The following is a 52,165-nucleotide window of genomic DNA, read 5'->3' as shown; positions in this document are numbered from 1 at the left end:
CCTAGGGCCAATTGGGCGGTGAGCTCCCCAACTTCCCCGGGTAGCCCCCCGACGGCTTCGACGCCCTCCGCATGGCGGCGGGTCTGTACCCCGCACCCGGCCACACACGCGGCCCGGCACCCGCTGCGGGGTGCCGGACCTCGTCGTTCCACCGTCCTTCCGTCCGGGGCCGCTGTCGGTGGGGTCTGGTAGGAATGCTGGTGTGAGCAGCGAGGACGAGCGGGGCGAGGGCGTGGAGGGTGCGCCGGGGGAGCAGCTCGCGCTCATTCGGGAGAGTGTGCGCCGGTCCAAGGCCCCGCGGGCCAAGCCGCGCACCTGGCGGGGAGCCGCGCTCGCCAAGGAGCTGCCCGTCGCCCGGGTGCTCGTGGACAAGGGCGTGCTGCACCTCGACCGGTACTTCGACTACGCGGTGCCCGAGGAGCTGGACGAGCTGGCCCGGCCCGGGGTGCGGGTGCGGGTGCGGTTCGGGGCCGGGCGGCACCAGGTGCGTGAGGGGCGCCGCGAGGGCGGGGGCCTGGTCGACGGCTTCCTGGTGGAGCGGGTCGCCGAGTCCGACTACTCGGGACCGTTGGCCGCGCTCGCGCAGGTGGTGTCCGCCGAGCCCGTGCTCGACGAGGAGCTGCTGCAGCTGGCCCGCGCCGTCGCCGACCGGTACGCCGGAAGTCTCGCCGATGTGATCCAGCTGGCGGTGCCCCCGCGGAACGCGCGCGCGGAGGGCAAGCCGTCGCCCGAGCCGCTTCCGCCGCCTGCCGCGCCCGAACCCGGGTCATGGGAGAGGTATGCGCACGGGGCGGGGTTCCTCCAGGCCCTGGCCTCGGGCGGTGCGCCGCGCGCCGTGTGGAACGCGCTGCCGGGCCCGCTGTGGGCCGACGAACTGGCGCGGGCCGTCGCCGCGACGCTGGCGTCCGGGCGCGGGGCGCTGGTCGTGCTGCCGGACGGCAGGGCGGTCTCCCGCGTCGATGCCGCCCTGACCGCCCTGCTCGGTACGGGCCGGCATGCCGTGCTCACGGCAGACGCCGGGCCGGAGAAGCGGTACCGGCAGTGGCTCGCCGTGCGACGCGGTTCGGTGCGGGCCGTCGTCGGGACGCGGGCCGCCATGTTCGCGCCGGTGCGCGATCTCGGCCTGGTGGCCCTCTGGGACGACGGGGACTCCAGCCACAGCGAGCAGCACGCGCCGCAGCCGCATGCCCGGGAGGTGCTGCTGCTGCGCGCCGCGCATGACAAGTGCGGTTTCCTGTTGGGGAGTTGGAGCTGCACCGTCGAGGCCGCGCAGCTCGTCGAGAGCGGATGGGCGCGCCCGTTGGCCGCCGAGCGCGATGCGGTGCGCGGGGCCGCGCCGCTCGTCCGCACCGTCGGCGACGCCGACCTCGCGCGGGACGAGGCGGCGCGGGCCGCGCGACTGCCGTCCGTCGCCTGGCAGGTGGCCCGCGAGGGGCTGCGGCAGGGGCCCGTGCTGGTGCAGGTGCCCCGGCGCGGATACGTACCGCGGCTCGCGTGCGAGAACTGCCGGGCTCCGGCGCGGTGTCGGCAGTGCGCCGGGCCGCTGGAGGCACAGGGTGCGGGGGGCGCCCTCGGGTGCGGCTGGTGCGGACGCGAGGAAGCGGCCTGGCACTGCCCCGAGTGCGGCGGGTTCCGGCTGCGGGCGCAGATAGTCGGGGCGCGGCGGACCGCGGAGGAGCTCGGGCGGGCGTTCCCGGCGGTGCCGGTGCGTACGTCGGGCCGGGAGCAGGTGCTGGACACGGTTCCGGACGCGCCGGCGCTGGTGGTGAGCACGCCGGGCGCGGAACCCGTCGCCGAGGGGGGCTACGCGGCGGCACTGTTGCTGGACGGGTGGGCGATGCTCGGGCGGCCCGATCTGCGGGCCGGGGAGGATGCGCTGCGCCGTTGGATCGGCGCGGCCGCACTGGTGCGGGACCAGGGCGCGGGCGGCACCGTCGTGGTGGTCGCCGAGCCGACGCTGCGGCCCGTTCAGGCCCTGGTGCGGTGGGACCCCGTGGGCCATGCGCTGCGGGAGCTCGCCGAGCGGGCCGAGCTGGGATTCCCTCCGGTGTCGCGGATGGCGGAGGTCTCCGGGGCGCCGGACGCGGTGGCCGAGTTCCTGCGGAGCACCGAACTGCCGCGGGACGCCGAGGTGCTGGGGCCCGTGCCGTTGCCGGTGACCCATGCCGGAGGTCCCCGCCGTACCGGAGCGCCGCCGCCCGGCGAGCCGTGGGAGCGGGCGCTCGTCCGGGTACCGCCCGGCAGCGGCGCCGCGCTGGCGGGGGCGCTCAAGTCCGCCCAGGCCGCACGGATGGCGCGGGGCGCCGACCGGCCGGTGCGGGTCCGGGTGGATCCGCCGGACATCGGGTGAACCCCGGGCGGGCGTCCCGCGCCCGCGGTGGACGCGGCACCGCCGGTCACCAGCCGGGTTGCGCCGGCGTCGCCACCTCATGCGTCCCGCGGCGGCCGCTCCGGCGAGCCCCGGGTCCGGGCGCCCTTCCCTGTGCGCCCGAGCCCGGCGCGACGGCGCCCGGCTGTCGCGGTGCGATGCGAACGGCCGCGGACGCACGCTCACCCCGTCCCGCCGCCCGGCTCGACGGGCGGGCGGCGGGACGGGGTGAGCGTCGGACGGATCAGCCGTGGCGGGGGCTCGGAAAGGCCCCGGGGCGGGGGTCGTCGCGCAGGGACGTGGTGGTCGCCGTGGGCTGCGTCGGCATCGTGCGGGCGGCGGGGACCGAGGGTACGGCCGTGCCGACCGCCACCGGTCGCGCGCCCGAGGTGTCCGTCGCGCGCTCCGCCTCGGCCGCCGCCTGCGCCGCGGCGCGCCGCGCGCCGTAGCGGCGGTGCACCGCCTGCTTGGTGACGCCGAGCGCCGAGCCCACCGCGTCCCACGAGAAGCCCAGCGAACGGTCGAAGTCCACGGCGGCGGTGACCAGCGTCTCGACGCTGTCGCGCAGCTCCTGGGCGAGGCGGACGGTCGGGGCGGGCGCCCGGCCGTAGACGACGAAGCCTGTGGAGGGACCGGAGCGGCGCGGGCGGTAGACGTTGCCCAACTGGGCGGTGAGGGTGCGCAGTGCGTCCACCTGCCGGCGGACCCGCTCGATGTCCCGTACCAACAGGTGCAGGCTGGCCCGTGCCTGGGCGTCGTGGGTTGCGTGGTCGGCCATGAACAAGCCTCTCGAACCGGCGTTGAAGGGGGATGGTCCAATTCGTGCTCAGGGGATCGGGCCGCGGTCCCGCACCCCGTGGGGGTCAACTCCTTCTTGACCAACGCGCCACCCCCTGTGGGGTCACGGGTGCGGGGGCGTGAGGGCATGTGCAAGGGGCGCACTTCGGGCCGTACGCCCCTGGGGTGGGCCCATAGACTGGGTCGTTGCACGTCACACACCTGCCACCGTCCCCGCCCGAGAGGCCGACAGCCACCGATGAAGCTCGTCTTCGCAGGCACCCCCGAGGTCGCCGTTCCCGCCCTGGACGCCCTGATCGCCTCCGACCGGCACGAGGTGGCAGCGGTCGTCACCCGTCCCGATGCTCCCGCGGGCCGTGGCCGCCGGCTGGTCGCCAGCCCCGTCGCACAGCGTGCCGAGGAGGCCGGGATCGAGGTGCTGAAGCCGGCGAAGCCGAGGGACGAGGACTTCCTCGCCCGGCTGCGCGAGATCGCGCCCGACTGCTGCCCCGTGGTGGCGTACGGCGCGTTGCTGCCCCGTGTGGCACTCGACGTGCCCCGGCACGGCTGGGTGAACCTGCACTTCTCGCTGCTGCCCGCCTGGCGGGGCGCTGCGCCGGTGCAGCACGCGCTGATGGCGGGCGACGAGATCACCGGGGCGTCGACGTTCCTGATCGAGGAGGGGCTCGACTCCGGGCCCGTGTACGGGACCGTGACCGAGCAGGTGCGGCCCGCCGACACCAGCGGCGATCTGCTCACCCGGCTCGCGTTCGCGGGGGCCGGGCTGCTCGCGGCGACCATGGACGGTGTCGAGGACGGCAGCCTCAAGGCCGTGCCGCAGCCCGAGGACGGCGTCACCCTCGCACCGAAGATCACGGTCGAGGACGCGCGGGTGGACTGGGCGGCGCCGGCGCTGCGGGTCGACAGGGTGGTGCGGGGGTGCACGCCCGCACCCGGCGCGTGGACCACCTTCCACGGCGAGCGGCTGAAGCTGATCCAGGTGGGCCTGGTGCACGAGCGCACGGACCTCGCTCCGGGGGAGCTGGCCGCGGGCAAGCACAACGTGTACGTCGGGACCGGGTCCCATGCCGTCGAGCTTGTCTGGGTGCAGGCCCAGGGCAAGAAGCCGATGCGCGCCGCGGACTGGGCGCGCGGCGTCCGGATCGGGACGGGCGAGGCCCTCGGGCGCTGAGCCGGGCCCGCGGCATTGCTCCCGCCGGAGGGCGGGGGTCCGGGGTGTCCAGTGGCACCGTTCCCGTCGGAGGGCGGGGGTCCGGGGTGTCCAGCGGGGCGGGCGGTCCTGCTTCCCGCCCGGACCGCCCGTGCCGGGCACCGGGCCGGGCCGAGCCGCCACCCGGCGGCGCTCGGGGGCCGGGCGCCGGGCCCGGGCCGTGGCTGCGCACCGGACGCATGCCCGCTCCGGGGCCACGTAGGCTGGTTGCTGCACCTCATCCCAGAAGCGGAGCACCTTTTCGTGAGCGAGCAGTCTCGTCGTCGTCCCAGCAAGCCGGGCAAGCCGTACCGTCGTCCGCAGAAGGACCCGGTCCGGATGCTGGCGTTCGAGGCGTTGCGGGCGGTGGACGAGCGGGACGCGTACGCGAACCTCGTGCTGCCGCCGCTGCTGCGCAGGGCGCGCGAGAAGGACGGGTTCGACGGGCGGGACGCGGCACTTGCGACCGAGCTGGTGTACGGGACGCTGCGCCGCCAGGGCACGTACGACGCCGTGCTCGCGGCCTGTGTGGACCGGCCGCTGCGCGAGGTCGACGCGCCGGTGCTCGACGTGCTCAGCCTCGGCGTGCACCAGCTGCTGGGGACCCGCATCCCCACGCACGCCGCCGTGTCCGCGAGCGTGGAACTCGCCCGCGTCGTCCTCGGCGACGGGCGCGCGAAGTTCGTCAACGCCGTCCTGCGCAAGGTGGCGCAGCACGACCTCGACGCCTGGCTGGAGCAGGTCGCGCCCCCGTACGACGAGGACCCCGAGGACCATCTCGCCGTCGTCCACTCGCATCCGCGCTGGATCGTCTCGGCCCTGTGGGACTCGCTCGGCGGTGGCCGGGCCGGCATCGAGGACCTGCTGGAAGCGGACAACGAGCGGCCCGAGGTCACCCTCGTGGCCCGCCCCGGCCGCGCCACCGCGGCCGAGCTGCTCGACACGCTCGGCGAGGAGGCCTCGCTGCCGGGCCGCTGGTCGCCGTACGCGGTGCGGCTCATCGAGGGCGGGGAGCCCGGGGCGATCGACGCCGTGCGGGAGGGCCGCGCCGGCGTGCAGGACGAGGGCAGCCAGCTCGTCGCGACGGCCCTCGCCAACGCGCCGCTCGACGGGCCCGACCTGCGGTGGCTGGACGGCTGCGCGGGCCCCGGCGGCAAGGCAGCGCTGCTCGCCGGGCTCGCCGCCGAGCGCGGGGCGATGCTGCTCGCAGCGGAGAAGCAGCCGCACCGTGCCGGCCTCGTGGCCAAGGCCCTGGCCGGCAACCCCGGCCCCTACCAGGTCATCACCGCCGACGGCACCCGGCCGCCGTGGCAGCCCGGCACCTTCGACCGCGTCCTGATGGACGTGCCGTGCACCGGGCTCGGCGCCCTGCGGCGCCGCCCCGAGGCCCGCTGGCGCCGCCGCCCGGAGGACCTCGAGGGCTTCGCTCCGCTGCAGCGCGCGCTGCTGCACACGGCACTGGAGTCGGTCCGGCCGGGCGGTGTCGTCGGCTACGCCACCTGCTCCCCGCACCTCGCGGAGACCCGCGCCGTCGTCGACGACGTCCTCAAGCGGTACGCGGGCGCGGAACTCATCGACGCCCGCCCGCTGTTGCCCGGCGTCCCGGCCCTCGGCGACGGTCCCGACGTGCAGCTGTGGCCCCATCTGCACGGCACGGACGCCATGTATCTGGCCCTGCTGCGCCGCACGGACTGACGCCCGGCTGCCCGGGGGTCCGGGTGCCGAGCGCGACCGCAGCGTCACGCTCCGCACTCTTCCGTGCGCACTCCCGGCGCCGGGCCGGTCCGGGGGATGGACCAATGAGAGCAACCCGCCTCCGGCATGGCAGGCTTGGGGCATGGCCGTGCAGATCAACCCCAGCATCCTGTCCGCCGACTTCGCCCGACTTGCCGAGGAGGCACGGGCCGTCGAGGGCGCCGACTGGCTCCACGTCGATGTCATGGACAACCACTTCGTCCCGAACCTCACGCTCGGGGTGCCGGTCGTAGAGTCCCTGGCACGTGCGACGGACACGCCGCTGGACCTGCACCTGATGATCGAGGACGCCGATCGCTGGGCCCCGCAGTACGTCGAAGCGGGTGCCGGATCGGTCACCTTCCACGCCGAGGCCGCCGCCGCGCCGGTCCGGCTGGCCCGCGAGATCCGTGCCAAGGGCGCCCGCGCGTCCATGGCGCTGAAGCCCGCGACGCCCATCGAGCCCTACGAGGACATCCTGCCGGAGCTCGACATGGTGCTGATCATGACCGTGGAGCCGGGCTTCGGCGGGCAGGCGTTCCTCGACATCATGCTGCCGAAGATCCGCCGTACCCGTGAGCTCATCAGCAAGCACGGCCTCGAGATGTGGCTCCAGGTCGACGGCGGAGTCTCGGCCTCCACCATCGAGCGGTGCGCCGAGGCCGGCGCCGATGTCTTCGTGGCGGGTTCCGCCGTGTACGGGGCAGCCGATCCGGCGGCCGCGGTACGTGCACTGCGCACCCAGGCGGAGACCGTGACCCGGTCGGCGGCGTGGGCATGCGACCACTGAGCCACGGGAACGTGAACGCCGCCCATCAGGGCTGATCAAGCACGCCGGATCTGCAAGGATGAACGGCGAATCCAGAATGTGAACAGCAGTGAGGAGATCGCCGTGTCGGGTATGTCGGCAGGTCGGTCAGCCCTGCGGATGGGACCCGCGGAGCTGGTGCAGGCGGCGGCCATGGCCCGCCGCTTCTACCTCGAGGGCAAGTCCAAGATCCAGATCGCCGAGGAGTTCGGCGTGAGCCGCTTCAAGGTGGCCCGGGTCCTGGAGACGGCCCTGGAGCGTGATCTCGTGCGCATCGAGATCCGTGTGCCCGCCGAGCTGGACGCGGAGCGCTCCGACGCGCTGCGCGCCCGCTACGGCCTGCGGCACGCCGTCGTCGTCGAGTCCCCGGCCGAGGCCGAGGAGTCTCCCGACCCCGAGAACCTCGGCGAGGTCGCCGCCGACCTGCTCGGCGAACTCGTCAACGAAGGCGATGTCCTCGGCCTGGCCTGGGGCCGCTCGACCATCCACATGGCGGCCGCCCTCGACCGGCTGCCGCCCTGCACCGTCGTGCAGCTCACGGGTGTGTACGACGCCGGGACCGCCGAACGCGGCTCGGTGGAGGCCGTCCGCCGTGCCGCACAGGTATCCGGCGGCGACGCGCACCCCATCTACGCGCCGATGCTGCTGCCCGACGCGGCCACGGCGGCGGCACTGCGCAACCAGACGGGGATCGCCCGCGCCTTCGAGTACTTCGACAAGGTGACGGTCGCCTGCGTCTCCATCGGATCCTGGGAGCCCGGCATCTCGACGGTGCACGACATGCTCAGCGACGAGGAGCGCGCGCACTACGCGTCCCTCGGTGTCGCCGCCGAGATGTCCGCGCACCTCTTCGACAGCCAGGGCCGTCGGGTCGGGCGGGACCTGGGGGAGCGGTGCATCACGGTCGAGGCCGACCGGCTGCGGCGCATCCCCGAGGTCGTGGCGATCGCGGGCGGGCAGCGCAAGGCGTCCGCCATCGACGCGGTGCTCCGCTCCGGCCTGGTCACGAGCCTCGTCACGGACACGGCCGCGGCGGACTTCCTGATGACGGCCGGTCCCACGCCCCGCCCCGCCCTGGACCGCGGGGACCCGGACGGTTCCTGACCCCGCATCCGTACGGCCGGCGGTGCCAGGGGGAGCGGCACGGCCGGCCGAGCTGGTGCGGCCCCGCACGCCCGGGGCACGGGGCGTGCCGTCCGCGCGCCCGGGCCGGCGGGTTGCGCCCCGGGGACCGCGTCCGTTGCGGACCGCCTCGGCGCACGGCACGGAGCCCGCAGAGCGCGTAGGGACCCGGTCGGCACGGGGCGCCCGGACGGTTCACGACCGGCACGGTGTCGTCGTGCACCGGCCCGGGCTGTGGCAGCATCGGCGCCATGCTGCTCCGGCCCGCCCGGCGTGTGTGCCCCGCGCCGCTCCGGCCCGCCCCGCGCGGGCGCGCCGCACTGGTCCTCTGCCTCGCGGCCCTGCTCACCGGCTTGCTCTCCGGCTTGCTCTCCGGCTGTTCCCCGACGGCGACGACGCATCCGGCGACCGGCGGCAGGTCGGCCTCCGCGGGCTCTGCAGCCTCCGCGGCCGCCGTACCGACCCCGGGGTGGGCCCGCGGCATGCGGACCGTGGCCGTCGGTGCACTGCCTCCCGAGGCCAGGGAGACGCTGCGCCTGATCGACCGGGGCGGCCCCTTCCCGTACGCCAAGGACGGCGTCGTCTTCGGCAACTTCGAGCGGCGCCTGCCGCAGCACCCGCGCGGCTACTACCACGAGTACACGGTCCGCACCCCGGGTTCCCAGGACCGCGGCGCGCGCCGCATCGTCACCGGCACCGGCGGCGAGACCTACTACACCGACGACCACTACGCGTCGTTCAAGGCGGTGCTGCGATGACCGACGGACCCTCACTCGCCCAGGCGCTCGCGATGGGCGGCTGGACCACGACCCGCCTGGACCTCACGGGCGTCGCCGACAAGGACGCCTTCATGGCGCGTGTCTCCGGGACCCTGGAGCTGCCCGGCTGGTTCGGCCGCAACTGGGACGCCCTCGCCGACTGTCTCACCGACCTGTCCTGGGCCGAGCCGGCCCGCGGCCGGCTCCTCCTGGTCACCGGGTGGCGCGGGTTCGCCGAGGCGCGGCCGCACGAGTGGCAGGTGGCCCAGGAGGTGTTCTCGGACGCGGCGGACTACTGGCGCACCACCGGTCCGGCCCTCGAAGTGGTGCTGGCGCTTGGAGGATCCGACGAGGGGCACCCAGCTGCCGCTGGATGATTGTCCCGGGCATCACAGTCCCCCTGACATGGGACAATGAAGTACGTGCTTTTCCCCCGGGCGAACGGTTCGGGGGCCGCCTCGATCGACTGGGATGAGCAGCACGTGCGTTTCCTCAATGACATCAAGCCGCCGTACGACCTGACGTACGACGACGTCTTCATGGTGCCGAGCCGCTCGGCTGTGGGCTCCCGGCAGGGCGTGGACCTCGCCACCCCGGACGGCACCGGGACCACCATCCCGCTCGTCGTCGCGAACATGACCGCGATCGCGGGCCGCCGCATGGCGGAGACCGTCGCCCGGCGCGGCGGCCTCGTCGTCATCCCCCAGGACATCCCGATCGACGTCGTCACGGACGTCATCTCCTGGGTCAAGGGGCGGCACCTCGTGCTGGACACCCCGATCGTGCTGGCCCCGCACCAGACAGTCGCCGACGCGCTGGCCCTGCTGCCCAAGCGCGCGCACAACGCGGGTGTCGTCGTCGACGACGAGCAGCGCCCCGTCGGCGTGGTCACCGACGCGGACCTGAGCGGTGTGGACCGCTTCACGCAGCTCGAAGAGGTCATGTCCAAGGACCTGCTGCTGCTCGACGCCGGCATCGACCCGCGCGAGGCCTTCCACACCCTCGACGCGGCGAACCGCCGCTACGCCCCCGCCGTCGACGAGGACGGCCGCCTCGCGGGCATCCTCACCCGCAAGGGCGCCCTCCGCGCGACCCTCTACACCCCGGCCACCGACGCGCAGGGCAAGCTGCGCGTCGCCGCCGCCGTCGGCATCAACGGCGATGTGGCGGGCAAGGCCAAGCAGCTTCTCGACGCGGGTGTGGACACGCTCGTCGTGGACACCGCGCACGGCCACCAGGAGTCGATGATCTCCGCGATCAAGGCGGTCCGCGGACTGGACCCGCACGTGCCGATCGTCGCGGGCAACATCGTCGCCGCCGAGGGCGTGCGCGACCTGATCGAGGCCGGCGCCGACATCATCAAGGTCGGCGTCGGACCGGGCGCCATGTGCACCACACGCATGATGACCGGCGTGGGCCGCCCGCAGTTCTCGGCCGTGCTGGAGTGCGCCGCCGAGGCGAAGAAGTACGGCAAGCACGTGTGGGCCGACGGCGGTGTCCGTCACCCGCGTGACGTCGCGATGGCGCTGGCCGCCGGTGCGTCCAACGTCATGATCGGTTCCTGGTTCGCAGGCACGTACGAGTCCCCCGGCGATCTCCAGCAGACCGCCGACGGGCGGCTGTACAAGGAGTCGTTCGGCATGGCGTCCGCGCGCGCCGTGCGCAACCGCACGAGCGACGAGTCCGCGTACGACCGTGCCCGCAAGGCCCTATTCGAGGAGGGCATCTCGACCTCCCGCATGTTCCTCGACCCCTCCCGCCCGGGTGTCGAGGACCTGATCGACTCGGTCATCGCGGGTGTCCGCTCCTCCTGCACCTACGCGGGTGCCGGCTCCCTCGAGGAGTTCGCCGAGAAGGCCGTCGTGGGTATCCAGTCCGCGGCCGGCTACGCCGAGGGCAAGCCGCTCCACAACAGCTGGAGCTGATCGCCGCACACTGCCGGAGCCGATCTCCTCGGCCCGCCCCGACGGCCCCGTGGTCCCCGTGACCACGGGGCCGTCGGCGTCTTGCCGGAGCGGGGGAGCGAGGCCGCTCCGGGGCCGCGGGAGGAGGCCGTACACCGGCACCGTAAAAATCCGGACATATGAGACGCGTGCAACGGTTGTTCGGGTTCGCGCAACAAAGATCCGCAACGGTTCGATGTGCGCAACGTTCGATTGGTGATGCACAAGGTTGCTGCATTACGATCGAGAACGCGCGGCTCGTAAGGTCGTGCCCTATACGTAGCGTGGCGGGACCGCCTGCTCGGTGGTCCGTCGTCTCGCCGGTCCTCCGTGGTGCCCGCCCGTCCCCCGACCGGCAGTGATCAAGGAGCCCCGCGCGTGCTCGAACCCGGCGCACCCACGCAACACCGCAGTACCCCCGTCTCCACCACCCCGCGGCCCCTTGGTCCGGTCGCCCGGCTCATGCGCCGCAAGCCGGTGGAACGCCTGGTCGCAGAGGGCGGCAAGGGTGAGGGCGGCTCGCTCCGCCGCTCCCTCGGCATGTGGCAGCTGACCATGATCAGCATCGGTGCCACGCTCGGCACCGGCATCTTCGTCGTGCTCGGCGACGCCGTCCCCCAGGCGGGCCCCGCGGTCACGCTGTCCTTCGTCCTCGCCGGACTCACGGCGCTGTTCTCGGCGCTGTCGTACGCCGAGCTGGCCGGCTCCATCCCCGTCGCCGGTTCCTCCTACTCGTACGCGTACGCAACGATGGGCGAACTCATTGCCTGGGTCTGCGGCTGGTGCCTGATCCTCGAGTACGGCGTGTCCGTCGCCGCGGTCGCCGTCGGCTGGGGCCAGTACCTCAACGAGCTGCTGAACGGGACGATCGGAGTCACCATCCCGGACGCGCTGTCCGCGCCGCCCGGCGACGGCGGCATATTCAACCTGCCCGCGCTGATCGTCGTGCTGCTGGCCATGGTGTTCCTGCTCGGCGGCGCCAAGGAGTCGGCCCGCGCCAACACCATCATGGTCGCCGTGAAGATCGTCGCCCTCGTGCTGTTCTGCGCGATCGGCGTCATGGGCTTCAAGTCCGGCAACTACGCCGACTTCATGCCGCTCGGCATGACCGGCGTCAGTGCGGCCGGCGCCTCGCTCTTCTTCTCGTACATCGGCTTCGACGCCGCCTCCACCGCCGGTGAGGAGGCCAAGAACCCGCAGCGCGACCTGCCGCGCGCGATCATGCTCTCGCTGATCATCGTCACCGCGCTGTACGTCCTGGTCGCCGCCGTCGCCGTGGGCGCCCGCAACTGGAAGACCTTCGAGGGCAGCGAGGCCACCCTCGCCGCCATCATGAACGACGTCAGCGGCCAGGCCTTCTGGGGCACGCTGCTCGCGGCCGGTGCGGTCATCTCCATCGCCAGCGTGGTGCTCACCGTGCTCTACGGCCAGACCCGCATCCTGTTCTCGATGTCCCGCGACGGCCTGGTGCCCAAGATCTTCGGCAAGGTCCACGCCAAGACCGGTGCGCCCCGCGCCAACACGATCATCGTGTCCCTGTTCTGCGGTGTCCTGGCCGCGGCCATTCCGCTCGGCGACCTCGTCGACGCGACCAGCATCGGCACGCTCTTCGCCTTCGCCCTGGTCAACATCGCGGTCATGGTGCTGCGCCGCACCCGCCCGGACATGCCGCGCACCTTCCGCGTGCCGCTGGTGTGGGTCTGCCCGGTGATCGGCTTCCTGCTCTGCCTCTACATGATGAAGAGCCTGGGCACGGACACCTGGGTGGTCTTCGGTGGCTGGATGGCCGTCGGCCTCGTAATCTACTTCGGTTACGGCATTCGCCGCTCCCGCCTGGCCACCGAGGCCGTCGCCGACGAGGCCACAGCAGAAAAGTGATCCATCCCCTGTGCGACTGAACGATCTCGACGAACGCATCGTCCATGCCCTCGCCGAGGACGCCCGGCGTTCCTATGCCGACATCGGCTCCCTGGTGGGGCTCTCGGCCCCCGCGGTGAAGCGGCGGGTGGACCGGCTCCGGGCGGAAGGGGCCATCACCGGCTTCACCGTCCGGGTCGACCCCGCCGCCCTCGGCTGGGAGACCGAGGGGTTCATCGAGATCTACTGCCGCCGCAACACCTCGCCCGAGGCCATCCAGCGTGGCCTCGAGCGGTACCCCGAAGTCGCGGCCGCCTCCACCGTCACCGGTGAGGCGGACGCGCTCGTCCAGATCTTCGCGTCCGACATGCGCCACTTCGAGCGGGTGCTGGAGCGCATCGCGGGGGAGCCCTTCGTGGAGCGCACCAAGTCGGTGCTGGTGCTGTCGCCGCTGCTGCGGCGCTTCTCCTCGGGCTCCCCCGCCTGAATCCCTACAGCTTCGGCCGCCAGGGCAGGACCTTGAAGTCGCCCGTCCCCTTCCTGACCTTCTCGAAGGGGGCGGAGCTCACGCACTTGGGCAGCCCCTTCGTCTCGGCGGGGCTGCCCGTCGAGGCCCAGCTGTAGCCGAGCCGGTCGTGCCGCCCGGTGTCCTGGACCGTGACGCCGACCCGCTTGCCCTTGGCGCCCGGCAGGGCCGAGTCCGTGATGACACCCGACACGACCGCCACCTTGCCGCCCGTGACCAGGCAGTCCACCCGGGCCTTCGCCCAGGCGCCCTCGCCGTTGAGGTAGTGGCTGAAGCGGAACGTGCCCGTGGCCTTCGACGGGTCGGCGTTGTCCTTCGCCGCCAGGTGCGCATCGAAGGTGAAGGTGATGTCGTCCCCGGCCGACCGGTAGAGCTTCGCGGAACCGGTGAGGGCCGCCGCCTCCCGTACCTGGCCCGCGCCCGGGTGCGCGGACGCGGATCCGTCGACGGCCGCGGCCGATCCGGCGGCCGCTGCGGCGATCAGCAGGACGGCGCCCGCGACGGCGCCGCGCGCAGGGGTGAACAGACGACTCATGTGAGCCCCCATCGAGGTGATGAACACCCGGTCCTTCCGGGCCTGTTCAGCCTCCCGTGGACGGGGTCCGGACACGTCGGACCGGGGACTGCACCACCCCTCCGCCGTGCGGCGGAGTCCCGACGCCCTTGCTGCACCCCGGGGTTGAGGGGACGTACGACGCGGGACGGCGACCTGACCTCTACGACTCGGACGCGCCCGGGACTCCCTCATCGGGCGGCGCCTCACAGCCGGCGGCCGGGGTTCAGCCGTCCGCCGCGTCGAGCCCCGGACCCGTCTGCCGGGCCAGCGCGTTGTTGCCGATCGAGTTGTGGACGCTGAAGCTCACCGTGTCGGAGCGGTAGCGGTCGTCCGACCACTCGACGGGGCGGCCCTCGCGTGTCGTGGTGACCCGGCGCACCCGCAGCAGCGGACTGGTCCTGCGCACGCCCAGCAGTTCGGCGTCCTGCGCACCCGCCGCGACCGCGTCGATGAGGTGCTCGCCGTAGGCGAAGACCAGCCCCGTGTCCTGGTAGAGCCGCTGGGTCACGGACGGGCAGTCCGGCTCGATACGCTCCACGGCCGGGGCGATCCAGCCCGCGTACACCGTCCGCTCCAGCAGCACCGGCTCGCCGTCGAGGCCACGCACGCGCAGTACGTGCAGCACGGGCTTCCCGGGGGGGACCTGCAGACGTACCGCGTCCTGGGCGGTCGCCGGACGGTACTCCGACGTGATCACCTGGCCCGTCGCCGTACGGCCCATGGCGCGCGCCCACTGGGCGAAGCTGCGCAGCTCCGCGAAGGTCTGGTTGCGGCGGCTGGCCAGGACCACGCGCCGCGCCCCCTGCCGGGAGCCGATCAGTCCCTCCGACGTCAGCGCGGCGACGGCCTGGCGGACGGTGCCGCGCGAGACACCGAAGCGGGCCGCGAGCTCCGTCTCCGGGGGCAGCCTGCTGCCCACCGTGTACTCCTCGCGGTCGATCGCCTGCCGCAGCTCTTCGGCGATCTCCTCGTGCCGTGCCGCCATGATCCCCCTTTCGCGCCCTGCTCCGTGTGCGCAGATGAATCAGCGTAGACGAGGGCGGAAGCAGATCGTTTCGACTGCTGTTCCACTGTCGATTGTCCGGCGAATCAGGGGACAGAGTTGACCTTCCGTTCACCATCACGACATCGATGACGGGCCTACTATGGCGAACTTGTTCAAACAAGTTCTCTGTCGAGCCCGGGCGCGGAGCGCCACGCGGACAGCACCCCAGGAGAGATCGTGACCGTGTCCCTGCCGAGGACCGCCGTCCTCACCGGCGGCCTAGCCGTCGCCGCCCTCACCCTCAGCGCCTGTGGCGCAGCCACCGACCAGTCCGCCACCGCCGACAGCAAGAAGGCTGCGGCCGCCACCTCCGCGAAGGACTTCGGCGGCATGGACGCCCTCGTCGCAGCGGCGAAGAAGGAGGGCACGCTGCACGCCATGGCGCTGCCCCGCGACTGGGCCAACTACGGCGCCCTGATCGACGGATTCCACAAGAAGTACGGGATCAAGGTCGAGGTCGAGAACCCGGACGGCACCAGCCAGGACGAGGTCAACGCGGTCACCTCGCGCAAGGGCCAGGACCGTGCGCCCGACGTCCTCGACCTCGGCAGCTCCTTCGCCCTGAGCGGCGCCCAGCAGGGGCTGTTCGCCTCGTACGAGGTGGCCTCCTTCGGCGACATCCCCGCCGGGCAGAAGGACCCGAAGGCCCGCTGGTACAACGACTACGGCGGCTACATCTCCATAGGCTGCGACGCCAAGCGGGTCAAGCACTGCCCGACCACCTTCAAGGACCTCCTCAAGCCCGAGTACAAGGGCCAGGTCGCGCTCAACGGCAACCCGACCAAGTCCGGCTCGGCCTTCGGCGGCGTCTACGCGGCGGCCCTCGCGAACGGCGGCTCCTTCGACAACATCCAGCCCGGCCTCGACTTCTTCGCCAAGCTGAAGAAGAACGGCAACTACACGCCCGTCGAGTCCACCCCGGCCACCGTCGAGAAGGGCGAGACGCCCATCAGCATCGACTGGGACTACCTCAACGCCGGTTACGCCGACGAGTTCAAGAGCAAGGGCCTCGACTGGAAGGTCACCGTCCCCTCCGACGGCCAGTACGCCCAGTACTACTCGCAGGCCGTCAACAAGGGCGCCCCGCACCCGGCCGCCGCGCGTCTGTGGCAGGAGTACCTGTACAGCACCGAGGGCCAGAACCTGTGGCTCAAGGGCTACGCCCGCCCCGCCCTGATGCCCGCCATGGACAAGGCCGGCACCCTCGACAAGGCCGCCGCCGCCAAGCTCCCCAAGGTCTCCGGCACCGCCACCTTCCCGACCGAGGCCCAGCAGACCAAGGCCAAGGGCGTCATCGCCCAGGGCTGGGGCAAGGCCGTCTCCGGGTGACCTCGACCGACATGACCGTCGCCCCCGCTCTCCCGCGTGCCGACACGGCGCCCGCCGCCCCCTCGGGGCGGCGGCGCCGCGCCGCCGACTGGCTGGCCGTCGTTCCGCTGCTCGCCTTCGTCGCGATCGCCTTCGGCATCCCCGCCCTGGCCATGCTCAACGGCGCCTTCACCGCCAAGGACCCGGCCACCGGCGCCACGTCCTACACCACCGCCAATGTCACGGCCTCGCTCGACGGGGCCTATCTCACCGCCCTGCTCGGCAGCATCAAGCTCTCCGCGGCCTCCGCCCTCATCGGTACCGTCCTCGGACTGCCGCTCGCCCAGGCCGTGGTGACCTCCCGGTCCCGGGCGCTGCGCGAGGCCGTGCTCACCGCCTCAGGAGTGCTCGCCAACTTCGGCGGCGTCCCGCTCGCCTTCGCGTTCGTCGCGACCCTCGGCAACTCCGGCGTCCTCACCCGCCACTTCGGCCTCGCCGACAAGGGCTGGAGCCTGTACACCTTCTGGGGCCTGACCCTGGTGTACCTGTACTTCCTGGTGCCGCTGATGGTGCTCACCATCACGCCCGCGCTCGAGGGCCTGCGCGCCCAGTGGCGCGAGGCCGCGCAGAACAACGGCGCCACGCACCTGCAGTACTGGCTGCATGTCGCCCTGCCCGTGCTCGCGCCGTCCCTGCTCGGCGGTTTCGTGCTGCTGTTCGGCACCGCGTTCGCCGCGTACGCCACCGCCGCCGCGATCGTCGGCAGTTCGATCCCGCTGGTCACGCTGCAGATCGCCGACGCCATCTCCGGCAACGTCCTCGTCGGCCAGGAGAACGTGGCCCTCGCGCTCAGCCTCGACATGGTCCTGGTCGCAGGCCTGGTGATGGCCGTGTATCTGCCCCTGCAACGACGGAGCGCGCGATGGCTCGCCTGAACACTCCCTTCCGCCCCTGGCGGGGCGCGGTCCTCGCATGCACCGCCGTGTACTTCCTGGTCCCGCTCGTCGCCTCGGTGATCTTCACCGTCGACGTGCCGGGACAGGGGCTGACGTTCGACGCGTACACGCAGATCCTCGGCACCGACGGCTTCACCGCGAGCCTGCTCCTCTCACTGGAACTGGCTGCCGCCACCATCGCCGTGGTGCTGCTGCTGATGGTGCCCGCCATGGTCGCCCTGCGGCTCGGCGCGCCCCGGCTGCGCCCCGTCGTCGAGGTCGTCTGCTCGCTGCCGCTGGTCGTCCCGCCCATCGCCTTCGTCGCCGGGATCGGCACCGTCCTGAAGTGGGGCCCGGACCATCTCGCCGCGACCCCGCTCTTCCAGACGTTCGTGGCGCTGCAGAACCCCGACTTCCCCGTCGTGCTGATCCTCGCGTACGTCGTGATGGCGCTGCCCTTCGTGTACCGGGCGCTGGACGCCGGACTGCGCGCGGTCGACGTCCGCACCCTCGTCGAGGCCGCCCGCAGCTGCGGCGCCGGCTGGCCCCAGGCGCTCGTCCGCGCCGTGCTGCCGAATCTGCGCGGGGCGCTGCTGAACTCCGCGTTCCTCACACTGGCGCTGGTACTCGGCGAGTACACGGTCGCCCAGCTCCTCGGTTTCAGGCCGTTCGCCGTGTGGATCGTGGACGTCAGCGGATCGCAGGCGCAGATGTCCGTCGCCGTGTCCGTGCTCAGCCTCCTCGTGACCTGGGCGCTCCTGCTCGCGCTCACCGCGTTCGGCGGCCGGCGCGCCTCCTCTCGTACCGCCTCACAGGGATGACCTCCACCATGACGCTCACCGCCCCCGAAACCGGCGAGCGGCGGCCCGCCGCGGACGCCGCCACCGTGGAATTCCGCGGCCTGCGCCGGGCCTTCGGCCAGGCAGTCGCCCTCGACGGCCTCGATCTGACCGTGCGGCCGGGTGAACTCCTCGCCCTGCTCGGCCCGTCCGGCTGCGGCAAGACCACCGCGCTGCGGATGCTCGCCGGCTTCGAGCACCCCGACTCCGGCGAGGTCCTCGTCGACGGCGAGGACGTCACCCGGGTACCGGCCCACCGCCGCGACGCCGGCATGGTCTTCCAGTCGTACAGCCTCTTCCCCCATCTGAGCGCGCTCGACAACGTCGCGTTCGGGCTGCGCATGCGCAAGGTGCGCACGGCCGAACGACGTGCCCGCGCCGCCGAACTGCTGGAACTGGTCGGTCTGGCCGACAAGGGCGAGCGCTACCCGCACCAGCTCTCCGGTGGCCAGCAGCAGCGGATCGCGCTGGCCCGCGCGCTCGCCCTGCGCCCGCGCGTGCTGCTGCTCGACGAACCGCTGTCCGCGCTGGACGCCAAGGTACGGCTGACGCTCCGTGAGGAGATCCGCCGGCTCCAGCAGGAACTCGGCATCACCACGCTGTTCGTGACGCACGATCAGGAAGAGGCACTGTCCATGGCCGACCGGGTCGCGGTGATGCGCGCCGGGCGCCTTGAGCAGTGCGCGGAACCCGCCGAGCTCTACGGCCGCCCCGCCACCGCCTTCGTCGCCGAGTTCGTCGGCACGATGAGCCGGATCCCGGGTGTGCTCGGCGAGGACCGCACCACCGTCGAGGTCCTGGGCCGACGGCTGCCCGTGGACGGCGAGCCGATCGACGGCCCCACCGTGGACGTCCTCGTGCGCCCCGAGGCGCTCCGGGTCGCCGCCGACCCCGAGGGCGACGCCCGGGTCGTCGCCACGGCCTTCCTCGGCGCGGCGACCCGCGTCACCGTCCGCCTCGCCGACGGCACCGAGGCCAAGGCGGACCTGCCCACGCACGAGGCCGCGGCCCTCGCCTCCGGCACGGCCGCGACGGTGACCCTGCCGGACCGGCCGGTCCTGGTTGCCGCGCGTGAGCGCTGAGCCCGGGCCCCCGATGCACCGTCCCTCGTTACCCCGCGGGGAGCGTCCGGTCGATCACGCCGGGATCCCCCGGATCCCGGATGACCGACCGGACGGCCCCTGTGCCCCCTGTGGCGCCCGTGCGCCGCAGTACGCCCCGCAGCCGTGTGCGACCCCACGCCCGTATCCGCTGCACGTCGTGAAAGAGAGCCCCGTGACCCACCGCACCGCCCCCGCACCGTCCCTGCAGGCCGTCCTGTTCGACATGGACGGAACCCTCGTGGACACCGAGCAGCTGTGGTGGGAGGCCGTCGACAAGGTGGCGGCGGGGCTGGGGTACGGCCTCACGGACGGCGACCAGCCCGATGTGCTGGGCCGGCCCGTCGAGCACACGGCCGCCGTGCTCGGCCGGGCCGTCGGCGCGGACGTCGAGCAGGTCGCCGGCGCACTGCACCGGGAGTTCGCGGCCCGGGTGCGCGCCGGGGTCGTGCCGCGCCCCGGTGCCGTCGACCTGCTCGTCGCGCTGCGCAGCGAGGGCGTCCCCACCGCCCTCGTCACCGCGTCCCCGCGCCAGGTGGCCGACATCGTCCTGGACGCGCTGGACCGGCTGGGCGCGGGCCGTTTCACGACCACCGTCACCGCCGACGACACCCCCCGCACCAAGCCCGACCCCGACCCCTACCTCGCCGCCTGCGCCGCCCTCGGTGTGCCGCCGGAGGCCTGTGTGGCCGTCGAGGACACCCCGACCGGTGTCGCGTCGGCCGAGGCGGCGGGCTGCCAGGTCCTTGCCGTGCCGTCACTCGCGCCGATCGACCCGGCGCCCGGGCGCACGGTGCTGGCCAGCCTGGCCGACACCTCGCCCGACCGGCTCCGCTCGCTGCTCGGGCCGGCCGCCGGACTCCCCGACGGTCGGGCGGGAATCCCGCGCCAGGCCCTCGGCCCCCGCTTCCCGGTCGAGGCGTTCACCACCCGCCGCGCCCGCGTCGGCGACCCCTTCCACATGACCGTCGCCGGTCTCGTCCGCAGCACGCACCCGGTCACCTTCGCCAAGGCGGAAGGACCGGAGTGGGCCCGGGTGGGCGACGACGGCACGATCACCGGCATCCCCGCCGAGGCGGGGGACACCGAGGTCACCGTCACCGCCACCGACCCCCATGGCGGCACGGCCCTGATCACGGCCCGCGTGCCCGTCGCCGCCGCCGACGAGCCCCTGGTCCGCTCGCTGCGCGTCATGAGCTGGAACCTCTGGCTGGGCGGCACGAGCATCGACGGGCACCGGGACAAGCAGCTGAAGGTGCTCCTCGACGCGGACGTCGACGTCGTCGGGCTCCAGGAGACTCTCGCCACCTCGGCCCAGGAACTGGCCGAAGCGCTCGGCTGGGACCACCACCGGGCGGGCGACAACCTGGGCATCCTCTCCCGCTACCCGATCACCGGCCGCCTCGGCGCTCCCGACCCAGGCTTCTACGGCGCGACCGGAGCCCGTATCCGCCTCGACGACCGGCAGCACGGCGCGGACGCCGCCCCGCAGGAGATCGTCCTGTGGTCCGCCCACCTCGGGTACACCCCGTACGGCCCGTACGACGCCTGCTTCGACGGGCTGGAGGAGGACCGGCTCATCGCCCGTGAGGAGGAGTCGGGACGGCTCGGCCAGATCCGCGACATCCTGCGCGACCTCGCCCCCGACCTCGCTCGCAGCGCCACGACGCCCGTCCTGCTGGTCGGCGACTTCAACGCCCCCTCGCACCTCGACTGGACGGCCGCCGCCGCACCCGCGCACGGCGGTCGCGGCCCCGTCGCGTGGCCCGTGACCCTGGCCGCCGAGGCGGCCGGGCTGCGCGACTCCTACCGGGAGGCCCACCCCGATCCGGTGCTCGACCCGGGCGTCACCTGGTCGCCCATCCATCCGGTGCACGAGGACGGCAGCGGACGTCCCGAGCCGCAGGACCGCATCGACTTCGTGCTGTGTGCGGGGGACCGGCTGGAGGTGAACGACTCCACCGCTCTGACCAGCGGAAACGTCCGCCACTGGCCGGACGTCGCTGCCAATGAGTGGCCATCCGACCACGCGGCGGTGGTCACCACGTTCGGCCTGCGACCGGCCGGGACGGCGACATCGCGCAAGGAATCACCGCAGGAGGCCTGACACGCGCAACGGATCGCACAGTGGCGCGCAACATCGGCGCCTTGTCCTGGTTGAAGACCGGACCGTACCGTCTATGCGTCCCCGCAACTTACGCACCGGTGAGGTCCCGCCCATGCCCGCGCTGCGCGCCGCCCTGCTCCAGAGCTCCGGCACCCCCGGCTCCGTCGTCGAGAACCTGAAGGTCCTCGACGCGGCCGCCGGCCGGGCCGCGGCGGCAGGCGCCGGCCTCCTGGTGACACCCGAGATGTTCCTCACCGGGTACGCGATCGGCGACGCCGTGCCGAAGCTCGCCGAGCCCGCAGATGGCGACTCCGCGGACGCGGTCGCCGAGATCGCCGCACGCCACGGCATCGCCGTCGCCTACGGCTTCCCCGAGCGGGACGGGGAGACGGTCTACAACGCGGTCCAGCTCGTCGACGCCGACGGCCGGCGCCTGGCCACCTACCGCAAGACGCACCTGTTCGGCTGCTTCGAGCGCGAGTGGTTCACGCCCGGCGACCGGCCCGTCGTCCAGGCCGAGCTGGGCGGCCTGCGCATCGGCCTGATGATCTGCTACGACGTGGAGTTCCCCGAGAACGTCCGCGCCCACGCCCTCGCCGGTACCGACCTGCTGCTGGTGCCCACCGCGCAGATGCACCCGTTCCAGTTCGTCGCCGAGTCGCTGGTTCCGGTGCGCGCCTTCGAGAACCAGATGTACGTCGCGTACGTCAACCGCACCGGCCCCGAGGGCGAGTTCGAGTTCGTCGGGCTCTCCACGCTGGCCGGGCCCGACGGTGTCGCCCGGGCCCGTGCGGGCCGCGGCGAGGAGCTGGTGTTCGGTGACGCCGACCCGGAGTTCCTGGCCGCCTCGCGGGAGAACAACCCCTACCTCCGCGACCGCCGCCCGGGACTGTACGCGTCCCTCGTCTGACCTTCGCCGCCCCGCCCCGCCCCCAGCTTCATCTGCAAGGAGTCCGTACCCCATGACGTCCACGGTGCCCCCCGCCGTCCCGCACAACGACGCGCAGCCGCCGATCACCATGTTCGGCCCGGACTTCCCCTACGCGTACGACGACTTCCTCGCCCACCCCGCGGGCCTCGGCCAGATACCGGCGACCGAGCACGGCACCGAGGTGGCGATCGTCGGCGGCGGCCTCTCCGGCATCGTCACGGCGTACGAGCTGATGAAGATGGGCCTCAAGCCCGTCGTCTACGAGGCCGACCAGATCGGCGGCCGGCTGCGCACCGTCGGCTTCGACGGCTGCGACGAGAGCCTCAACTGCGAGCTGGGCGCGATGCGCTTCCCGCCGTCGTCGACCGCGCTCCAGCACTACATCGACCTGGTCGGTCTCGAGACCAGTCCGTTCCCGAACCCGCTCGCCGAGGCCACCCCGTCGACCGTCGTCGACCTCAAGGGCGAGTCGCACTACGCCGAGACCGTGGACGACCTGCCCGAGGTCTACCGCCAGGTCGCCCAGGCGTGGAACGCCTGCCTGGAGGAGGGCGCCGACTTCTCCGACATGAACCAGGCCATGCGCGAGCGCGACGTCCCGCGCATCCGCGCGATCTGGGCCAAGCTCGTCGAGAAGCTCGACAACCAGACCTTCTACGGCTTCCTCTGCGACTCCGAGGCCTTCAAGTCCTTCCGCCACCGCGAGATCTTCGGCCAGGTCGGCTTCGGCACCGGCGGCTGGGACACCGACTTCCCCAACTCCATCCTGGAGATCCTGCGCGTCGTCTACACCGAGGCCGACGACCACCACCGCGGCATCGTCGGCGGCTCCCAGCAGCTGCCGATGCGCCTGTGGGAGCGCGAGCCGCAGAAGATCGTCCACTGGGCACAGGGCACGTCGCTCGCCTCGCTGCACGACGGCACGCCGCGCCCCGCCGTCACCCGGCTGCACCGCACCGCCGGCAACCGCATCACGGTCACGGACGCCTCCGGCGACATCCGCTCCTACCAGGCCGTCGTCTTCACGGCCCAGTCCTGGATGCTGCTGTCCAAGATCGCCTGCGACGACGAGCTGTTCCCGATCGACCACTGGACGGCGATCGAGCGCACCCACTACATGGAGTCCAGCAAGCTCTTCGTGCCCGTCGACCGGCCGTTCTGGCTGGACAAGGCCGTCGACGACGAGGGCAACCCGACCGGCCGTGACGTCATGTCGATGACGCTGACGGACCGCATGACCCGCGGCACGTACCTGCTGGACAACGGCCCGGACAAGCCCGCCGTGATCTGCCTGTCCTACACCTGGTGCGACGACAGCCTGAAGTGGCTGCCGCTGTCGGCGAACGAGCGCATGGAGGTCATGCTCAAGTCGCTCGGCGAGATCTACCCGAAGGTCGACATCCGCAAGCACATCATCGGCAACCCGGTGACCGTGTCCTGGGAAAACGAGCCCTACTTCATGGGAGCGTTCAAGGCCAACCTGCCCGGCCACTACCGCTACCAGCGGCGCCTGTACACGCACTTCATGCAGGAGCGCCTCCCCGAGGACAAGCGGGGCATCTTCCTCGCGGGCGACGACATCTCCTGGACGGCCGGCTGGGCCGAGGGCGCTGTGCAGACCGCCCTCAACGCCGTCTGGGGCGTGATGCACCAGCTCGGCGGCACCACCGACCCGACGAACCCGGGCCCCGGCGACGTGTACGACGAGATCGCGCCGGTCGAGCTGCCGGAGGACTGAGGCAGGGCCTCGACCGAGGCCTGCCGACGAGGCGCGGCCCCCATCGGGGCCGCGCCGCCTTCCGACCCGGGCCGCCGGGGGAACCCACGAGGTACCCCGGCGGCCCGCATCAACATCCGGCGGCCGTCAGACCCCGGCCGCCCGCGCCGCCGTGTACACCTCGGCGGCCACGTCCTTCAGCTCCTGCGCGTCCCGCGAGGTGCCCTGGAGGTCGATCAGGATCTCCTGCAGACCCACCTCGGCGTGCGCCACGAGGTCCTCGACGATCTGCTCCACGCTGCCCTGGAACGGCGCCCTGCCCTCGCCATCGAAGGGCTTGGGCATGTACTGGGCGTTGACCCGCACGACCGACTGCACCGGCTCGGTGCGGCCCCGCTCGGCGGCCAGGTCCTGGAGCTGCCGCCACTGCGCGGCCAGCTGCGGCGCCCCCATGCCGACCGGCATCCATCCGTCGGCGCGGTCGACGAGCCGTCGCAGCGCACGCGGGCTGTTCGCGGGCAGCAGGATGGGAATGGGCCGCGCCGGCTTCGGGCCGACTTCGGACGGGGCGATCGTCGTCAGCCGCCCCTCGTACGACACGGGGTCGGGCCCCCAGACGGCCCGGCAGACGTCGATCAGCTCGTCCAGGACCCGGCCGCGCTCCTCGAACGGCGCGACCGACGCCGCCGCGTACTCGTCGTGGGACCAGCCGGTGCCGATGCCCGCGACCACCCGGCCGCCGCTCGCCGCGTCCAGCGAGGCCAGCGTGCGGGCCAGCTGGAACGGCACATGCAGCGGCGCGATCAGCACGCTGGTGCCGAGCCGGGCCCGCTCGGTGGCGCCGGCCGCCAGCGTCAGCGTGACCAGCGGGTCGGCGACCGAGCGGTACTCGTCCGGCCAGGGCAGGCCCGGGATGCCGTACAGGCCCTGTGTCGTGGACTCCGGGAACAGGACCCGCTCGAACACCCACAGACTCTCGTAACCGATCTCCTCGGCCGCCTTCGCCACCTCGGGGACGTCACGCCCCAGGTCGTACTGCTTCATCTGCGGAAGGCCCAGCCCGAGTCGAGTCGCCATACGCGTGCTCCTTCACAGTCGGTGTCGTGCTGTCGGTGTCCCGCTGTCCGGATCGAGGTGGGCGCGTCCCGCCGCGTCCGGGACGGCCAACGTACAGCGCTCATGGGGAAGTTCCGCATGCAACGAACCCGACTGGCCGGATCGGTGCGACGGCCCGGGTCCCGGACCCGGGCCGTCCGCATCCGCCAACCCGGATCAGCCGGGGAGCGGGGTGAGCAGCATGCGGCCCACCAGGCCGGCCGCGGCGTCCAGCCGCTGCGCGCATTCGTCCGCGAGCGCGGGTGCCCCGCGCAGCGCCCACAGCGCCCGCGCGGCGGACCAGGCACCGGCGCGCGCGTGCTCCAGGCTCCAGGAGCCCAGCAGATGGGTCAGCGGATCGGCGATCCGGAGGACGTCGGGCCCGGGCACCAGGTCCTCGCGGATGCGCTCCTCCAGGGCGACGAGGACGTCGCCCACGTCCTCGAACTCGTCCTCCAGGCCTGCGGGTTCGCAGCCGAGTGCATGACAGGCGTCCACGACGGCGAGCGCGAGATCGTGCCCGACGTGGGCGTTGATGCCCGCGAGCGCGAACTGCATGGGGTGGACGCCGGGGTGGCGCCGGTACTGGAACAGGGGCCGCCAGCAGGCGGGCGCGCGGCGGTCCGCGGTCACCGCGGCGACCGCCGTCAGGTAGTGCTCGGCGAACCGTACGTCCAGCGTCGCGGCGGCCCTGCGGTCGGGGAGACCGCCCGCGTCGATGCGCCGGCCGGTCTCCTCCGTGACGGTCAGGTAGACGCGGTTGAAGACCGCGACCCCGTCACCGGCGGGCCAGCCCGCGGCCAGCGCCCGCATCCGGGTGATCACCCCGTCGACGCCCTGTCGCGGGCCGGTGGACTGTTCCAACTGCGCCATGCGGGCAGGGTCCCAGCCCCGGCCCGGCCCGTGTGCCGTCCGGAACGGGGGTTCCCCGGAACGGGGTAACGGATGGACGGCGCGCGCCGCGTCGCCCTGTCGGTCACGAGCGCGGCCGCCCGGCGCCGGTCATGCCCCGCCGCGCTCGCCGGGGTGCCCGTCCGCGCTCGTCTCCTCGGCCCGGGGGGTCCGCTCGTCGTACGCCGACGTACCCGAGTCGAGCAGCGGCTCCTGCGTCTTGAGATGGGCGGGTGCGAGGGCCCGCAGCGCGTGGTAGCCGGTGATGACGACCAGGGTGCCGAGCGCGATGCCGCTGAGCGAGAACGTGTCCGTGAACTTCAGGCTGACGTTGCCGATACCGATGATGATGCCCGCGGCGGCCGGGACCAGGTTCAGCGGATTGCGCAGATCGACCCCGGCGTTGATCCAGATCTGGGCGCCGAGCAGGCCGATCATGCCGTACAGGATGACGGTGATGCCGCCGAGGACGCCGCCCGGGATCGCGGCGACCACCGCGCCGAACTTCGGGCACAGCCCGAACAGCAGAGCGAAACCGGCGGCGGCCCAGTACGCGGCCGTCGAGTAGACGCGGGTCGCGGCCATCACACCGATGTTCTCGGAGTACGTCGTGTTGGGCGGGCCGCCGACCGCGGTGGACAGCATGGACGCGGCACCGTCCGCGGAGATCGCGGTGCCGAGCTCGTCGTCGAGGGGGTCGCCGGTCATCTCGCCGACGGCCTTCACATGGCCCGCGTTCTCCGCGACCAGCGCGATGACCACGGGCAGCGCGACCAGGATCGCCGACCACTGGAAGCTCGGGGCGTGGAAGGACGGCAGCCCGAACCAGTCCGCCCTGCCGACCCCCGACAGATCCAGCCGCCAGTGGTCGACGGCCTGCGTCCCGCCGTTCACCGAGTGGATCCTGCCGAAGATCCGGTCGAAGACCCAGGAGATCCCGTAGCCGAAGAGCAGCCCCAGGAAGATCGCGATCCGGGACCAGAAGCCGCGCAGACACACCACGGCAAGGCCGGTGAACAGCATCACGAGCAGCGCGGTCCACTGGTCCTGCGGCCAGTACGTCGAGGCGGTGACCGGCGCCAGGTTGAAGCCGATCAGCATGACCACCGCGCCCGTGACGATCGGCGGCATCGTGGCGTGGATGATCCGCGCCCCGAACCGTCGCACCGCGAGCCCCACCAGGAACAGCGCGACACCGACCACGAACACCGCGCCGGTCACCGTGGCGCTGGTGCCGCCCTGCGCGCGGATCACCGCCGCGACGCCGACGAACGACAGCGAGCAGCCGAGATAGCTCGGCACCCGGCCACGGGTCGCCAGCAGGAAGATCACGGTCGCGACGCCGGACATCATGATGGCGAGGTTCGGGTCGAGCCCCATCAGCACCGGCGCGACGAAGCTGGCCCCGAACATGGCCACCACGTGCTGGGCCCCGAGTCCGACGGTGCGCGGCCACGACAGCCGCTCGTCGGGTCGGACGACGGCACCGGGCGCAGGGGTGCGCCCGTCGCCGTGCAGCCTCCAGCGCACGCCGAGATCCATGGAAACGTTCTGCTTTCTGTCTGCCGGGCGGGACGCGCCGGGAGGGCGGGGGCGCCGGAGGGGCCGTTGACGATCGGCCAACCATGGTAATCCGGCCATGCCGGGGTCCCGTCCGCGCGTGCGGTCGACCGCCTGTGCCTCGGGTCGCCCGCGTGTCAGGGCGCGCATGCGTCAGGCCGCCCGGGTGTCAGGCCGCCCGGGTGTCGGGCAGCCCGTGCGCCAAGCCACGCGCTCGTCATGGCCGCGTGCGTCGGAGCCCCATGCGCGCAGGCGGCCCGCGTGTCAGGGCCGCGGCTCCGCGGGGGCCGCCCGGGTCGCCGCGGTCTGCGCCGGGATCCGCTCCCCGGTCCGCAGCACCCCCGCCCCGGCCGCAAGACCGCAGGCGAGCACCGCCACCACCCCGAACGACACCACCAGGCTCGTGGTCTGCGCGATCGACCCGATCACCGACGGAGCGACGAGCCCCGATGTGTAGGTGATCGTGGCGACGCCGGCGATCGCCCGGCTCGGATGCGGCCCGCTGCGCCCGGCGGCCGCGAAGGCCAGCGGCACGACGACCGCGATGCCGAGACCGAGCAGCGCGAATCCGGTCACGGCCACGGCAGGGTGCCGGGCGATCACGACGAGCAGCCCGCCGAGCCCGGCCAGTACCCCGCTCATCCGTACCGTCCGCACCGCCCCGTACCGGTCCACCACCGCGTCCCCCGCCATCCGGGCCATCGCCATCGTGAGCGCGAACCCCGTGGTCGACATGGCGGCCGACCCCGCCGACGTGCCGAGGACGTCGTGCAGATAGACCGCCGACCAGTCGAGGCCGGCGCCCTCGGCGAACACCGCGCAGAAGCCCAGCGCGCCGATCAGCACCGCGGACCTGGGCGGCAGCGCGAACCGCGGCGGCGGCTCCTCCTCGCGCGCCGGCCGCAGGTCCAGCACGCCCTGGCAGGCCACAAGACCGGCCAGGGTGAGCACCGCCGAGGCCAGCGCATGGTGCAGCCGTGCGTCCGAGCCGAGCTGCGCGGCGAGCATCCCGGACGCGGAGCCGATCAGGGCGCCCGCACTCCACATACCGTGCAGCCCGGACATGATCGACTTGCCCAGGCGGTTCTCGACCTCGACGCCGAGCGCGTTCATCGCCACGTCCGACATGCCCGCCGTCGCGCCGTACACGAAGAGCGCCGCGCACAGCGCGATCAGGTTCGGCGCGCACGCGGGCAGCGCGAGCGACAGCGTCCACAGGGCGAGCAGGCCGCGCAGCGCCGCGCGGCTGCCGAAGCGGTGGGCGACCCGGCCCGCCCACGGCATCGCCAGCGAGGCACCGATCGCCGGGAACGCGAGCGCTACGCCGAGCAGGCCCGCGCTCACCCCGGAGTGGTCCTGCACCCAGGGCACACGGGTCGCGAACGAACCGGTGACCGCACCGTGCACACAGAACACGGCCGCGACGGCGTACCGGGCACGCCGCACCGCGCCCCCGTCGTGTACCTCTTCTCCCATACGGACATCCCTCCCCGGGTCTCCCTCGATGGTGGGTCGCACCACGCCCGCGCGCCGTCCGCGGGAGCCCTCCGGCCGGAGGGCTCCCACCGCCTCCTACAGAGTGCTGCCGAACCGTCGTTCCAGGTACTCATCGAACGTGCCCCTGCCCACGGCCCGCTCGGGCGTCAGATGACCGCCGGCCCGCATGCCCGCGTAGGCCTTGCCCGCGAGTCGTACGTCGAGCAGCGGCCGGCGCCTGCCCGTGGCCCGCTGCCAGGAGCGGGCCAGCTGCCGGAACGACCGCACCTGGGGGCCTCCCATGTCCGCCACCCGTCCCGCGGGCGCGCCGCCGGCCAGCTCGGCAAGCCGGTCGGCGACCTCCGCCACCTCGATGGGCTGATCGCTCACGCCCGCCGGGAGCAGCATCACCGGAAGCTTCGCCAGGCCCTGGAGCAGGGTCACGACAAGATCGTGGAACTGCGTGGTCCGCAGGATGGTCCAGCCGAGCCCCGACTCCTCGATCTGCTGCTCCACGGCGAGCTTGGACCGGTAGTAACCCAGGGGTACGACGTCCACGCCGACGATCGAGATGTAGACGAGATGGGCGACGCCCGCCCTGCGGCACGCCTCGATCAGATGCGACGCGGCCTGCTCGTCCCCGCCGCGCGGGTTGCTGGCGCAGTGCACGACCACGTCCACGCCCGCCACCGCCGCGTCCAGGCCGGAGCCCTCGATCAGGTCGACGGCGTACGGCTCGGCGTGCCGGCTCAGCACCCGCACCTCGCTGCCCCGGTCCCGCAGCCTCTCGACGACGAGCCTGCCGAGTGTGCCCGTGCCTCCGGTCACCAGTACGACGCTCATGCGGTTCAGCCCCTTCGAACGGTCGGCGCTCCCGTGCGGAGCGCCCGTCGCCCGCTGAGAACCGAGCGGCGCCCGGAAATGTGACAGCCGGAGCGCACGCATTCCCCGGACACCGGCCGGGGGTTCCTCAGACGGCGGCCAGCTGCCGCCGGACGAAGTCGAGTTTGTCCGGATTGACCACGGCGTGCACCTCCGCGATCAGGCCGTCCCGCAGCTCGAACGTCGCGACGCCGACAAGTGCCTCTCCCGCCCGCGCGATCAGGGCCGGTGCGGCGTTGATCTCCGCGACCGAGTACTCCAGGCCCGTGGCGAACCTCGTCGACCCGCCCGCCAGGAACCGCAGCACCTTCGCGCGGCCCAGGATCGGCCGCCGGGCAGCGGAGACCTTGCCGCCGCCGTCGCCCCACCACGTCACGTCGTCGGCGAGCAGCTTCTCCAGCCCCGCCAGATCACCCTCGCGGGCGGCCGACAGAAACGACTCGACGAGCCCCTGCCGGAGCTCGGGCGCCGGCGTGAACCGCGTCCCGCCGGACGTCACGTGCCGCACCGCCCTGCGGTACAGCTGACGGCAGTTGGCCTCGCCGATGTCCAGTACGGAGGCGATCTCACGGTGGCTGTAGGCGAACGCCTCGCGCAGGACGTACACCGCGCGCTCCGTCGGCGTCAGCCGCTCCAGCAGGAGGAGGAGCGCCGTCGACACGGCGTCGCGCTGCTCCGCCGACTCCAGCGGGCCGAGCGTGCCGTCCGACGTGACCACCGGCTCCGGCAGCCACGGCCCCGGGTACTCCTCGCGGCGCGCACGCGCCGAGGTGAGCCGGTTCAGGCACAGATGCGTGACGACCTTCGCCAGCCAGGCCGCCGGGTGCACGACGGCGGCGCGGTCCGCGCCGCTCCAGCGCAGATACGCGTCCTGCACCACGTCCTCCGCCTCGTGCGCGGAGCCCAGCATCCGGTAGGCCAGGCCGAACATCCTCGGGCGGTGGGTCTGGAACTCCTCGGCGAGTGCACGGTTCACGGAGATCAGCGTGCCAGAGGGGCGTCCGGCCGCCCGCAGCGCACCGGCCCCCCGGGATCGGCCGGGCGGCGGTCGGGTGGCTTGTGAGCCAGTACACAGGAATTCACCCGCATGGGTGCGACGGACCGTGGCAGACTGGCCCTGTACCAGAAGCAGCGCACTCCGGGGTCGGTGAAAGTCCGAACCGGCGGTTACAGTCCGCGACCCGGCCGCATCCAGTGGCCGGTTGACCAGGTGAAATTCCTGGACCGACGGTTAAAGTCCGGATGGGAGGCAGTGCGCGGCGGGCGGGCAGCCATGCACGCCGCCGACGGTTCGTCCATGCGGACGGACCTTTTCCGGCGTCGTTCCCGGCGTCCGTGCCCGTTCATTCTGTCGTCATCGACAGGCCCCGGAGTCCGTGCCCGAAGAGGCAGGAGGACCCGGTGGCCACCGCAGCCGAAGCAGACGCCATGCGGCGCGCGATCGCGCTCGCCGCGCGCGGACTCGGCTCCACCAGCCCCAACCCCGTCGTCGGCTGCGTCCTCCTCGACGCCACCGGCGCCGTCGTCGGCGAAGGCTTCCACCAGCGCGCGGGCGGCCCGCACGCCGAGATCCATGCCCTGCGCGCGGCCGGTGGGAAGGCCCGCGGCGCCACCGCGGTCGTCACCCTCGAACCCTGCAACCACACCGGCCGCACGGGACCCTGCGCGCAGGCCCTCATCGAGGCCGGTGTGACCCGCGTCGTGTACGCGGTCGCCGACCCCACCCCCACCGCGACCGGCGGAGCCGCCACGCTGCGCGCCGCCGGAGTCGACGTCGAGGGCGGGCCGCTCGGCGCCGAGGCCGAGGCCGGCAACATCGCCTGGCTCACCGCCATGCGGCTCGGCCGGCCCCATGTCACCTGGAAGTACGCCGCCACGCTGGACGGCCGGATCGCCGCGGCCGACGGCACCAGCCGGTGGATCAGCTCGCCCGAGTCCCGCGCCGACGTGCACCGGCTGCGCGCCGAGAGCGACGCCGTCGTCGTGGGCTCCGGCACCGCCCGCGCCGACGACCCGCACCTCGCGGTCCGCGGCGTCGACGGCGCCCTCCAGCCGCTGCGCGTCGTCCTCGACAGCAACGCCACGGCCGTACGTCCCGGCGCGCGCGTCCTCGACGACGCGGCCCCCACCCTGATCGCCGTCGCCGATGACGCGGACGCCGGTCATCTGCCCGACGTCGTGCGCCTGCCGCGCGCGGCCGGTGGCGGCCTGGACGTCTCCGCCCTCCTGGACGCCCTGCACACCCGCGGCGTCCGCTCCGTCCTTCTCGAAGGCGGTCCGACCCTGGCAGGCGCGTTCGTCGCCGCCGGAGCCGTCGACCGCGTCGTCGGCTATCTCGCGCCCGTCCTGCTGGGCGCCGGACCCGCCGTGCTGGACCACGCAGGAATCACCACGATCGCCGATGCGCTGAGGCTCGACGTGACGGAGTCCGTACGCATCGGCCCCGATCTGCGCATCACCGCCACCCTCCGAGTGAAGGAGCACTGAGTGTTCACCGGAATCGTCGAAGAGCTGGGCGAGATCACCGCCGTCGAGGACCTCGGCGACGCGTCGCGCTTCCGGCTGCGCGGGCCCGTCGTCACCGAAGGCGCGAAGCACGGCGACTCCATCGCCGTCAACGGCGTCTGCCTCACCGTAGTGGAGCAGGAGGGCGACGAGTTCACCGCCGACGTCATGGCGGAGACCCTCGACCGGTCCAGCCTCGGCGCGCTCGCCGTCGGCTCCCGCGTCAACCTGGAGCGGCCCACCGCGGTCGGCGCCCGGCTCGGCGGACACATCGTCCAGGGACACGTCGACGGCACCGGCTCGGTCATCGAGCGCAAGCCGTCCGAGAACTGGGAGATCGTCAGGATCTCACTGCCCGCGGAGCTGTCCCGCTACGTGGTGGAGAAGGGCTCCATCACCGTCGACGGCATCAGCCTCACGGTCGTCGACGCGGGCCCCGACTACTTCACCATCAGCCTCATCCCGACCACCCTCGAACTGACCACGCTCGGCTTCAAGCAGCCCGGCGACCCGGTCAACCTCGAGGTCGACGTCGTCGCCAAGTACGTCGAGCGGCTGCTCGGCTCCCGCGCCCAGGCCGAGGGGTCCGCGAAGTGAGCGCCCTGACCTGGCTCAACTCCGAGGCGTTCACCGTCTTCGGACAGCACGTCATCTGGTCCGACATGGCCGGCAACACCATCGGCCTGGTCGCGCTCGCGCTCGGCTGGCGGCGCTCCGTGTGGACCTGGCCCGCCCAGTTCCTCTCCGGCGTCGTCCTCGTCGCCGCCTACGCCTCCGCCCACCTGTCCGGCGGCGTGGGCAAGCAGCTCCTCGTCATCGGCGTGGCGCTGTGGGGCTGGCGGCAGTGGAGCCGCGGCACCCGGCAGGCGCAGGACGGCTCCATCGCCGTCCGGTTCGCGACCTGGCAGGAGCGGGGTGTGCTGATCGGCGGCACCGCGCTCGGCACCCTCGCCGTGGGCGGGCTGTTCACCGCGATGCCCGACCTGTCGTGGAACCCGTGGCCCGACGCGTACATCTTCGTCGGCACCCTCGCCGCGATGGTCGCCCAGGCACGCGGCCTCGTCGAGTTCTGGTTCGCCTGGCTGCTCGTCGACGTCGTCGGCGTCCCGCTCGCCTTCAGCGGCGGGCTCGCCTTCTCCGGTCTTGTCTACGTCATCTATTTCGCCCTGGTCCTGTGGGGCATGCGCGACTGGTGGCTGCGCTCCCGCGCAGCTGCCCGGCCCGTTCTGGAAGGAGCCCCGGCATGACTGCGGCACCCATCTGGTACACCGACGGCGTCGAGGAGTTCGAACTCGACCCCATCGAACAGGCGATCGCCGACATCGCGGCCGGCCGGCCCGTCGTCGTGGTCGACGACGAGGACCGGGAGAACGAGGGCGACCTCGTCATCGCGGCCGAGAAGGCGACGCCCGAGATCGTCGCCTTCATGATGACCGAGTGCCGCGGTCTCATCTGCGCCCCCATGGAGGGGGACGAGCTGGACCGGCTCGAACTGCCGCAGATGGTCGACCACAACACCGAGTCGATGCGGACCGCGTTCACCGTCTCCGTCGACGCGAGCGCCGCGCACGGCGTGTCCACCGGCATCTCGGCCGCCGACCGCGCCACCACGCTGCGGATGCTCGCCGGCGGCGAGGCGGGCCCGGCCGACTTCGTGCGGCCCGGCCACATCTTCCCGCTGCGCGCCAAGCCCGGCGGCGTCCTCACCCGCAACGGCCACACCGAGGCGGCCGTGGACCTCGCCCGGCTCGCGGGCCTGCGGCCGGCCGGCGCGATCGTCGAGATCGCCGGCGAGGACGGCAGCATGCTGCGCCTTCCCGAGCTGGTCCCGTTCGCCCGCAAGCACGGTCTGACGATCATCTCCATCGAGGACCTGATCGCCTACCGGCGCACCTCCGAGCCGACCGTGCACCGCGAGGCCGAGGTGAACCTGCCCACCTCCTTCGGGCAGTTCACCGCCTACGGCTACCGTTCCACCGCCGACGGCGTCGAGCACGTCGCCCTCGTCCACGGCGACATCGGCGACGGCGAGGACATCCTCGTCCGCGTCCACTCCGAATGCCTCACCGGTGACATCTTCAGCTCCCAGCGCTGCGACTGCGGCCCCCAGCTGCACGCGGCCATGCAGAAGATCACCGACGAGGGCCGCGGCGTCGTCGTCTATCTGCGCGGCCACGAGGGCCGTGGCATCGGCCTGCTGTCCAAGCTGCGCGCCTACGAACTCCAGGAGCGCGGCCGCGACACCCTCGACGCCAATCTCGAACTCGGCCTGCCCGCCGACGCCCGCGACTACGGCGCCAGCGGCCAGATCCTCGTCGACCTCGGCGTGCGCAGCCTGCGGCTGATGACCAACAACCCGGACAAGACGGACGCGCTCGTCCGGCACGGCCTGACGGTCACCAGCCGCGAGCCCATGCCGATAGTGGCGGGCGAGCACAACCTGCGCTATCTGCGCACCAAGCGCGACCGCATGGGCCACGACCTGCCGTGGCTCGACGAGGCCCCGACGACGACCTCCCCCTGCGGCAACCAGTAACCACCACCCCGTACGTTCCCCAAGAGCACCCACCTACGAGGAGAAGCGCGTGAGCGGCAAGGGCGCACCCGAACTGAGCGTGAACAACTGCAGCGACCTGCGGGTCGCGGTCATCGCCGCCCAGTGGCACGAGAAGGTCATGAACGGACTCGTGGACGGCGCCCTGCGCGCCCTCCACGAGCTCGGCATCGAGGAGCCGACCGTGCTGCGTGTGCCCGGCAGCTTCGAGCTGCCCGTCGTCGCCAAGGACCTCGCGGGCCGCGGCTACGACGCGATCGTCGCCCTCGGCGTCGTGATCCGCGGCGGCACCCCCCACTTCGACTATGTGTGCCAGGGCGTCACCATCGGCCTCACCCAGGTGTCCATCGAGACCGGCGTCCCCGTCGGCTTCGGCGTGCTGACCTGCGACACCGAGGAGCAGGCCCTCGACCGGGCCGGCCTGGAGGGCTCCAACGAGGACAAGGGCCACGAGGCCGTCACCGCCGCCGTCGCCACCGCGGCCACGCTGCGCACCGTCCACGAACCCTGGCACTGAGTGAGGGACACGGGCCGCGTAGAGTAGGCACCACCATGTCCAAGAAGACGTTCGAGGAGCTCTTCACCGAGCTCCAGCACAAGGCCGCCCAGGGCGATCCCGCGACCTCCCGTACCGCCGAACTCGTCGGCAAGGGGGTCCATGCCATCGGCAAGAAGGTCGTCGAGGAGGCCGCCGAAGTCTGGATGGCCGCCGAGTACGAGGGCAAGGAAGCCGCCGCCGAGGAGATTTCGCAGCTCCTGTACCACGTCCAGGTGATGATGGTCGCCCGCGGCATCTCGCTCGACGACGTCTACGCCCACCTGTAACGCACGCCCTCCAGATCCCGTACGTCCGAGAACTCACGTTAGGAATCCGTCCTCATGCTGCGCATCGCCGTCCCCAACAAGGGTTCACTCTCCGGCCCTGCGGCGGAGATGCTGCATGAGGCCGGATACCGGCAACGGCGGGAGTCCAAGGAACTGCGCATCGTCGACCCGGTCAACGAGGTCGAGTTCTTCTACCTCCGACCCCGGGACATCGCGATCTACGTGTCCTCCGGGCGTCTCGACATCGGCATCACCGGCCGGGACCTGCTGATCGACTCGGGCGCCAACGCCGAGGAGATCCTCCCGCTCGGCTTCGCCCGCTCCACGTTCCGCTTCGCCGCCAAGCCCGGCACCGCCACGGGCGTCGACGACCTCGGCGGCACGACGGTCGCCACCTCCTACGAGGGCATCGTCGACAAGCACCTTGCGGACCGGGGCGTCGACGCGTCCGTCGTGCACCTCGACGGCGCCGTCGAGACCGCCATCGAGCTGGGCGTCGCGCAGGTCATCGCCGACGTCGTGGAGACCGGCACCTCCCTGCGCAACGCGGGGCTCGAGGTGTTCGGCGAGCCGATCATGACGTCCGAGGCGATCGTCGTGCGGCGCGTCGGAGCCGACGCCGACGAACCCAAGGTGCAGCAGTTCCTGCGCCGCCTCCAGGGCGTCCTGGTCGCCCGGACGTACGTGATGATGGACTACGACTGCCGGGCCGAGCACCTGGAGCAGGCCGTCGCGCTCACGCCGGGCCTGGAGTCCCCGACGATCTCCCCGCTGCACAACGAGGGCTGGGTCGCCGTCCGCGCCATGGTCCCCGCCAAGGACGCGCAGCGGATCATGGACGACCTGTACGCGCTGGGCGCGCGGGCCATCCTCACCACCGCCATCCACGCCTGCCGGCTCTGATGGCGGACCCCACGATGACGGAACAGACCCGGCCCGGCGGCTCCCACCCGGATCTGCCCGCCCTGCCCGTCACCTTCCGCCCCGGCCGCACCCGGGCCGTGCTGCTGACCGCCGCTGTCGCGATCTTCGTCGTGATCACGGCGGTGGCGGTGCTGCTGCCGGGACTCGGCCCGGGGGAGCGCCTCAGCTTCGTCTTCACCGCCGCGCTGTTCGCCGGCGTCCTGGTGCTGCTGAGCCGGCCCAGGGTCGTCGCCGAACCGTCCGGCGTGACTGTGGTGAACATCGCATCCTCGCGGCGCCTCGCCTGGGCCGAGATCGTCCAGGTGAACCTCCGCCCGGGTGACGCGTGGGTGTTCCTCAATCTCAGCGACGGCACGAGCCTGCCCGCGATGGGCATCCAGCCCGGTATTGCCAGGGAACGCGCCATCCGCGACGCCCGTGCCCTGCGGGACCTCGCCGAGGCGCTCGGCACCGGCCACCCGGAGCAGCATCAGGGGTGAGACCGTGCAACTCAGGGGTCGGCTCGGGGTGCTCCACCCTGACGCATCCGGCTTCCGGTTGATTAATCTGTTGGCGGGGCGCACGTCCGGTGCCGCCCCGCCCCTGTATCGGCCAGCCCGGCCCGAGCAGGGGCTCCTGCTACCCGAGGAGTGACTCCCTCCGGCGATGGACGGATCGTCCTGTAGTACCTGCGCCACCCCCTCCCGACATAGCGTGGACCGCGTCCACGCCGACGCGGAGGCGGTGGCATGACCATCCCCCTGCTGCTCCTCGGAGCGGCGTTCGTGCTGATCCTCGCGAACGGCTTCTTCGTGGCCGCCGAATTCGGCCTGGTCACCGTCGAGCGGCCGGACGCCGAGGAGGCGGCTGCCCGGGGCGACCGACGGGCCCGTACCGTCGTCGACTCGCTCAAGGAGCTGTCCTTCCAGCTCTCCGGCACCCAGCTCGGCATCACCATCACCTCGCTCGTCGTCGGCATGCTCGCCGAGCCGGCGCTCGCGGCGCTGCTGGAGGGCCCGTTCACCGCGATCGGGATCCCCGAGGGCGCCGCGCCCGGCGTGGCCGTGGTCGTGGGCATGCTGCTCGCGTCGGCGGTCCAGATGGTGATCGGTGAGCTCGTGCCCAAGAACTGGGCCGTCTCCCGGCCCCTGCAGGTCGCGCGCTTCGTCGCGGGACCGCAGCACCTCTTCGCCCGGCTGTTCCGCCCGGTGATCTCCGCGCTGAACGCCGTCGCGAACCGGCTGGTGCGCGCCCTGGGAGTGGAGCCCGCCGAGGAGCTGGCCTCCGCCCGTACCCCCGGCGAACTGGTCTCGCTCGCCCGTCACTCGGCGCGGGCCGGTGCCCTGGAACAGGACACCGCCGACCTGTTCGTCCGCACCCTCTCCCTCGCCGACCTCACCGCGCAGCACGTGATGACCCCGCGGGTGAAGGTCAGCGCCCTGCAGTCGTCGGCGACCGCGGAGGATGTGGTGAACCTCACCCGCGCCACGGGCCTGTCCCGTTTCCCGGTCTACCGGGAGCGCATCGACGAAATAGTCGGCATGGTCCACCTCAAGGACGCCCTCGCGGTGCCCGTCCACGACCGGCTGCGCACCCCCGTGGGCCGCATCGCACAGGCCCCGCTCCTCGTCCCCGAGACCCTCCCCGTACAGCCGCTGCTCGAACAGCTGCGCAGTCAGCAACCGATCGCCGTCGTCGTCGACGAGTACGGCGGCACCGCCGGTGTCGTCACGCTGGAGGACATCGTCGAGGAGCTCGTCGGCGAGGTCCGCGACGAGCACGACGGGCACGATCTGCCCGAACTCGCCACCGCCCCGTCCGAGGACGGCAGGCCTGCCTGGGACGCGGACGGCAGCTGCCGGGTCGACCTGCTCCAGCGCATCGGCCTGGAGGCCCCCGAGGGCCCCTACGAGACGGTCGCGGGGCTGGTCGCCGACCTCCTCGGCCGCATTCCCGCCGCCGGTGACCGGGCCGAGCTGCCCGGCTGGCGGCTGTCGGTGCGCCAGGTCGAGCACTACCGCGCCGAGCGGGTACGCATCGTCAGGACGGCGGACCCGGTCGCCGCCGCCGGCACGGCGGAGGCCGTCCGATGAGTCTGCTGCAACTGCTGTTCGCCGCGCTCCTCGTGTTCGCCAACGGCTTCTTCGTCGGCGCCGAGTTCGCGCTGGTCTCCGTACGCCGCAGCCAGATCGAGCCGTTGGGGACGAGCCGGGCCCGCCAGGTCCTGTACGGCCTGGAGAACCTGCCGCAGATGATGGCGGCCGCCCAGTTCGGCATCACCGTCTGCTCGCTGACGCTGGGCGCGGTCGCCGAGCCGACGGTGGCCCACCTGCTGGAGCCGCTCTTCGAGGCGGTCCACCTCCCGGCCGGGATGGTCCACCCGCTGGGGTACGTCATCGCGCTCGCCCTCGTCGTCTTCCTCCACCTCGTCATCGGCGAGATGGTCCCGAAGAACCTGGCGATGGCGGCGCCCGAGAAGACCGCGCTGTGGCTCAGCCCCGGCCTGGTCGCCTTCGCCCGGCTGTGCAAGCCGGTGACGCTGGCGCTGGGCGCCTGCGCCCGTCTGGTGCTGCGGCTCTTCCGGGTCGAGCCGAAGGACGAGGTCGAGGCCGTCTTCACCAGCGAGCAGCTCAACCGGCTCGTCGAGGACGCGGGACAGGCCGGCCTTCTGGAGCCCGAGGAGCAGGAACGTCTCGAGGACGCGCTGGAGCTGGGCTCCCGCCCGGTGACGGACGTGCTCCTGGACCGGGCGTCGCTGGTCACCGTCGGGCCGTCGGTCACCCCCGGCCAGGTCGTCGCACTCACCGCCCGCACCGGCTACTCCCGGTTCCCGGTGCGCGCCGAGAACGGCGGCCCGTTCATGGGCTACCTCCACGTCAAGGACGTCCTGGACCTGGAGGACAGCGACCGTGCCGTGCCGCAGCAGATATGGCGGCCGATGACCACGCTGCGCTCCGAGCTCCCGCTCGACGACGCCCTCACGGTCATGCGGCGCGCCGCGACCCACCTCGCCCAGGTCGCCGACGCGGGCGGCCGGGTGCTCGGTCTGGTGGCGCTGGAGGATGTGCTGGAGCTCCTGGTGGGCGAGGTGCGCGATCCTGCGCACCGCACCTCCCAGGCGCCCTCCGCCCGGGTGGCCGAGCCGCGGACTGGTTCCCCCGAGGGGGCACTGACCGCCTGAGGCCGGGTGTCCCGCACTGCCGGGGGCACGAGCGTTCTTCCGCTGTGGCGGTATGAGGTGCCCCCGGTCTCCGGGGGCACCGTCCGTTTCCCCGCCCCGGTGCATGGCCGCCATCACGGCGGCCGCGGTGCCACCGGGGCACGGGAGGACCCGCCGTGGCCGCCGCCGTGGCGGGGGCCACGGACGGCCGGAGCCTGGTCACCTGTGAGGCGACTCGCCGGGACCGCGCCCCGACAGGACCTCGCCGTAGGCCTGCATCAGATCCGCCAGGCGGAGGGTGGCGAGGTCGTCACGGGTCGGGATGCCGGGGTACCCCGAGAGCCGCAGGTCCCGGTAGGCGCAGCTCTTCTCGTACAGCGTCCGCAGGAAGCGGCCGTTGCCGAGCTCGTCGATCCAGCCCTGGTCGACGACATGACCGCTGATGGAGCGGAGCTCCTCGACGGCCTCGGCGTCCCATACGTCGCCGTTCTCGGCCGCCAGGACCTCGCCGATCGCGGTGAGTTCGAGGGGCCGGTAGGACGGGAAGTCGACACGGGTGGTGAAGCGGGAGGAGAGCCCGGGGTTGGCGGCGAGCAGGCGGTCCATGCCCTCCGGGTAGCCCGCGAGGATCACCACCAGGTGGTCGCGGTTGTCCTCGGCCCGCTTCAGGAGCACCTGAAGCGCCTCGTCCCCGTAGGCGTCCCCCTTGCCGTAGCCCGAGTTCGACAGCGCGTACGCCTCGTCGACGAAGAGCACGCCGCCGATCGCGGAGTCGATGAGCTCATTGGCCTTGACGGCGGTCTGGCCGAGGTATTCGCCGACCAGGTCGGCCCGCTGGGCCTCCACCAGATGGTCACCGCCGAGCAGCCCGAGCGCGTAGAACACCCGCCCGAGGATGCGGGCCACCGTGGTCTTTCCGGTGCCGGAGGGCCCGGAGAAGACGAAGTGCCGCTTGGGTGGCTGGACGGGCAGGCCCTGACCGGCGCGCAGGCGCGCCATGTTCAGCTGCGCCGACAGCGCCTTCACCTGGCGTTTCACGGGTTCCAGGCCCACCATGCGCTCCAGCTCGGCGAGCGCCTCCTCCAGCAGGGCCGGGTCCGCCGGCCCTGCGGGCAGCTGCTGGGGCCCGGACTGCACCGGCAGCACCGCCTTCTCGCGCACCGCGTCCGTCTCGTCCGGCACCGGCGGCTGCAGCTGCGGGTCGCCGACCTTCAGATCGCGGCCCTCCCCGACCATCGGGTCCGCACCGTCCGCCCCCTCGGCGGTGTCCTGCCCGACGCCGGTGAGCGTGATCGCGGCGGCGAGGTCGGCCACCTCGTCGTACCCGTCGCCCTCGCCGATCGCGGCGAGCCGGGCCGAGGTGTCCATGAAGGCGGGGTCGACGCGGTGCACCGCCCGGTACAGCGGCAGCGCGGCGGCACTGCGCCCGGTCCCCTCGTGGGCGCGGGCCAGCCAGTAGCGCAGCTCCTTGCGCTGCGGCTGCTCGCTGCGGCACCGCATCAGCGCACCGGACAGCAGCGGCTCCGCCTGCCCGAACATCTCCAGACGCACCCGCGCCATCCCGCCGAACAGGCCCGCCTCTATGCCGAGCATGGGGTCCTCGATCAGCGGGTCGGTGTGCCGGACGAGCTGCTCCCAGTCCTTCACCAGATAGGCGCGGCACGCATGCAGGAACCGCACCTGGGGGTCGGCGTCGACGGGCGGCAGACCGGCGAGTGCCCGGTCCAGCTCGGGCACATGACGCCCGTCGAGCCAGTGCGAGGCGTGGGCGAGCAGCAGGTCACGGGGGTACTCCAGCACCGGCTGGACCCACCAGCCCAGCCAGTACCAGGAGTTGAGGGTGCGGCGATGCCGCTGGCGCTGCTCGCCGAAGCGCTCGCGGTGCCGGTGCATCTTGAGCAGCGCTGTCGTCGCGTCGATGCGCAGCGCGTGCAGCCCGAGCCACCCGTCGGCCATGCCCGGATCCATCCGTACGGCGGCCCGGAACTCCTCCTCCGCCTGCGGGTACGCGCCCATCGTGTAGGCGTCGACGCCCCGCAGCCAGGCGAGGTCCGCCGGGGCCGGTGCGCCCTGCCTGCCGAAGTCCATCAGGTCCCCCACAAACCGTGCCCCCGTGGTGGGCCGCCGGACAGGTGCCCGCCGGCATCCTTCGTCGAACCGCTGTGCCGTGGACGGGAGTTGTGCCGGTGCGCAGCGCAGCCGTCCGATGTCGCACCGCAACGCATCGTACCTGCGGGGGTGCGGTCGGCCGAAGGGCGCGGCAGGGGAGGATCCGCGAGGTGGGAGCACACGGGGCGCACGCTGCGTGGTGACCGACGGTGAGCGAATCGCTGCACGGAAGGAGCCGGAAAAGGTCCGGAGGGCAGAACGAAGCCCCCGATCACGGGGGAACAACCGGGGGCTTCGCGTCTGCGGGCGGTCGAATGACCGCACATTGAGAACGTAAGACCTGTACGGCCCCTGGGTCAAGCCGAGTTGAGTCAGTCCTGCGAGTGGGTTTTCACAGATTCACCACATGGCCGTGCATCCATCACGGTCCGTGATGGAGTTGTTCATTCCTTGTGTCACACCAGGCCCCGATTGCACCTGGTATCCCTCCTGACACTGCCGCACCAAAAAGTGGGCAAAGGGGCGCGAGGGGTCCTGTGCGAAGTGCCGACGCTCGGCGTCTACCCAGCCGTGCCAGAACTCACTCAGCTCCGGCCCGTCCCGCAGCCGCCCGCGGTCCCAGGACTCCTCGCGGGGCAGCTCCATCCACAGCAGCTGCGCCAGACACGGCCGCAGCTCCCTGCGGCCGGCGCCGACGCCTTCGACGACGATCACCGGCGCGGCCGGCAGCGTGCGTGCGGGCCCGAAGGCCCGGGCGTGCCAGTCGTAGGGGAGGTAGTGCCCCGCCTCGCCGCGGCCGAGCGGTTCGACGACCTCCCGGCGCAGCCGGCCGGTCCAGCCGAAGAGCTCCTCGTGGGTGGCGATGTCGTCGAGGTGCAGCACCGGAGCCCCGCCGAGTGCGTCGGCGAGCCTCCCGGCGAAGGTGGACTTCCCGGAGCCCGCGTGTCCGTCGACGCCGACGAGCCGGACGGGGCCGCATGAGGGCGGCAGTCGTCGCAGCGTGTCGGCGAGCCGGGGGAGCGGAGTGGGCGCGATCATCGCGACCAGCCTACGCAGCCGGCCGGTCCGGCATGCACACCGGTGGGCCCCGGGTCCGCGCCGCCCCCGCGCGCCTCCGCAGGTCATGCCAGTGGTCTGCGCCAATATTGGTGGCCGCGACCGGGTCCGAAACGCTGGCAGAACTCGGCATGCAGCGGCCATAGTTGGCCCACTGTCGTGTACCTGACCCGTCGCGTCCGCACTCGAGTCGACTGGGGGTTCCCCGTCCATGACCAGAGCAGCCGATACGTCCCGCAGAGCCGTGCTGGCCGCCGCCGCGGGCGTCGCACTCGCCGCAGCGACCCCGGCCTTCGCCGCCGAGCGGACCGAGGAGACCGCGATGCGCCGCGCCGGGGGAACCAAGGGGCGAACCGTCGACAACCGGGCCTGGACCTCGTACGCCGACTGGCGCTCCGGCTCCGCCGAGGGCACCCGTGCCGTCCCCGGCGTCCGTCCCGGCCTGGAGATCTCCGTACCGGCGGGCCGGACCGACTACACCGATCCGCACACCCATACGACCGCCACCTGGGAGTACGCCCGGTGGACCTCGCCCGAGCACCGGCTCGCGGTGCCGTCCACCGAGGCGATCGCCTCCTGGAACGCGCACACCCCGGACGGCACCTGGCTCCAGATCGAGCTGACGGGAACGTACAGCGACGGCACCGCGACGCCCTGGTACGTGATGGGCCGCTGGGCCGCCGGCGACCAGGACATCAAGCGCACCTCCGTCGACGGCCAGACCGACGGCAGGAGCACGATCTGGACGGACACCTTCTCCATCGACGACGCCGCGTCGGGCCTGCGCCTCGTGGCGTACCGGCTGCGCCTGACGCTGTACCGCAGGCCGGGGAGTACGGCCACGCCGCGCGTGTGGAGGCTCGGTGCGATGGGCTCGGACGTCCCGGACCGCTTCACGGTGCCGGAGTCGACGCCCGGTGTCGCCCGGGAACTGTCGGTGCCCCGCTACTCGCAGGAGATCCACGCCGGTCAGTACCCGGAGTACGACAGCGGCGGTGAGGCCTGGTGCAGCCCCACCTCCTCGGAGATGATCATCGAGTACTGGGGCCGGGGGCCCACCCCCGAGGACCTGGCCTGGGTGAACCCGGACTACGCGGATCCGCAGGTGTGCCACGCGGCCCGCTTCACGTACGACAACCAGTACGGCGGCTGCGGCAACTGGCCCTTCAACGCCGCCTACGCGGCCACCTACCGGGACCTCCAGGGCGTCGTCACGCGCCTCGGCTCGCTCACCGACGCCGAGGAGCTGGTCGGCGCAGGGATTCCGGTCATCACCTCCCAGTCCTTCCTCAAGACCGAGCTGACCGGCGCCGGGTACGGGACCTCGGGGCATCTGATGACGGTGATCGGGTTCACCGCGGACGGTGACGTGATCGCGAACGATCCGGCATCGCCCGACGACCCCGCGGTGCGGCGCGTCTACCGGCGACGCGAGTTCGAGAACATCTGGCTCAGGACGAAGCGCTACAACGCCGCCGGCAAGGTGGTCTCCGGGACGGGCGGGGTCTGCTACCTGTACTTCCCGTACCGGCCCACGGGCCGGCAGCGACTGGCGCTGGCGGCGGTTGGGGTGCGCTAGGAGATGTCATGGCGGTCGGGCCGGCCCGACCGCGAGGCATCGTCCTTCAGTCCTCCACCGGGTCGACCTCCCAGTCCGGGTGGCCGGGCATCGGCGGGGTCCTGTCGCCGTGGAGCCAGGGGGTGAGGAAGCCCGTGAGGTCCTTCCCCGCGACCTTCGAGGCCAGCGCGATGTAGTCCCTGGTGCCGGCGGCCTTCCCGCGGTACTGCGTCACCCAGGCGCGCTCGATGCTCCCGAAGGCCGTGGCGCCGACGTACTCGCGCAGGGCGTAGAGGACGAGCGCCGAGCCGTCGTAGCGCATCTTCCTGAAGAGTCCGGACGCGGTGGGCTCGGCGGGGGCGCCGTCGTCGTGGCGCCACTGGTCGTGGTGCTCGTACGCCGTCCGCATGGCGTCCTCGAGCGCCGGGCCGCCGTGCTCCTCGGAGTACAGCCGGTCGTAGAAGCGGGCGTGGCCCTCGCTGAGCCACAGGTCCGACCAGGTCCTGATCGCGACGCTGTCGCCGGTCCACTGGTGGGTGAGCTCGTGGACGAGATTGCGCTCGGCGTCCTCCCGGGAGCCGAGCAGGTCCGCCTTCGGGACCAGTGAGAGGGACTGGGTCTCCAGGGCGACCCCGAGGTCCGTGTCGCCCACGAGCAGGCCGTAGCGGTGGAAGGGATACGGCCCGAGCCGGTCCTCCAGCCACCGGATGTGGTCGGGCGTGAGCGCGCGGTACCGCGCGGTCGGGGTCACCAGGTCCTCCGGCACCGCGTCCCTGATCGGCAGACCGTGCGGCCCGGTGCCGTCGACGAACCGGAGTTTCCCGATCGCGAGCTGCACCAGCTGGGCGGCCACGGGCTGCTCGGAGTTGTACGTCCACCGCACCCGGCCGTCGGCCTGCTGCGCACGGTCGACCAGCCTGCCGTTGGCGACGGCGCTCAGGCCCGGTGGCGTGGTGATGCGGAAGGTGACGGGTGCGCGCAGGCTCGGGTGGTCCTGGACCGGGAAGATCATCTTGGCGCCGTCCGGCTGCGGGTAGAGGACCGTGCCGTCGGGGGTGGGGATCCAGCCGTAGTCCGCAATGGCGTCGCCGCGGTGGCGCATCAGGGTCGGGTCGGCGGTGTAGTCGACCTTCACCGTGAAGGCGCGGCCCTCGTCGACGGCCGTCCGGGGCGTCACGACGAGTTCGTCGCCGTCGCGCGTGGCGGTCGCCGCCCGCCCGTCGACGGTGACGCCGTGCAGGGTGTTGCCCGCGAAGTCGAGGTCGAAGCGGGACAGTGCCTGCGTGGCCCGTGCCGAGATGGTGGCCGTCGCCCCGAACGGCGTCCGCGGGGCCCGCCAGTCGAAGTCGAGGGTGTAGCGGGTCACCGTGTATCCGCCGTTCCCGTCCAGCGGGAACAGCGGATCGCCGAGCCCGGCCGCGCCCGGCGACGGCTTCGCGGCACGGGCTCCGGCCGCGCCCGGCGACGGTGCGGCGGACGTGGTGGGGGGAGCGCTGCAGGCGAGGGGGCCGGCCACGGCCACCGTCGCGGTGGCCACGGCCAGAAGGGTGAGCCGCGTGGTGCGGTGGGGTGTCCGGGGGGAGCTCATCGGGAACCTTTCGGTCGGCGCACGGCCCGACGGGATCGTTCCACGTGACCGACATCTCGTACCGAAAAGTCCCATTCGGGTGGCAAAGTGGACGGGTCCCCCCACCCGATCACGTCTGCGAGATGCCATGACAGCGAGCTCCCTCACCGCCGTACGCACCCGGACCGGTGGCCCCGACGAGGACGGCCCGTCGATGCTGGAGCACCTGCTCGGCTGGACCTTCGTCGTGGTCCTCGCGATGCTCGTCACGCAGGCCGGCCTGCTGTAACCCGGCGCCGCCCCGTCCCCACGCGCATACGTGCCCGTGGCGAGCTGCCATACTGCGCATGTCCCGCTGGCAGTTGACGACTTGGGCGGAAATTGAACATTGGTCAACAACGAGGTGCGGAGCGCCCCCGCGCCCGTGGCACCGAACGCTCCCTGGCGCGCCGCGCCGAACTCATCGCCGTCGGCCGGAAGTTGTTCGCCGACACGTCGTACGACGCCCTGTCGATGGATGACATCGCCAGACAGGCAGGCGTGGCGAAGGGCCTGATCTACTACTACTTCCGGTCGAAGCGAGGGTACTACCTCGCGATCATCGAGGACTCCGTCGCCGAACTCGTCGCCCGTGCCCGCAGTGACACCGACCTGCCGGGCGTCGAGCGGCTGCACCGGACGATCGACAGCTATCTGCGCTACGCCGAGCAGCACCAGGAGGCCTACCGCGCGATCATCTCGGGCGGTGTGGGTTTCGACGCCGAGGTGTACGCCGTACGGGACGGGGTGCGTGAGGCGATGATCGGGGCGATCGCCGAAGGGGCGTACGGGCGCCGGCTGATCCCCCGGGTGGCCCGCCTCGCGCTGCTCGGCTGGCTGTGCAGCGTCGAAGGGATCACGCTCGACTGGGTGGCCGGCCGACAGCCGCCGCGGGACGTGGTGCGTCATCTGCTGGTGGGCACGCTCCGCTCCACGCTCGTCGTCATCGAGAGCTTCGAGCCGTCCTGCCCGGCGCCGCCGAGGTCGTGACGAGGGGGCGCGGCGGCCCGCCCCGCCCGTATCGCCCGCCGCGCGTGCGAAGGCTTCGGCATGCACGCATCCGGGCGCCTCACGGCGCCCGGGAGGGGTGGATCTTGGCCGGGCAAAGGTTCGGACCAATCGATTACGATGTGAGTAAGCGTTCGTTAACCAGTGACGGGCTGCCTCCGATCGGGCATACTCACAGCGCCACAGCCGCTGGTCAGAGGCTCTTTCGCAACCCGGAAGGGCACCATCGGCGAGGCAGTGCCAAGACCCGGCGGCGCCGCCACCCCTGCGCGCGCCCGCCGCAGCGCCCGAAAGGGAGGAGAGCGTCGCCATGCCCGACATCGCCCCGCAGCCGGTGGACCGTCAGCTGCCCACGGACGAGGCCCGGGATCTGTTCTCGCTCGTACGTGACATCACGCAGCGCGAGATCGCACCGAAGGCGGCCGAGGAGGAGGACGCCGGGCAGTTCCCCCGTGAGCTCTTCACGCTGCTCTCCGAATCTGGCCTGCTCGGCCTCCCGTACGACTCCGAGTACGGCGGCGGCGACCAGCCGTACGAGGTGTACCTCCAGGTCCTGGAGGAGCTGGCGCAGGCCCGGCTCACCGTCGGCCTCGGCGTCAGCGTCCACTCGCTGGCCTGCCACGCGCTCGCCACCTTCGGCACCAAGGAGCAGCGGACCGAGCATCTGCCCGCGATGCTCGGTGGAGGCCTGCTCGGCGCCTACTGCCTCTCGGAGCCCGCCTCCGGCTCGGACGCCGCGTCGCTGCGCACCAAGGCGGAGCGGGACGGCGACGACTGGGTGATCACCGGCACGAAGGCGTGGATCACGCACGGCGGCGTCGCCGACTTCTACACCGTGCTGGCCCGCACGGGCGGCGACGGTGCGCGCGGCATCACGGCGTTCCTGGTGCCCGGCGACGCGGAGGGTCTGAGCGCGGCCGCGCCGGAGAAGAAGATGGGCATGAAGGGCTCGCCCACCGCGCAGCTGCACTTCGACGGCGTACGCGTACCCGATGCGCGCCGGATCGGCGAGGAGGGGCAGGGGTTCACCGTCGCTCTGGCGGCGCTCGACTCCGGACGGCTCGGCATCGCGGCCTGTGCGATCGGCGTGGCCCAGGCGGCGCTGGACGAGGCGGTCGCGTACGCATGCACGCGTACGCAGTTCGGGCGGCAGATCGCGGACTTCCAGGGGCTGCGCTTCATGCTCGCCGACATGGCGACCCAGATCGAGGCCGGGCGGGCGCTGTACCTGGCGGCGGCGCGGCTGCGCGACGCGGGGAAACCGTTCTCCAAGCAGGCCGCCATGGCCAAGCTGCTCTGCACGGACGCGGCGATGAAGGTCACGACGGACGCCGTGCAGGTGCTGGGCGGCTACGGCTACACCGTGGACTTCCCCGCCGAGCGGTACATGCGCGAGGCCAAGGTGCTCCAGATCGTCGAGGGCACCAATCAGATCCAGCGCATGGTCATCGCCCGTCACCTCGCGGGCCCCGAGTCCCGGAGCTGAACTGCCCGACCCGCACCAGGGGCGCCACGAGCCGGACCCACTCCGGGTCGTGGCGCCCGGGCAGCGTCCTGCCCCGGTCGGCCCACTGGTCGAGCAGCGCCTTGTAGATGGGCGGGTCCTGGGGCACGGGTGGCTGGGGCGGATGGGGAACCGATTCTGCCGGGCCGGGTGCCAGGAGGCGCCGCCGGTGGCCGGTCTCCGGGTAAAGGGAGGTCATGCCCGGCCAACGTTTTGGGCAAGGTGCAGGACACCGGCCCGGGAATTCGGGCGTGAGTTCGCGGATTGCCCGCCCGGAGGCACACCGCATCTGGTCACGACAGTTCATCTGACGTACCGTCATCTCCTTGCCGGGGGCCGCACCCCTCCGGGGAACGTCATCGCTGCCGTGTCCAGGGAGGCCTGCCGTGGCCGACGACCGCCCCGTACCGCTCGACGAATACCCCGTCCACCAGGTGCCGCTGTCGATGAGCCAGGTGGCGACCGGTGACCGCAACGCCTACGACCGCTGCATCTTCCACGTCTTCGACCACCACGGCCGGGCCCTGCTGATCCTCGGCCTCGGGGTGTACCCCAACATGGGCGTGATCGACGCCTATGCGACCCTGCGGCTCGGGGACACGCTGCACGCCGTGCGTGCGTCGGACGCCCTCGGAGAGGACCGGACGGACCTCTCGGTCGGCCCCTTGCGGATCCTCGTCGACGAGCCCTTGCGGACGCTGCGTCTGCAGTGCACCGGCGAGGGCGCGGCGGCACTCGCGTACGACCTCACCTGGACCGCCGACTTCCCCGCCCTCTGGGAGCCCCACCACCTCCAGCGGCGCGGGGGCCGGCTCACCCTCGAAGGGCGGCGCTTCGTGCAGGCCGGCAGCGTCGAGGGCGTGATCCGGGCCGGGGGCGAGGAGATCGCCGTCGGCGCGGGGGAGTGGACGGGGACCCGCGACCGCAGCTGGGGCGTGCGGCCGCTGCCCGGCGAGGAGGGCGGCCGGCTCGCCGAGGAGCATCCGGCCGAGGGGTTCCACTGGATCTGGTGCCCGGTGCGCTTCGACGACCGCTTCCTCGTGGTGATCGTCCAGGAGGACGCCGACGGCTACCGCACCCTGAACGACGCCACGCTCGTCCGCCACGGTGCACGCGACGTCCAACTCGGCTGGCCCCAGGCCGACATCACCTACCGCTCCGGCACCCGCCACCCCGAACGCGCCACCGTGCACCTCACCGACCCGCACAGCCGCAAACCGCTGGAGCTGGAGGTCGAGGTGCTGGCGTCCTCACCGCTCGCGGTCGGGGCCGGATACCCGCCCGCCGACGACTGGCAGCACGGCACCTGGCACGGACCCGGCTGGACCGACCGGCGCACCTACGACCTGTCCGACCCGGCGGAGCACCCCCTCGCCGCCTACGGCGTCACCGATCACGCGGCCCGCTTCACGCTGGACGGCCGGGTCGGGCACGGGATCTTCGAGCACGGCAGCTTCGGCCGCCACGACCCCAGCGGTTTCACGGGTTTCGACTCGGTCGCGCCCTGAGCAGAGGAGGCCCCGGATGGCCACGGCACCCCGCCCGCGCACCACCACCCGCGATCCGGAGGAGCTCGCCCGCCGCCTCACCTCGTGGCTCTCCGCGCGCCTGCCCGGCGCGAAGGCGGTGAACCTGTCGGTGCCCGAGTCCAACGGCATGTCGAGCGAGACCCTGCTCTTCGACATCGAGCACCCCCAACCCCCGGCCCGTTCCTGCGCATTGCGCCTGGCCGCCGACCCTGCCGCGTACACGGTCTTCCCGGTCTACGACATGCCCCGGCAGTACCGCACGATGCGTCTGGTCGCCGAGCGCACCGACGTACCGGTGCCGCGCGTGCTGTGGCTGGAAGAGGACCCGGGGCCGCTCGGCGCGCCGTTCTTCGTCATGGAGCGTGCCGCCGGACGCGTACCGCCCGACGTCATGCCCTATACGTACGAAGGGAATTGGCTGTACGCCGCGAGCGACGCCGAGCGCGAGAGCCTGGAGGCGGCGACGATCGGACTGCTGGCCGGGCTGCACGGCCAAGTGCCCCCCGACGAGGCCGAGTTCCTGGCCGCACCCGGCATGGGCAGCCCACTGCGCCGCCATGTGGCGGACCAACGTGCCTACTACGCCTGGGTGGTGGACGGCCGCCCGCGCTCACCCCTCATCGAGAGCGCCTTCGACCGTCTCGAGGAGACCTGGCCCGACGAGACGAGCGCACCGGTGCTGAACTGGGGCGACGCCCGCATCGGCAACATCGTCTACGACGGCTTCCGGCCCGTCGCCGTCCTGGACTGGGAGATGGCGTCGTTCGCGCCCCGCGAGGTCGACCTGGGCTGGACCGTGTACCTGCACCGGTTCTTCCAGGACCTGACGGTGGGCTTCGGACAGCCCGGTCTGCCGGAGTTCCTGCGCCGCGACCGGGTCGAGGCACGCTATGCGGCCCTCACCGGGCACACCCCCCGCGACATGGACTTCTACACGCTGTACGCGGCGCTGCGGCACGCGATCGTGATGCTGCGCATCGCCCACCGCCAGGTGCACTTCGGGGAGACGGCGCTCCCGCCGGACCCGGACACGCTGATCCTGCACCATGCGAGTCTGGCCGCGATGGTGCAGGGCAGCTACTGGGATTCCTGAGCGGTCCGCCGACGGCCGGTCAGGCGGCCGGCCGGCTCATGTCCGGCACCCGCAGGGGCCGCGAGCCGGGACCGCCGACGTGCGAGAACGGCTGCGTGCGCCAGTCCAGGCCCTGAGGAAGCGTCAACAGCAGGGCGGTGTCCTGCTGTTGGACCTCCAGTGTCTCGTCGGCGGGGCGGGCGTCGGCCGCCGCGCGGCCCGAACCGGCACACACCTGGAGGCCGAACGGGTTCCACGGAGTGGGGCACATCGCGTGCTCGGGCAGCACGTCCTCGTCGGCGAGCAGCCCGATCGGCTGCGCGCAGTCCGGGCAGATCACCCGGTACATGTCGAAGGTGTCGTACGGGTCCAACTCCTCGTCGGCCGGTTCGACGCCCTCCGGCTCGGGCTCGACGACCGGTTGCTGCCGTGTGCGGGCAGGACGACCGGGACGCTTCAGACTCTGCATGGGACTCTCCCCCTCGGGTGGGCCGATGAAGGCCCTCGGGTGGGCCGACCAGGCGCTGCGGCCTCGACCACAGCAAGCATTTCCCGTCCGGTCGGCGAGGTAATCGCGCCATTCCGAAGGACACCGCCGGAGTGCTGTGGCATTCGTCACATGACAGTCGCAGATGCCCGGCTCGCGGGCAGCGCGCCCTCCCCGGGCCCCGGCGCCGCCCGCGCGGAGCCGCCTTGCGCGAGTGGCGGAACGGCCCGGCGCGGCCCGCTCCCACGGAGCAGGATCGGCTATACCGAGTGATCGTATGCACGGTAGGTTCAGCGCCATGGAGGAGCTGGATCGACAGATCGTGGAGCTGCTCGTCAAGGACGGGCGGATGAGCTACACGGACCTGGGCAAGGCCACGGGCCTGTCCACCTCGGCAGTGCACCAGCGGGTGCGCAGGCTGGAACAGCGCGGGGTGATCCGCGGGTACGCCGCGGTGGTCGACCCCGAGGCCGTCGGGCTGCCGCTCACGGCCTTCATCTCGGTGAAGCCGTTCGACCCCAGCGCCCCCGACGACATCGCCGACCGCCTGGCCGGCGTGCCCGAGATCGAGGCCTGCCACAGCGTCGCCGGCGAAGAGAACTACATCCTCAAGGTCCGGGTGGCCACACCGCACGAGCTGGAACTCCTGCTGGCGCGGCTGCGTGCCCTCGCCGGCGTGTCGACACGGACGACCGTGGTGCTGTCGACACCGTACGAGGCCCGTCCGCCGCGCATCTGACCGCA

The 52,165-nt window shown here is 72.6% G+C and carries 47 protein-coding genes and 1 riboswitch; of the genes, 34 read left to right on the top strand and 13 right to left on the bottom strand.

Annotated features, from left to right (window positions below):
• Positions 1 to 202 precede the first annotated feature (202 nt).
• Complete coding sequence (locus tag ACWCP6_RS10790) at positions 203 to 2,350, top strand: primosomal protein N' (RefSeq protein ID WP_450932040.1); 2,148 nt, start codon at positions 203 to 205, stop codon at positions 2,348 to 2,350.
• A 262-nt stretch (positions 2,351 to 2,612) separates the two neighbouring features.
• On the opposite strand, the gene ACWCP6_RS10785 is transcribed toward ACWCP6_RS10790, so the two are convergent.
• Entirely contained in the window at positions 2,613 to 3,146 is a 534-nt protein-coding gene (locus ACWCP6_RS10785) for a hypothetical protein (RefSeq protein ID WP_450932039.1), read from the bottom strand.
• A gap of 258 nt (positions 3,147 to 3,404) precedes the next feature.
• Between ACWCP6_RS10785 and fmt the strand changes: the two genes are divergently transcribed.
• The 9 genes from fmt (at position 3,405) to ACWCP6_RS10740 (ending at position 13,064) form a co-directional block, all read left to right on the top strand.
• Positions 3,405 to 4,337, top strand: coding sequence for a methionyl-tRNA formyltransferase (gene fmt, locus ACWCP6_RS10780; protein WP_450932038.1), 933 nt, complete (start codon positions 3,405 to 3,407; stop codon positions 4,335 to 4,337).
• A 282-nt stretch (positions 4,338 to 4,619) separates the two neighbouring features.
• Positions 4,620 to 6,050 (top strand): RsmB/NOP family class I SAM-dependent RNA methyltransferase, encoded by a 1,431-nt coding sequence (locus ACWCP6_RS10775; protein ID WP_450932037.1) that lies wholly within the window; start codon positions 4,620 to 4,622, stop codon positions 6,048 to 6,050.
• 142 nt (positions 6,051 to 6,192) lie between these two features.
• Complete coding sequence (gene rpe / locus ACWCP6_RS10770) at positions 6,193 to 6,879, top strand: ribulose-phosphate 3-epimerase (protein WP_450932036.1); 687 nt, start codon at positions 6,193 to 6,195, stop codon at positions 6,877 to 6,879.
• 78 nt (positions 6,880 to 6,957) lie between these two features.
• Positions 6,958 to 8,001: a sugar-binding transcriptional regulator gene (locus ACWCP6_RS10765; protein ID WP_450932035.1), complete on the top strand. Its 1,044-nt coding sequence runs from the start codon at positions 6,958 to 6,960 to the stop codon at positions 7,999 to 8,001.
• Between the two features lie 269 nt (positions 8,002 to 8,270).
• Positions 8,271 to 8,777 (top strand): ribonuclease domain-containing protein, encoded by a 507-nt coding sequence (locus ACWCP6_RS10760; protein WP_450932034.1) that lies wholly within the window; start codon positions 8,271 to 8,273, stop codon positions 8,775 to 8,777.
• A complete protein-coding gene (locus ACWCP6_RS10755) occupies positions 8,774 to 9,154 on the top strand; it encodes a barstar family protein (RefSeq protein ID WP_450932033.1) in 381 nt (126 codons plus the stop codon). The genes ACWCP6_RS10760 and ACWCP6_RS10755 overlap by 4 nt, the downstream gene beginning before the upstream one ends.
• A 105-nt stretch (positions 9,155 to 9,259) precedes the next feature.
• Positions 9,260 to 10,702, top strand: coding sequence for a GuaB1 family IMP dehydrogenase-related protein (locus tag ACWCP6_RS10750; RefSeq protein WP_450932284.1), 1,443 nt, complete (start codon positions 9,260 to 9,262; stop codon positions 10,700 to 10,702).
• A 396-nt stretch (positions 10,703 to 11,098) separates the two neighbouring features.
• Positions 11,099 to 12,598 (top strand): amino acid permease, encoded by a 1,500-nt coding sequence (locus ACWCP6_RS10745; protein WP_450932032.1) that lies wholly within the window; start codon positions 11,099 to 11,101, stop codon positions 12,596 to 12,598.
• 10 nt (positions 12,599 to 12,608) lie between these two features.
• Complete coding sequence (locus tag ACWCP6_RS10740; protein ID WP_450932031.1) at positions 12,609 to 13,064, top strand: Lrp/AsnC family transcriptional regulator; 456 nt, start codon at positions 12,609 to 12,611, stop codon at positions 13,062 to 13,064.
• 4 nt (positions 13,065 to 13,068) lie between these two features.
• Here ACWCP6_RS10740 and ACWCP6_RS10735 read toward each other — a convergent pair whose 3' ends face one another.
• Both ACWCP6_RS10735 and ACWCP6_RS10730 read right to left on the bottom strand, forming a co-directional pair.
• On the bottom strand, positions 13,069 to 13,638 hold the full coding sequence (locus ACWCP6_RS10735; RefSeq protein ID WP_450932030.1) for a hypothetical protein: 570 nt from the start codon (positions 13,636 to 13,638) through the stop codon (positions 13,069 to 13,071).
• A gap of 244 nt (positions 13,639 to 13,882) precedes the next feature.
• Complete coding sequence (locus tag ACWCP6_RS10730) at positions 13,883 to 14,644, bottom strand: GntR family transcriptional regulator (RefSeq protein WP_450932029.1); 762 nt, start codon at positions 14,642 to 14,644, stop codon at positions 13,883 to 13,885.
• A gap of 237 nt (positions 14,645 to 14,881) precedes the next feature.
• Here ACWCP6_RS10730 and ACWCP6_RS10725 point away from each other — a divergent pair, with 237 nt between their 5' ends.
• From ACWCP6_RS10725 to ACWCP6_RS10695, 7 genes are all read left to right on the top strand, one after another.
• Positions 14,882 to 16,033, top strand: coding sequence for an ABC transporter substrate-binding protein (locus ACWCP6_RS10725; RefSeq protein ID WP_450932028.1), 1,152 nt, complete (start codon positions 14,882 to 14,884; stop codon positions 16,031 to 16,033).
• A gap of 11 nt (positions 16,034 to 16,044) precedes the next feature.
• Positions 16,045 to 16,947, top strand: a complete 903-nt coding sequence (locus ACWCP6_RS10720; protein ID WP_450932283.1) for an ABC transporter permease — start codon at positions 16,045 to 16,047, stop codon at positions 16,945 to 16,947.
• Complete coding sequence (locus tag ACWCP6_RS10715) at positions 16,935 to 17,768, top strand: ABC transporter permease (protein WP_450932027.1); 834 nt, start codon at positions 16,935 to 16,937, stop codon at positions 17,766 to 17,768. The genes ACWCP6_RS10720 and ACWCP6_RS10715 overlap by 13 nt, the downstream gene beginning before the upstream one ends.
• A gap of 8 nt (positions 17,769 to 17,776) precedes the next feature.
• A complete protein-coding gene (locus tag ACWCP6_RS10710) occupies positions 17,777 to 18,868 on the top strand; it encodes an ABC transporter ATP-binding protein (protein WP_450932026.1) in 1,092 nt (363 codons plus the stop codon).
• 193 nt (positions 18,869 to 19,061) lie between these two features.
• Positions 19,062 to 20,993: an HAD-IA family hydrolase gene (locus ACWCP6_RS10705; RefSeq protein WP_450932025.1), complete on the top strand. Its 1,932-nt coding sequence runs from the start codon at positions 19,062 to 19,064 to the stop codon at positions 20,991 to 20,993.
• A gap of 112 nt (positions 20,994 to 21,105) precedes the next feature.
• Entirely contained in the window at positions 21,106 to 21,903 is a 798-nt protein-coding gene (locus tag ACWCP6_RS10700; protein WP_450932282.1) for a carbon-nitrogen hydrolase family protein, read from the top strand.
• A 52-nt stretch (positions 21,904 to 21,955) separates the two neighbouring features.
• Positions 21,956 to 23,662, top strand: a complete 1,707-nt coding sequence (locus tag ACWCP6_RS10695) for a flavin monoamine oxidase family protein (protein WP_450932024.1) — start codon at positions 21,956 to 21,958, stop codon at positions 23,660 to 23,662.
• A gap of 126 nt (positions 23,663 to 23,788) precedes the next feature.
• On the opposite strand, the gene ACWCP6_RS10690 is transcribed toward ACWCP6_RS10695, so the two are convergent.
• From ACWCP6_RS10690 to ACWCP6_RS10665, 6 genes are all read right to left on the bottom strand, one after another.
• Positions 23,789 to 24,718 (bottom strand): LLM class F420-dependent oxidoreductase, encoded by a 930-nt coding sequence (locus ACWCP6_RS10690; protein WP_450932023.1) that lies wholly within the window; start codon positions 24,716 to 24,718, stop codon positions 23,789 to 23,791.
• Between the two features lie 195 nt (positions 24,719 to 24,913).
• On the bottom strand, positions 24,914 to 25,609 hold the full coding sequence (locus tag ACWCP6_RS10685; RefSeq protein ID WP_450932022.1) for a DUF5995 family protein: 696 nt from the start codon (positions 25,607 to 25,609) through the stop codon (positions 24,914 to 24,916).
• Between the two features lie 129 nt (positions 25,610 to 25,738).
• Positions 25,739 to 27,169 carry a uracil-xanthine permease family protein gene (locus tag ACWCP6_RS10680; protein WP_450932021.1) on the bottom strand — a complete coding sequence of 477 codons (1,431 nt, stop codon included), beginning with the start codon at positions 27,167 to 27,169 and terminating at the stop codon, positions 25,739 to 25,741.
• 282 nt (positions 27,170 to 27,451) lie between these two features.
• Positions 27,452 to 28,663 carry an MFS transporter gene (locus ACWCP6_RS10675; RefSeq protein WP_450932020.1) on the bottom strand — a complete coding sequence of 404 codons (1,212 nt, stop codon included), beginning with the start codon at positions 28,661 to 28,663 and terminating at the stop codon, positions 27,452 to 27,454.
• Positions 28,664 to 28,759: 96 nt separating this feature from the next.
• Entirely contained in the window at positions 28,760 to 29,506 is a 747-nt protein-coding gene (locus tag ACWCP6_RS10670; RefSeq protein WP_450932019.1) for an SDR family oxidoreductase, read from the bottom strand.
• A gap of 127 nt (positions 29,507 to 29,633) precedes the next feature.
• The gene (locus ACWCP6_RS10665; RefSeq protein WP_450932018.1) at positions 29,634 to 30,521 is read right to left on the bottom strand and encodes an RNA polymerase sigma-70 factor; all 888 of its coding nucleotides are present in this window, start codon (positions 30,519 to 30,521) and stop codon (positions 29,634 to 29,636) included.
• 153 nt (positions 30,522 to 30,674) lie between these two features.
• Positions 30,675 to 30,805, top strand: a riboswitch (FMN riboswitch).
• 141 nt (positions 30,806 to 30,946) lie between these two features.
• Between ACWCP6_RS10665 and ribD the strand changes: the two genes are divergently transcribed.
• The 10 genes from ribD (at position 30,947) to ACWCP6_RS10615 (ending at position 39,513) form a co-directional block, all read left to right on the top strand.
• Positions 30,947 to 32,032, top strand: coding sequence for a bifunctional diaminohydroxyphosphoribosylaminopyrimidine deaminase/5-amino-6-(5-phosphoribosylamino)uracil reductase RibD (gene ribD / locus ACWCP6_RS10660; RefSeq protein WP_450932017.1), 1,086 nt, complete (start codon positions 30,947 to 30,949; stop codon positions 32,030 to 32,032).
• The gene (locus ACWCP6_RS10655; RefSeq protein WP_450932016.1) at positions 32,033 to 32,647 is read left to right on the top strand and encodes a riboflavin synthase; all 615 of its coding nucleotides are present in this window, start codon (positions 32,033 to 32,035) and stop codon (positions 32,645 to 32,647) included.
• Positions 32,644 to 33,297 (top strand): nicotinamide mononucleotide transporter family protein, encoded by a 654-nt coding sequence (locus ACWCP6_RS10650; RefSeq protein ID WP_450932015.1) that lies wholly within the window; start codon positions 32,644 to 32,646, stop codon positions 33,295 to 33,297. Before ACWCP6_RS10655 ends, ACWCP6_RS10650 begins: the two co-directional genes overlap by 4 nt.
• Positions 33,294 to 34,586: a bifunctional 3,4-dihydroxy-2-butanone-4-phosphate synthase/GTP cyclohydrolase II gene (locus ACWCP6_RS10645; RefSeq protein ID WP_450932014.1), complete on the top strand. Its 1,293-nt coding sequence runs from the start codon at positions 33,294 to 33,296 to the stop codon at positions 34,584 to 34,586. The genes ACWCP6_RS10650 and ACWCP6_RS10645 overlap by 4 nt, the downstream gene beginning before the upstream one ends.
• A 49-nt stretch (positions 34,587 to 34,635) precedes the next feature.
• On the top strand, positions 34,636 to 35,121 hold the full coding sequence (gene ribH, locus ACWCP6_RS10640) for a 6,7-dimethyl-8-ribityllumazine synthase (protein ID WP_450932013.1): 486 nt from the start codon (positions 34,636 to 34,638) through the stop codon (positions 35,119 to 35,121).
• Positions 35,122 to 35,156: 35 nt separating this feature from the next.
• Positions 35,157 to 35,429, top strand: coding sequence for a phosphoribosyl-ATP diphosphatase (locus ACWCP6_RS10635; RefSeq protein WP_019983911.1), 273 nt, complete (start codon positions 35,157 to 35,159; stop codon positions 35,427 to 35,429).
• A gap of 54 nt (positions 35,430 to 35,483) precedes the next feature.
• Positions 35,484 to 36,332 carry an ATP phosphoribosyltransferase gene (gene hisG / locus ACWCP6_RS10630; protein ID WP_450932012.1) on the top strand — a complete coding sequence of 283 codons (849 nt, stop codon included), beginning with the start codon at positions 35,484 to 35,486 and terminating at the stop codon, positions 36,330 to 36,332.
• A 14-nt stretch (positions 36,333 to 36,346) separates the two neighbouring features.
• The gene (locus ACWCP6_RS10625; RefSeq protein WP_450932011.1) at positions 36,347 to 36,832 is read left to right on the top strand and encodes a PH domain-containing protein; all 486 of its coding nucleotides are present in this window, start codon (positions 36,347 to 36,349) and stop codon (positions 36,830 to 36,832) included.
• A gap of 249 nt (positions 36,833 to 37,081) precedes the next feature.
• Positions 37,082 to 38,425, top strand: coding sequence for a hemolysin family protein (locus ACWCP6_RS10620; protein ID WP_450932010.1), 1,344 nt, complete (start codon positions 37,082 to 37,084; stop codon positions 38,423 to 38,425).
• The gene (locus ACWCP6_RS10615; protein ID WP_450932009.1) at positions 38,422 to 39,513 is read left to right on the top strand and encodes a hemolysin family protein; all 1,092 of its coding nucleotides are present in this window, start codon (positions 38,422 to 38,424) and stop codon (positions 39,511 to 39,513) included. Before ACWCP6_RS10620 ends, ACWCP6_RS10615 begins: the two co-directional genes overlap by 4 nt.
• Positions 39,514 to 39,711: 198 nt before the next feature.
• On the opposite strand, the gene ACWCP6_RS10610 is transcribed toward ACWCP6_RS10615, so the two are convergent.
• Both ACWCP6_RS10610 and ACWCP6_RS10605 read right to left on the bottom strand, forming a co-directional pair.
• Entirely contained in the window at positions 39,712 to 41,580 is a 1,869-nt protein-coding gene (locus tag ACWCP6_RS10610) for an AAA family ATPase (RefSeq protein WP_450932008.1), read from the bottom strand.
• Between the two features lie 420 nt (positions 41,581 to 42,000).
• On the bottom strand, positions 42,001 to 42,639 hold the full coding sequence (locus ACWCP6_RS10605; protein WP_450932007.1) for a uridine kinase family protein: 639 nt from the start codon (positions 42,637 to 42,639) through the stop codon (positions 42,001 to 42,003).
• 229 nt (positions 42,640 to 42,868) lie between these two features.
• Between ACWCP6_RS10605 and ACWCP6_RS10600 the strand changes: the two genes are divergently transcribed.
• Positions 42,869 to 44,236 (top strand): peptidase C39 family protein, encoded by a 1,368-nt coding sequence (locus tag ACWCP6_RS10600; RefSeq protein WP_450932006.1) that lies wholly within the window; start codon positions 42,869 to 42,871, stop codon positions 44,234 to 44,236.
• A gap of 46 nt (positions 44,237 to 44,282) precedes the next feature.
• Here ACWCP6_RS10600 and ACWCP6_RS10595 read toward each other — a convergent pair whose 3' ends face one another.
• On the bottom strand, positions 44,283 to 45,803 hold the full coding sequence (locus ACWCP6_RS10595; RefSeq protein ID WP_450932005.1) for a M1 family metallopeptidase: 1,521 nt from the start codon (positions 45,801 to 45,803) through the stop codon (positions 44,283 to 44,285).
• 127 nt (positions 45,804 to 45,930) lie between these two features.
• On the opposite strand from ACWCP6_RS10595, the gene ACWCP6_RS10590 reads away from it, so the two are divergent.
• From ACWCP6_RS10590 to ACWCP6_RS10570, 5 genes are all read left to right on the top strand, one after another.
• Complete coding sequence (locus tag ACWCP6_RS10590) at positions 45,931 to 46,071, top strand: SCO1431 family membrane protein (protein WP_450932004.1); 141 nt, start codon at positions 45,931 to 45,933, stop codon at positions 46,069 to 46,071.
• Positions 46,072 to 46,163: 92 nt separating this feature from the next.
• A complete protein-coding gene (locus ACWCP6_RS10585; RefSeq protein WP_450932003.1) occupies positions 46,164 to 46,811 on the top strand; it encodes a TetR/AcrR family transcriptional regulator in 648 nt (215 codons plus the stop codon).
• A 328-nt stretch (positions 46,812 to 47,139) separates the two neighbouring features.
• Positions 47,140 to 48,315, top strand: coding sequence for an acyl-CoA dehydrogenase family protein (locus ACWCP6_RS10580; RefSeq protein WP_450932002.1), 1,176 nt, complete (start codon positions 47,140 to 47,142; stop codon positions 48,313 to 48,315).
• Between the two features lie 404 nt (positions 48,316 to 48,719).
• Positions 48,720 to 49,841 carry a hypothetical protein gene (locus ACWCP6_RS10575; protein ID WP_450932001.1) on the top strand — a complete coding sequence of 374 codons (1,122 nt, stop codon included), beginning with the start codon at positions 48,720 to 48,722 and terminating at the stop codon, positions 49,839 to 49,841.
• 16 nt (positions 49,842 to 49,857) lie between these two features.
• Positions 49,858 to 50,955, top strand: a complete 1,098-nt coding sequence (locus tag ACWCP6_RS10570; protein WP_450932000.1) for a phosphotransferase family protein — start codon at positions 49,858 to 49,860, stop codon at positions 50,953 to 50,955.
• A gap of 19 nt (positions 50,956 to 50,974) precedes the next feature.
• Here the strand turns inward: ACWCP6_RS10570 and ACWCP6_RS10565 are convergent, their stop codons facing one another.
• Positions 50,975 to 51,403, bottom strand: a complete 429-nt coding sequence (locus ACWCP6_RS10565) for a hypothetical protein (protein WP_450931999.1) — start codon at positions 51,401 to 51,403, stop codon at positions 50,975 to 50,977.
• A gap of 316 nt (positions 51,404 to 51,719) precedes the next feature.
• Here ACWCP6_RS10565 and ACWCP6_RS10560 point away from each other — a divergent pair, with 316 nt between their 5' ends.
• Positions 51,720 to 52,160: an Lrp/AsnC family transcriptional regulator gene (locus ACWCP6_RS10560; protein ID WP_450931998.1), complete on the top strand. Its 441-nt coding sequence runs from the start codon at positions 51,720 to 51,722 to the stop codon at positions 52,158 to 52,160.
• Positions 52,161 to 52,165 lie beyond the last annotated feature (5 nt).

The organism is Streptomyces sp. NPDC002004 (assembly GCF_053593975.1).
This window is presented reverse-complemented; position numbering and strand designations above follow the sequence as displayed.

What these genes read in the sequence shown, in the direction of transcription:
- ACWCP6_RS10785 (WP_450932039.1), bottom strand. Translation starts at nt 3,146, where the DNA reads ATGGCCGACCACGCAACCCACGACGCCCAGGCACGGGCCAGCCTGCAC.
- fmt (WP_450932038.1), top strand. Translation starts at nt 3,405, where the DNA reads ATGAAGCTCGTCTTCGCAGGCACCCCCGAGGTCGCCGTTCCCGCCCTG.
- rpe (WP_450932036.1), top strand. Translation starts at nt 6,193, where the DNA reads ATGGCCGTGCAGATCAACCCCAGCATCCTGTCCGCCGACTTCGCCCGA.
- ACWCP6_RS10760 (WP_450932034.1), top strand. Translation starts at nt 8,271, where the DNA reads ATGCTGCTCCGGCCCGCCCGGCGTGTGTGCCCCGCGCCGCTCCGGCCC.
- ACWCP6_RS10755 (WP_450932033.1), top strand. Translation starts at nt 8,774, where the DNA reads ATGACCGACGGACCCTCACTCGCCCAGGCGCTCGCGATGGGCGGCTGG.
- ACWCP6_RS10735 (WP_450932030.1), bottom strand. Translation starts at nt 13,638, where the DNA reads ATGAGTCGTCTGTTCACCCCTGCGCGCGGCGCCGTCGCGGGCGCCGTC.
- ACWCP6_RS10730 (WP_450932029.1), bottom strand. Translation starts at nt 14,644, where the DNA reads ATGGCGGCACGGCACGAGGAGATCGCCGAAGAGCTGCGGCAGGCGATC.
- ACWCP6_RS10720 (WP_450932283.1), top strand. Translation starts at nt 16,045, where the DNA reads ATGACCGTCGCCCCCGCTCTCCCGCGTGCCGACACGGCGCCCGCCGCC.
- ACWCP6_RS10715 (WP_450932027.1), top strand. Translation starts at nt 16,935, where the DNA reads ATGGCTCGCCTGAACACTCCCTTCCGCCCCTGGCGGGGCGCGGTCCTC.
- ACWCP6_RS10710 (WP_450932026.1), top strand. Translation starts at nt 17,777, where the DNA reads ATGACGCTCACCGCCCCCGAAACCGGCGAGCGGCGGCCCGCCGCGGAC.
- ACWCP6_RS10700 (WP_450932282.1), top strand. Translation starts at nt 21,106, where the DNA reads ATGCCCGCGCTGCGCGCCGCCCTGCTCCAGAGCTCCGGCACCCCCGGC.
- ACWCP6_RS10695 (WP_450932024.1), top strand. Translation starts at nt 21,956, where the DNA reads ATGACGTCCACGGTGCCCCCCGCCGTCCCGCACAACGACGCGCAGCCG.
- ACWCP6_RS10690 (WP_450932023.1), bottom strand. Translation starts at nt 24,718, where the DNA reads ATGGCGACTCGACTCGGGCTGGGCCTTCCGCAGATGAAGCAGTACGAC.
- ACWCP6_RS10685 (WP_450932022.1), bottom strand. Translation starts at nt 25,609, where the DNA reads ATGGCGCAGTTGGAACAGTCCACCGGCCCGCGACAGGGCGTCGACGGG.
- ACWCP6_RS10680 (WP_450932021.1), bottom strand. Translation starts at nt 27,169, where the DNA reads ATGGATCTCGGCGTGCGCTGGAGGCTGCACGGCGACGGGCGCACCCCT.
- ACWCP6_RS10675 (WP_450932020.1), bottom strand. Translation starts at nt 28,663, where the DNA reads ATGGGAGAAGAGGTACACGACGGGGGCGCGGTGCGGCGTGCCCGGTAC.
- ACWCP6_RS10670 (WP_450932019.1), bottom strand. Translation starts at nt 29,506, where the DNA reads ATGAGCGTCGTACTGGTGACCGGAGGCACGGGCACACTCGGCAGGCTC.
- ACWCP6_RS10645 (WP_450932014.1), top strand. Translation starts at nt 33,294, where the DNA reads ATGACTGCGGCACCCATCTGGTACACCGACGGCGTCGAGGAGTTCGAA.
- ACWCP6_RS10635 (WP_019983911.1), top strand. Translation starts at nt 35,157, where the DNA reads ATGTCCAAGAAGACGTTCGAGGAGCTCTTCACCGAGCTCCAGCACAAG.
- hisG (WP_450932012.1), top strand. Translation starts at nt 35,484, where the DNA reads ATGCTGCGCATCGCCGTCCCCAACAAGGGTTCACTCTCCGGCCCTGCG.
- ACWCP6_RS10625 (WP_450932011.1), top strand. Translation starts at nt 36,347, where the DNA reads ATGACGGAACAGACCCGGCCCGGCGGCTCCCACCCGGATCTGCCCGCC.
- ACWCP6_RS10620 (WP_450932010.1), top strand. Translation starts at nt 37,082, where the DNA reads ATGACCATCCCCCTGCTGCTCCTCGGAGCGGCGTTCGTGCTGATCCTC.
- ACWCP6_RS10615 (WP_450932009.1), top strand. Translation starts at nt 38,422, where the DNA reads ATGAGTCTGCTGCAACTGCTGTTCGCCGCGCTCCTCGTGTTCGCCAAC.
- ACWCP6_RS10610 (WP_450932008.1), bottom strand. Translation starts at nt 41,580, where the DNA reads ATGGACTTCGGCAGGCAGGGCGCACCGGCCCCGGCGGACCTCGCCTGG.
- ACWCP6_RS10605 (WP_450932007.1), bottom strand. Translation starts at nt 42,639, where the DNA reads ATGATCGCGCCCACTCCGCTCCCCCGGCTCGCCGACACGCTGCGACGA.
- ACWCP6_RS10600 (WP_450932006.1), top strand. Translation starts at nt 42,869, where the DNA reads ATGACCAGAGCAGCCGATACGTCCCGCAGAGCCGTGCTGGCCGCCGCC.
- ACWCP6_RS10595 (WP_450932005.1), bottom strand. Translation starts at nt 45,803, where the DNA reads ATGAGCTCCCCCCGGACACCCCACCGCACCACGCGGCTCACCCTTCTG.
- ACWCP6_RS10590 (WP_450932004.1), top strand. Translation starts at nt 45,931, where the DNA reads ATGACAGCGAGCTCCCTCACCGCCGTACGCACCCGGACCGGTGGCCCC.
- ACWCP6_RS10580 (WP_450932002.1), top strand. Translation starts at nt 47,140, where the DNA reads ATGCCCGACATCGCCCCGCAGCCGGTGGACCGTCAGCTGCCCACGGAC.
- ACWCP6_RS10570 (WP_450932000.1), top strand. Translation starts at nt 49,858, where the DNA reads ATGGCCACGGCACCCCGCCCGCGCACCACCACCCGCGATCCGGAGGAG.
- ACWCP6_RS10565 (WP_450931999.1), bottom strand. Translation starts at nt 51,403, where the DNA reads ATGCAGAGTCTGAAGCGTCCCGGTCGTCCTGCCCGCACACGGCAGCAA.
- ACWCP6_RS10560 (WP_450931998.1), top strand. Translation starts at nt 51,720, where the DNA reads ATGGAGGAGCTGGATCGACAGATCGTGGAGCTGCTCGTCAAGGACGGG.